General features: G+C 43.9%; 43 protein-coding genes (1 of these 43 running past the window's edge). 26 read left to right on the forward strand and 17 right to left on the reverse strand.

Annotated elements, in window-relative coordinates; all coding sequences use genetic code 11:
* Together nagK and AB4161_RS01390 are read right to left on the reverse strand one after the other, a co-directional pair.
* A protein-coding gene (nagK, locus tag AB4161_RS01385) for an N-acetylglucosamine kinase (RefSeq protein ID WP_004733781.1) crosses the window boundary here: on the reverse strand, window positions 1-88 show its start. 821 nt of this gene lie to the left of the window's left edge; 88 of the gene's 909 nt are visible here — the first part of the coding sequence; its start codon is at window positions 86-88; the stop codon falls past the left edge of the window.
* Window positions 89-251: 163 nt separating this feature from the next.
* Window positions 252-998 carry a tRNA-uridine aminocarboxypropyltransferase gene (locus AB4161_RS01390; RefSeq protein WP_372082611.1) on the reverse strand — a complete coding sequence of 249 codons (747 nt, stop codon included), beginning with the start codon at window positions 996-998 and terminating at the stop codon, window positions 252-254.
* A gap of 68 nt (window positions 999-1,066) precedes the next feature.
* Here AB4161_RS01390 and AB4161_RS01395 point away from each other — a divergent pair, with 68 nt between their 5' ends.
* The gene (locus AB4161_RS01395; protein WP_171733000.1) at window positions 1,067-1,876 is read left to right on the forward strand and encodes a sterol desaturase family protein; all 810 of its coding nucleotides are present in this window, start codon (window positions 1,067-1,069) and stop codon (window positions 1,874-1,876) included.
* Between the two features lie 115 nt (window positions 1,877-1,991).
* On the opposite strand, the gene AB4161_RS01400 is transcribed toward AB4161_RS01395, so the two are convergent.
* On the reverse strand, window positions 1,992-4,037 hold the full coding sequence (locus tag AB4161_RS01400) for a methyl-accepting chemotaxis protein (protein WP_372082613.1): 2,046 nt from the start codon (window positions 4,035-4,037) through the stop codon (window positions 1,992-1,994).
* A gap of 104 nt (window positions 4,038-4,141) precedes the next feature.
* Here AB4161_RS01400 and AB4161_RS01405 point away from each other — a divergent pair, with 104 nt between their 5' ends.
* The gene (locus AB4161_RS01405) at window positions 4,142-4,627 is read left to right on the forward strand and encodes a C40 family peptidase (protein WP_017059602.1); all 486 of its coding nucleotides are present in this window, start codon (window positions 4,142-4,144) and stop codon (window positions 4,625-4,627) included.
* 107 nt (window positions 4,628-4,734) lie between these two features.
* On the opposite strand, the gene AB4161_RS01410 is transcribed toward AB4161_RS01405, so the two are convergent.
* Window positions 4,735-5,079 (reverse strand): DUF3802 family protein, encoded by a 345-nt coding sequence (locus AB4161_RS01410; RefSeq protein WP_010440912.1) that lies wholly within the window; start codon window positions 5,077-5,079, stop codon window positions 4,735-4,737.
* A gap of 585 nt (window positions 5,080-5,664) precedes the next feature.
* On the opposite strand from AB4161_RS01410, the gene AB4161_RS01415 reads away from it, so the two are divergent.
* Both AB4161_RS01415 and AB4161_RS01420 read left to right on the forward strand, forming a co-directional pair.
* Window positions 5,665-6,531 carry a fructosamine kinase family protein gene (locus AB4161_RS01415; protein WP_017059601.1) on the forward strand — a complete coding sequence of 289 codons (867 nt, stop codon included), beginning with the start codon at window positions 5,665-5,667 and terminating at the stop codon, window positions 6,529-6,531.
* Window positions 6,532-6,594: 63 nt separating this feature from the next.
* Window positions 6,595-6,798 (forward strand): CPXCG motif-containing cysteine-rich protein, encoded by a 204-nt coding sequence (locus AB4161_RS01420; RefSeq protein WP_017059600.1) that lies wholly within the window; start codon window positions 6,595-6,597, stop codon window positions 6,796-6,798.
* A gap of 107 nt (window positions 6,799-6,905) precedes the next feature.
* Here the strand turns inward: AB4161_RS01420 and AB4161_RS01425 are convergent, their stop codons facing one another.
* Window positions 6,906-7,514 carry a riboflavin synthase gene (locus AB4161_RS01425; protein ID WP_017063887.1) on the reverse strand — a complete coding sequence of 203 codons (609 nt, stop codon included), beginning with the start codon at window positions 7,512-7,514 and terminating at the stop codon, window positions 6,906-6,908.
* Between the two features lie 161 nt (window positions 7,515-7,675).
* Between AB4161_RS01425 and AB4161_RS01430 the strand changes: the two genes are divergently transcribed.
* On the forward strand, window positions 7,676-9,046 hold the full coding sequence (locus tag AB4161_RS01430) for an MATE family efflux transporter (protein ID WP_017063888.1): 1,371 nt from the start codon (window positions 7,676-7,678) through the stop codon (window positions 9,044-9,046).
* A gap of 101 nt (window positions 9,047-9,147) precedes the next feature.
* Here AB4161_RS01430 and AB4161_RS01435 read toward each other — a convergent pair whose 3' ends face one another.
* Window positions 9,148-9,990: a DNA ligase gene (locus AB4161_RS01435; protein ID WP_372082638.1), complete on the reverse strand. Its 843-nt coding sequence runs from the start codon at window positions 9,988-9,990 to the stop codon at window positions 9,148-9,150.
* A gap of 311 nt (window positions 9,991-10,301) precedes the next feature.
* Between AB4161_RS01435 and AB4161_RS01440 the strand changes: the two genes are divergently transcribed.
* From AB4161_RS01440 to AB4161_RS01520, 17 genes are all read left to right on the forward strand, one after another.
* Window positions 10,302-10,631 carry an STAS domain-containing protein gene (locus AB4161_RS01440; RefSeq protein WP_372082615.1) on the forward strand — a complete coding sequence of 110 codons (330 nt, stop codon included), beginning with the start codon at window positions 10,302-10,304 and terminating at the stop codon, window positions 10,629-10,631.
* 62 nt (window positions 10,632-10,693) lie between these two features.
* Window positions 10,694-11,530: an OmpA family protein gene (locus tag AB4161_RS01445; RefSeq protein WP_017067078.1), complete on the forward strand. Its 837-nt coding sequence runs from the start codon at window positions 10,694-10,696 to the stop codon at window positions 11,528-11,530.
* Complete coding sequence (locus tag AB4161_RS01450) at window positions 11,527-13,626, forward strand: SLBB domain-containing protein (RefSeq protein WP_017067079.1); 2,100 nt, start codon at window positions 11,527-11,529, stop codon at window positions 13,624-13,626. The genes AB4161_RS01445 and AB4161_RS01450 overlap by 4 nt, the downstream gene beginning before the upstream one ends.
* Window positions 13,626-14,315, forward strand: coding sequence for a chromosome partitioning protein ParA (locus AB4161_RS01455; RefSeq protein ID WP_171732995.1), 690 nt, complete (start codon window positions 13,626-13,628; stop codon window positions 14,313-14,315). The genes AB4161_RS01450 and AB4161_RS01455 overlap by 1 nt, the downstream gene beginning before the upstream one ends.
* A gap of 554 nt (window positions 14,316-14,869) precedes the next feature.
* On the forward strand, window positions 14,870-15,862 hold the full coding sequence (locus AB4161_RS01460; protein ID WP_017063893.1) for an ABC transporter substrate-binding protein: 993 nt from the start codon (window positions 14,870-14,872) through the stop codon (window positions 15,860-15,862).
* A gap of 147 nt (window positions 15,863-16,009) precedes the next feature.
* Window positions 16,010-16,909 (forward strand): proline/glycine betaine ABC transporter permease, encoded by a 900-nt coding sequence (locus AB4161_RS01465; protein ID WP_017059591.1) that lies wholly within the window; start codon window positions 16,010-16,012, stop codon window positions 16,907-16,909.
* Complete coding sequence (locus tag AB4161_RS01470) at window positions 16,902-18,134, forward strand: glycine betaine/L-proline ABC transporter ATP-binding protein (RefSeq protein ID WP_372082616.1); 1,233 nt, start codon at window positions 16,902-16,904, stop codon at window positions 18,132-18,134. Before AB4161_RS01465 ends, AB4161_RS01470 begins: the two co-directional genes overlap by 8 nt.
* 379 nt (window positions 18,135-18,513) lie before the next feature.
* A complete protein-coding gene (locus AB4161_RS01475) occupies window positions 18,514-18,918 on the forward strand; it encodes an Hpt domain-containing protein (protein WP_017059589.1) in 405 nt (134 codons plus the stop codon).
* 223 nt (window positions 18,919-19,141) lie between these two features.
* Window positions 19,142-20,653 (forward strand): sigma-54-dependent transcriptional regulator, encoded by a 1,512-nt coding sequence (locus AB4161_RS01480; RefSeq protein WP_372082618.1) that lies wholly within the window; start codon window positions 19,142-19,144, stop codon window positions 20,651-20,653.
* Window positions 20,634-21,740, forward strand: coding sequence for a glycosyltransferase family 4 protein (locus AB4161_RS01485; protein WP_372082619.1), 1,107 nt, complete (start codon window positions 20,634-20,636; stop codon window positions 21,738-21,740). Before AB4161_RS01480 ends, AB4161_RS01485 begins: the two co-directional genes overlap by 20 nt.
* Before the next feature lie 251 nt (window positions 21,741-21,991).
* Window positions 21,992-23,368, forward strand: a complete 1,377-nt coding sequence (locus AB4161_RS01490; protein WP_372082621.1) for an O-antigen ligase family protein — start codon at window positions 21,992-21,994, stop codon at window positions 23,366-23,368.
* A gap of 92 nt (window positions 23,369-23,460) precedes the next feature.
* A complete protein-coding gene (locus AB4161_RS01495) occupies window positions 23,461-24,246 on the forward strand; it encodes a DapH/DapD/GlmU-related protein (RefSeq protein WP_017059585.1) in 786 nt (261 codons plus the stop codon).
* The gene (locus AB4161_RS01500) at window positions 24,239-25,357 is read left to right on the forward strand and encodes a glycosyltransferase (RefSeq protein WP_372082623.1); all 1,119 of its coding nucleotides are present in this window, start codon (window positions 24,239-24,241) and stop codon (window positions 25,355-25,357) included. Before AB4161_RS01495 ends, AB4161_RS01500 begins: the two co-directional genes overlap by 8 nt.
* A complete protein-coding gene (locus tag AB4161_RS01505) occupies window positions 25,354-26,778 on the forward strand; it encodes a Wzz/FepE/Etk N-terminal domain-containing protein (protein ID WP_017063900.1) in 1,425 nt (474 codons plus the stop codon). The genes AB4161_RS01500 and AB4161_RS01505 overlap by 4 nt, the downstream gene beginning before the upstream one ends.
* A gap of 398 nt (window positions 26,779-27,176) precedes the next feature.
* Window positions 27,177-28,277 (forward strand): glycosyltransferase, encoded by a 1,101-nt coding sequence (locus AB4161_RS01510; RefSeq protein WP_372082625.1) that lies wholly within the window; start codon window positions 27,177-27,179, stop codon window positions 28,275-28,277.
* Window positions 28,274-29,461, forward strand: coding sequence for a glycosyltransferase family 2 protein (locus tag AB4161_RS01515; protein ID WP_017059581.1), 1,188 nt, complete (start codon window positions 28,274-28,276; stop codon window positions 29,459-29,461). The genes AB4161_RS01510 and AB4161_RS01515 overlap by 4 nt, the downstream gene beginning before the upstream one ends.
* Window positions 29,462-29,470: 9 nt before the next feature.
* Window positions 29,471-30,130 (forward strand): sugar transferase, encoded by a 660-nt coding sequence (locus tag AB4161_RS01520; RefSeq protein WP_017063903.1) that lies wholly within the window; start codon window positions 29,471-29,473, stop codon window positions 30,128-30,130.
* Between the two features lie 253 nt (window positions 30,131-30,383).
* On the opposite strand, the gene AB4161_RS01525 is transcribed toward AB4161_RS01520, so the two are convergent.
* The 5 genes from AB4161_RS01525 to AB4161_RS01545 form a co-directional block, all read right to left on the reverse strand.
* Window positions 30,384-30,899 carry a GNAT family N-acetyltransferase gene (locus AB4161_RS01525; RefSeq protein ID WP_171732990.1) on the reverse strand — a complete coding sequence of 172 codons (516 nt, stop codon included), beginning with the start codon at window positions 30,897-30,899 and terminating at the stop codon, window positions 30,384-30,386.
* A 78-nt stretch (window positions 30,900-30,977) separates the two neighbouring features.
* On the reverse strand, window positions 30,978-31,259 hold the full coding sequence (locus AB4161_RS01530; protein WP_017063905.1) for a hypothetical protein: 282 nt from the start codon (window positions 31,257-31,259) through the stop codon (window positions 30,978-30,980).
* Between the two features lie 194 nt (window positions 31,260-31,453).
* Complete coding sequence (locus AB4161_RS01535) at window positions 31,454-31,858, reverse strand: DUF1801 domain-containing protein (RefSeq protein WP_102428874.1); 405 nt, start codon at window positions 31,856-31,858, stop codon at window positions 31,454-31,456.
* Between the two features lie 104 nt (window positions 31,859-31,962).
* The gene (locus tag AB4161_RS01540) at window positions 31,963-32,415 is read right to left on the reverse strand and encodes a hypothetical protein (protein WP_372082627.1); all 453 of its coding nucleotides are present in this window, start codon (window positions 32,413-32,415) and stop codon (window positions 31,963-31,965) included.
* A 26-nt stretch (window positions 32,416-32,441) separates the two neighbouring features.
* Window positions 32,442-32,864 (reverse strand): hypothetical protein, encoded by a 423-nt coding sequence (locus AB4161_RS01545; RefSeq protein WP_017063908.1) that lies wholly within the window; start codon window positions 32,862-32,864, stop codon window positions 32,442-32,444.
* Between the two features lie 608 nt (window positions 32,865-33,472).
* Between AB4161_RS01545 and AB4161_RS01550 the strand changes: the two genes are divergently transcribed.
* The gene (locus tag AB4161_RS01550; RefSeq protein ID WP_372082629.1) at window positions 33,473-34,579 is read left to right on the forward strand and encodes a transposase; all 1,107 of its coding nucleotides are present in this window, start codon (window positions 33,473-33,475) and stop codon (window positions 34,577-34,579) included.
* A 673-nt stretch (window positions 34,580-35,252) separates the two neighbouring features.
* The gene (locus AB4161_RS01555) at window positions 35,253-35,621 is read left to right on the forward strand and encodes a PEGA domain-containing protein (protein ID WP_372082630.1); all 369 of its coding nucleotides are present in this window, start codon (window positions 35,253-35,255) and stop codon (window positions 35,619-35,621) included.
* Between the two features lie 176 nt (window positions 35,622-35,797).
* Here the strand turns inward: AB4161_RS01555 and AB4161_RS01560 are convergent, their stop codons facing one another.
* The 6 genes from AB4161_RS01560 to artP all read right to left on the reverse strand — a co-directional run bounded on the left by AB4161_RS01560 (window position 35,798) and on the right by artP (window position 39,715).
* Window positions 35,798-36,025, reverse strand: a complete 228-nt coding sequence (locus tag AB4161_RS01560; RefSeq protein ID WP_372082632.1) for a hypothetical protein — start codon at window positions 36,023-36,025, stop codon at window positions 35,798-35,800.
* A gap of 45 nt (window positions 36,026-36,070) precedes the next feature.
* A complete protein-coding gene (locus AB4161_RS01565; protein ID WP_372082633.1) occupies window positions 36,071-36,463 on the reverse strand; it encodes a hypothetical protein in 393 nt (130 codons plus the stop codon).
* A gap of 316 nt (window positions 36,464-36,779) precedes the next feature.
* Complete coding sequence (artM, locus tag AB4161_RS01570) at window positions 36,780-37,448, reverse strand: arginine ABC transporter permease ArtM (protein WP_372082635.1); 669 nt, start codon at window positions 37,446-37,448, stop codon at window positions 36,780-36,782.
* Window positions 37,445-38,131 carry an arginine ABC transporter permease ArtQ gene (artQ, locus tag AB4161_RS01575; RefSeq protein ID WP_017061822.1) on the reverse strand — a complete coding sequence of 229 codons (687 nt, stop codon included), beginning with the start codon at window positions 38,129-38,131 and terminating at the stop codon, window positions 37,445-37,447. Before artQ ends, artM begins: the two co-directional genes overlap by 4 nt.
* Before the next feature lie 3 nt (window positions 38,132-38,134).
* A complete protein-coding gene (locus tag AB4161_RS01580; RefSeq protein WP_017070691.1) occupies window positions 38,135-38,866 on the reverse strand; it encodes a lysine/arginine/ornithine ABC transporter substrate-binding protein in 732 nt (243 codons plus the stop codon).
* 120 nt (window positions 38,867-38,986) lie between these two features.
* Window positions 38,987-39,715, reverse strand: coding sequence for an arginine ABC transporter ATP-binding protein ArtP (gene artP / locus AB4161_RS01585; protein WP_032545343.1), 729 nt, complete (start codon window positions 39,713-39,715; stop codon window positions 38,987-38,989).
* 570 nt (window positions 39,716-40,285) lie between these two features.
* On the opposite strand from artP, the gene AB4161_RS01590 reads away from it, so the two are divergent.
* Together AB4161_RS01590 and AB4161_RS01595 are read left to right on the forward strand one after the other, a co-directional pair.
* The gene (locus tag AB4161_RS01590; RefSeq protein ID WP_372082636.1) at window positions 40,286-42,121 is read left to right on the forward strand and encodes an ABC transporter ATP-binding protein/permease; all 1,836 of its coding nucleotides are present in this window, start codon (window positions 40,286-40,288) and stop codon (window positions 42,119-42,121) included.
* A 180-nt stretch (window positions 42,122-42,301) separates the two neighbouring features.
* Entirely contained in the window at window positions 42,302-42,766 is a 465-nt protein-coding gene (locus tag AB4161_RS01595; RefSeq protein WP_017061819.1) for a thioesterase family protein, read from the forward strand.
* The last annotated feature ends 54 nt before the right edge of the window (window positions 42,767-42,820 follow it).

Below are 42,820 nucleotides of genomic sequence, written 5' to 3' on the forward strand. Positions count from 1 at the left end.
GTACGCGTTCGGTTGCTACTCGCTCAAGTTTTTCATTGAACGCACCAAACTCAATTTTTGTGCCGCCAACATCAAAGCCGTAATACATGAAATCTCTCCAATTTTTCCCTAAATTCGGGCAAATAAAATTTTTAAATTAAACAACTAGGAAGCATTATCCATAACACTCCCCCTACAAACCGTGATAGATAACAAACTTATCTCGTGTTCGAATCTGTTTGAACAACAAGTCAGCACAAAGCGGTTAAAGGTTAGAGTGACGTCTCACTTTTAGTATGCTCTATGAAAGCATTCAGGCTTGGTTTGGTTGGATCGGACTTATAACGCGTCTTACTCAACATGTAGCTTTCACGAAATGCTTCAAACCATAGCTGTAAAGTCTTAGCGCCCTGTTCTTCACCGGCTTGTTTCAAAACTAAGCTCGCTACTTCGGCCGTTGATAGATGTTGTTCGTTGTCTGACTTACGCATCATGTATTGCGAAACCGATTCTGGTTCGATCGACAACACCGGTAAGTCTTGCAGATACTCTGAACGACGGAAAATACGTCGTGCTTCACGCCAACTACCATCAATAAAGATCAGCAGCAACGTCTTGTTCGAATCTCGCATTTCAGCAAGATCTGCAACCACACGCGATTTGTCATCGGTATAATCTTCAGGAAAGACCACGACTGGCTGATATTTATCGTCTTTCAGCACATCAAGCATCTCTTGATTCGGTTCAGTGCGGTGCCAAAGGTAGGCATAGCTGTCTTTAACGGTATCAAGGATTAAACGGCCGGTATTACTTGGTTTGAGTATTTCGTTGTCCGATAAGATCAACATGGTCGCGACGTTCGTATTTACGTCTGGTTGATGTTCACAGATACAGCTGTCTTGTTTGATTTTACAGAACTGACATCGAACCACTTTACACCCGCGCGCGTTAAACGGCTTGGTAGAAAGAGACAAACGGTGTTGATATAAACGGTGAAAAGCGTGGATTCTCATGGACAATAACGATAAATCTAGAAAAGTGGCACGATTGTACTTACAGTGTCCCTAGAATGATAGAAGGAATTCCCATGCAAGACCCATCACTGCTTCGCCTTGTTTTCTTTATTAGCGCTTTTGTTTTGTGTGCGTTGTGGGAATATCGTGCGCCAAGAAAAACGTTGACTCAAAATAAATGGTTTCGTTGGGGAAATAACTTCTCATTAATGGCGCTTAACAGTGTTTTATTGGCGACATTAATACCTGTTGCGGCATTTCAAGCGGCACTGATTGCGGAGCAAAATCAATGGGGTCTGTTCAATAACATTCGCCTACCCTTTGAAATCACCGTGTTCCTTTGTGTCGTGTTATTAGATCTTGCCATTTACACTCAACATTTAGTCTTCCACCGTATCCCTGTCCTGTGGAAACTTCATCGCGTCCATCATGCCGATTTAGATATCGATGTCACAACTGGTACCCGCTTCCACCCCATCGAGATGATTTTATCTATGTTAATTAAAGTCGCGTTGATTTTCGTATTGGGTGTGCCCGCACTAGCGGTTGTGATATTCGAGGTTGTGCTTAATGTGAGTGCTATGTTCAATCACAGCAACGGTCGTTTACCTTTATGGTTCGACAAGCAGCTTCGTAAAGTGATTGTCACGCCAGATATGCATCGAGTGCACCATTCAGTGATCGTCAAAGAGACCCACTCTAACTTTGGGTTCTTCTTATCAGTTTGGGATATCTGGTTTAAAACGTATCGTGCTCAACCCAAGCTTGGTCACGATAAGGTAAGCATCGGTGTACCAGAAATACGAGACGGAAAAGAACAAAGGCTCGACTTGATGTTACGCCAACCATTCGCTTCCTTCCCTCATTCGAAAGACAAGACCTAACGCCTCAAGAAAATAATAAAAAATGGCGCAAACTCATAAGAGATTGCACCATTTTTATATGCGTAGCTTCTCACCTTTCAGCGGCAATTCCCACTTCCGGACGACGTTGACACACTTACTTCAATACGTACTTATGAAGCATAGCTTGTTGGTGCCCTGCTATCTCTCCGACTTGCTCTGAACTCTCGATCATAGATTCAAGTTGCAGCTTAGTATTTTCGCCCTGCTCAGATACTCGAGTGATTGAATGGGTAACATCGACAGTTGCACGAGCTTGTTCTTCGGTAGCCACCATGATTTGCTCAACACGCCCTTTGATCTGGCTAACCGCAAATTCGATTTTCTCGAAGGCTTGTCTTACATCGCCACTGGTTTCCAGTGCATTGGCCATCTCACTTCTCGATTCCGTTACAGAAGCACGTGAGCGATCGGCTGCCGCTACTAGCTCGTTCATCATGCTACGAATATTGGTGGTTTGCTGGGATGTGCCGCTCGCCAATTTACGCACTTCGTCTGCAACTACCGCAAAACCTCGACCTTGTTCACCTGCTCGCGCCGCTTCTATCGCAGCGTTCAGTGCCAATAAGTTGGTGTTTTCAGCGATTCCACTGATCATATCGACCATTTCACGAATCTGTTTCACTCGACCATCCAAGTCAGCCATCGACTCTTCACTCATGCTAAGAGACTGCTCAAGCGCTTGTAATCGTTGTTGGTTAAGGCCAACCACTTGGCTGCCATTCACTGACTCATCTTCTGCTATTTGTGCATCGTCGTTCGATGCGTTAGAGATACGAGCTATCTCACCAATCGATGCTTCTAGTTCAGTAATGGTGGTGATCATATTCTGAAGTGATTCGTTCTGCTCGTTCAAGCTCGAATTAGTTTGTTCTGCAGCGTCGTGGCTTACTTCAGCGGTTTGATAAAGCGTCTCACAGTTGCGCGTTACCAAACGAACCGAATCCGCGGTTGAATCGACGACCGTATTGAGTTTTGAAGTAATAACTTGCAGCTCTAGCGGCCCAAGCAATTCACTCAGTTTAGAGAAGTCATGATCTGCAAGTGAACTCAACTGTTGAGTAATGTTTTTTAGCCCTTTATTCATCCAACGGCGTAACACGAACCATGAAATCACAATGATTACGGCAATAACCAGCCCGCTGATAAACAACACACGATCAATATTGGTGATGGTTTGATTTACAACCAGTTCGCTTTCATCAATCAGATGGGAAGCGGTAGAAGACAACTGATTCAATGTGCTTATGACTGTATTCGCGAAGGTGATAACTTGCGTTAAGTTCTGCTCTTGCTGCTGAACAAGTTCGAGTTTCAAGAGGATCTGTTTGATCACACCTTCTTCGGTAAAGCCTTCTTTCACCATCTCGTAAGGCGCCGTCAAGCTCGCGAACTCAACGATGTCTGGATGCCAATCGGCAAAATCGCTGTAAGCCAAGTTAAGGCCTGCGATTCGGTTTCTCAATTGACGGTATTCGTCTTGTGCTTTATCAATGTCAGGTTGCATCATCAACATCAAGAAGGTGTTCGCCATAGCAGACGCACTGGATGTGAATCGGTTCGCTGCATCGCTCGCTTCTGGGTTGTCTTCAACCAAGAATGAGCTGATTCGATTCATTTCTGGTCCGATAGACCCAACGCCATAACGGAACTCGCCCATTTTACTGTCGATCAGATTTTGCTTACTTTGAATCTCAATCTGCGCCAGCAGTACCGTGTTGGTCATAGCTTGCAGTTGCGCCATGTCATCGACAAGGATTTGTTGTTGCTCTAAAGAGATCGCATCAGGAAAAGATTGGGAAATAAAAAGAAGTTCCTCTAGCGTGGTATTGCTCTCTGTCGCGAGTTGGTCAATTGAGCCCCTTGTGGCATTCAGTGTATCTAAGTCGGTTGATTGGGTGCTGTAAGTGAGAAGTTTTACTTGTTCTAATACGCTTTGCGTTAATTCGGCGTTATGTAGAGCAAGGGGTAATGCTTGTTCCGAGAGTGCATCAAAATGTCCCCCGACCCGTTCAACGCCCCGAATGCTAACCATTGATAAAAAAGTAACAAGTAAAAGAATGGAAATAAATACAGCAGTGACGGTTTGAATGAGCGAGAATGTATAACGTGAGGGTTTTATTGATAAATTTGTGTCGGGCATGTGAAATCCAGTTTGACTACGAAAAGAGATATCCTTAAGTTAGGTCGTATACTAGAAGTCCTTGATGACGTTTTTATTTCAGTTTTTTGTCAGAAGAGTTACATATGAAAATCAGAAAAATGGCTGTAGTTACAATAACTTTAGCAACATTGGCTGCTTGTAGCTCGTCACCTTCGCCTTCTCAGCTTAGTCAAACCGCACAGAAACCCCTATCAAAGTCAGAACAATTGACTACAAACGCTTATATGAGCGTGTATGAACAGTGGAAAGGCGTGCCATACCATTTCGGTGGGACCTCATTTCGAGGTATAGATTGCTCTGCTTTTGTTCAAATCGCCGTGCAAAATGCGACTCAACAAGCTCTACCAAGAACCACAAAAGACCAGAGTAAAAAGGGAAAAGAAATTGCGTATGGGCAGGCAACAAGCGGTGACTTGGTGTTTTTCAAGACTTCGATGACGGTGCGACATGTAGGCGTTTATTTAGGAAACAACCAATTTCTACATGCCTCGACATCGAAAGGTGTCATTATTTCTAGGTTAGATAACCCTTACTGGGCATCCAAGTTTTGGCACTTTAGGCGTTTATAGCGGTTCGAAAGATAAACCGCTGAGCGAGGTAACTCTAGAAAGATACGACTTAAACGCCCGTTGTTATTATGCTGATTAATTACGACGATAAATGAGCAAACAAACCGTTAATCGTATTTAGCAACAGCAGTATCAAACAGGTTCTTCACTAACGCGATGTACTCATCGAGGAATACAATTTGTTCGTTAGTCGCTTTCTTAGCCCACACACCCGCTAATACTTCACCAAGATCCGCTACTACGGCATCTGCTTCTTTCAAAAGTTGAAAACGAACGCTCGAATGCAACTCTGGGTTTTGCTCGAAAATAGCCATGATGTTTGTTGAAATCATGTCGGTAACAATGTCTTCGACACTTTCGTTTCCAGTATCACCATTACTATTGGTAAACACATCAAGGTTGAATGATAGGTGCTCGATTAAAGCCAAATAGCCATCGGTTTCTACAACCACAATAATTCTCCGTTTTAAGCTCTAGAGCAGATTAATACGTACTTGCCTAATACTATGTAAATGAAGCTATTTGTCATCACTTTATTGCCCAAAACCACATTTAAATGATCCTAGTTAGTATTTCAGCTTAAAATTAAATCGATATAGCTTTATGTGGTATACCTGCCTACTTACGACATAAGTAAATTCACGCTAAAGAAGTGTAAGACAAACTTTGAAGCAAAGTATTGCGCCAGTTAACAATAGCCCTTTCAACTTACTCCAAAAGCTCATTTGATTTAGTCGCTAGACAATAACAAGTTCAAACCTCTTTTCCAGTTTGTGGCGTTCAAAACCGTTTCGATTGTGAGACCAGTTCCAAACTATTTCATCACGTCAGGTTTTCAATTTATGTTTGTATTTCAAAGAGCTTGAATCAGTTCGAGTTCACAATTCGGCCAATTGATTCTACGTAAGATGAAGAAGAGCTAAGAACATTGACGAGTGCGTCTATAAATTGTTCAGATTTATCCTAAACTATTGCTATTAAACAAACAGTATTTCTAACCTTCAATCTTTTTAACTTTCAGTCTTTGAGGATTTCCTATGTGGCAGGCCATTTCTCAACAACTTTCAGATACTCTTCTATTTAACTTTCAGATTACTGAACGTACCAAGGTTTCTGGTGGCGACATTAACGATTGCTATATGATCAGCGATGGTAATGAGCGTTACTTTGTGAAAGTGAATCAGCGAGAATTTTTACCTAAGTTTGAAATTGAAGCTGAGAACTTACGCTTGTTAAGAGAAACCTCCACTGTTTACGTTCCTGAGTTGGTGCTTATTGGCAAAACCAAAGAGTGCTCGTTCATTATTCTGAATTACTTGCCGACCAAACCGCTCGAGACGGGCAACAATAGCTTCGATTTCGGCGTTCAGCTTGCGCGGCTTCATCAATGGGGCGAGCAAAAAGAGTTTGGTTGCGACCAAGACAACTATATCGGCAGCACACTTCAACCCAACCCTTGGCATAAGAAATGGGGTCGCTTTTTCTCTGAGCAACGCATTGGTTTCCAACTGCAACTGCTCAAAGAGAAAGGCATCGAGTTTGGTGATATCGATGACATCGTTGATGTGGTGAATATGCGTCTTGCTGGCCACAACCCTCGCCCTTCTTTGCTTCATGGGGATCTTTGGAATGGCAATGTTGCTAACTCTGCGTTTGGCCCAATTTGCTACGACCCTGCTTGTTACTGGGGGGACCATGAGTGTGATTTGGCGTTAACTGAATTGTTTGAAGGTTTCCCTAAAGAGTTTTATGAAGGTTACCAGAGCGTCAATCCACTCGACGTTGGCTATACTGATCGGAAAGACATTTACAACTTGTACCATCTTCTTAACCACTGCAATCAATTTGGCGGCGAATATTTAGCACACACTGAAGCATGCATTCAGAAGATACAGGCCGTTTAATACCAATTACAGCTGTTTATAACCGAATACGATTGGTATCAGTTACAGTGAGGAGAATTTGCCATGCATAAATACACAGAGAAACATGTCTCCTGTCCGCATTGTGGGCACGGTATTAACATCACGCTTGATGCATCTAATGGTAGCCAAGACTTCTATGATGATTGTCCAGCGTGTTGCAATGCCATTCATTTGGATATGCAGGTTGACGAAGTAAGAGACAGAATCAACCTTTCGATTGATGCCGATGATGAACAAGTATTCTGACAATCAGTTTCTCGTTTAAACCATGATCAAAAAGAGCACCTCACGTGCTCTTTTTTAATTTGGTCATCGGTGTGATTTTATTGCCACCGATTCAATGCGCTTAGTGGCTATTTCTGGTTCGCTAATACACGCTCGACAGTATCAACAATTGCCTGCGTTTGTGGATCGAACTCAATGTTCACTTGGTCGCCTACTTCACGGCCGCCAAACAGAGTACGATTCAGAGTTTCTGGGATCAGGTGAACAGAGAAACGGTTCTCTTCCACTTCACCAATCGTCAATGAACAACCATCAACACCAATGTAACCCTTACTCAATACGTACTTCATCGATTCTTCTGGTAGTTCGAACCAAAGTGTACGGTTGTTTTCTGTTTTAATCACATCGACTAGGTTAGCCATCAGAGTAATGTGGCCAGACATGCTATGCCCACCAATTTCGTCACCAAACTTTGCTGCACGCTCAACATTCACTTTGTCACCAACATTCAGTTGGCCTAAGTTCGTCAATCGCAATGTCGCTTGCATTAAATCAAAAGCAATCTGGTTACCTGAAATTTCCGTTACCGTTAAGCAACAACCGTTATGAGCTACTGAAGCACCAATGGCTAATCCTTCAACCATTTCATCGCTTAGCTCAATGGTATGAGTTTGAAACGACTCTTTTTTGTTGATAGCAACCAGTGTTGCCATGCCTTGAACGATACCTGTAAACATAAGATTCCTATTTAGCATTCTAATAACAGTTTTTCATAGCAGTTATTGTGACATTTCTTTATGATTCGTCCAGTGGAAGCTTAAGATCATTGTCTCTGATTCCTTCAGAATGTCCTTTCCTACACTATTATTCTAATTTTCCCTCTTATTTGGAGTTGTTTGTGCATCGTTACAAAGAAGAATCCTCGAATCTAATCAAACTTGCGACCCCAGTATTGATCGCATCCGTTGCACAAACTGGAATGGGTTTTGTTGATACCGTAATGGCTGGTGGCGTAAGTGCTATCGATATGGCGGCGGTTTCGATTGCAGCAAGTATCTGGCTACCATCAATCCTATTTGGTGTTGGTCTATTGATGGCGTTGGTTCCTGTCGTTGCACAGCTGAATGGTTCTGGTCGACAAGTCAAAATTCCATTTGAGATTCAACAAGGAGCGTTTTTAGCGCTCGTCATTTCCCTTCCAATCATTGGCGTACTGTTCCAGACACAATTGATATTGGAGTGGATGGACATTGAACAACTCATGGCGGAAAAGACCATCGGCTATATGAATGCGGTGATGTTTGCTGTACCTGCATTTTTGTTGTTCCAAACATTGCGAAGCTTTACGGATGGTATGTCTTTAACTAAGCCTGCGATGGTGATTGGTTTTATTGGCTTGCTATTAAACATCCCACTTAACTGGATGTTCGTATACGGAAAACTTGGTGCTCCTGCTCTGGGTGGTGTTGGCTGTGGCGTTGCAACGGCTATCGTATATTGGGTGATGTTTGCACTACTGTTCGCTTACGTTTTAACATCAAAGCGTTTGGCGAAAATCAACATCTTCGGTACGTTCCATAAACCGCAACTTAAAGCTCAAATTCGTCTGTTTAGACTTGGTTTCCCTGTGGCGGCCGCTATCTTCTTCGAGGTAACTCTGTTTGCGGTGGTTTCTCTGTTAGTTGCACCATTGGGTTCATTGATTGTTGCCGCGCACCAAGTCGCGATCAACTTCTCTTCGCTGGTCTTCATGATTCCAATGAGTATCGGTGCAGCCGTGAGTATTCGTGTTGGCCATAAGTTGGGCGAAAACAACACCGAAGGTGCGAAGATCGCGACACACGTGGGTATCATTGTTGGTTTAGTGACAGCCCTTATGACAGCGGCGTTAACGATTCTGTTTAGAGAACAGGTTGCATTACTTTACACAGAGAACACGGCAGTAATTATGGTTGCAATGCAGTTGCTGTTGTTCGCGGCGGTTTATCAATGTACTGACGCCATCCAAGTTATCGCTGCGGGTGCTCTGCGTGGCTACAAAGACATGCGTTCAATCTTCAACATCACCTTTGTGGCTTACTGGTTGCTTGGTCTTCCTATCGGTTACATCTTGGGTATGAAAGATTGGATTGTTGACCCTATGGGTGCGCACGGCTTCTGGATTGGTTTCATCGTCGGTCTAACGTCAGCCGCGATTATGCTGGGTATGCGTCTACACTGGATGCACAAGCAGGACGATGACGTTCAGTTAGAATTTAGTTCTCGCTAGATTCGTACTCGCTAAGTCGGTCTATCTGATTTCGAATAAAAAAAAGAGCTCTGATTTTCAGGGCTCTTTTTCGTTTAATGGTCAGGTAGATCGTATCTGCCTTAATATTCACTCTTCTCTCGAACAAAGCGCGCAAACTTGGGTTTTCCGTTTTCAGTAAAACCATTGTAACGAAAGGTAATACGGCTGCCGATCTCTGGCGGTGCGAGTCTCATTTGGTCACTGAACCCGCTGCCTATATAAAATTCCACACCCTCTTCTGTGTGAACCAAGATTGAACCCATCATCCCTTTATACTTCCCTGTCCCACCCTTGTAGCCAATAACTGTGGCTTCGGCATCATGATGCCTTTTCAGTTTTAACAAATCATTACTTCGGCCTGCTTGATAACGACTGGTGATTTTTCTAAGCATCAAACCTTCGCCATTACGCTCATCGACATTATCAAGTTGATGAAACAAAGCCTCTTCACTGTGAATTGGTACATGTTCTATGTAGCTGACATGAGATTCTCCAATCACGCTTACCCAATGCAAAATGTTGTAATAGCGCTTTTGATAATCTCCCGCAGCGCCTGGCATATCAAACAGCATGAAATCGATTTGGCGCCATGCTGTGTCACTCGGCGTATGATCGAGAACGGTAGATTGAACAAGGTGGAACTTGCCCCTTCCTGCCCACAACTCTCCTTCGAGATGGACCTTAGGCAAGTTTTCAGTAAACCACTTGGGTGAGTAAATGCGATTACCATTGCGTGTATAAAGATGTTGTCCGTCCCAAAGAGCCCGAATCCCATCAAGCTTTTCACTCTTCCAGTATTCAGAAACATCAATGCCTTGCTGGTAAGAGTTTGCAAGCACCAAATAGTCGGGCGGTAAATAGGATGAATGAGAAGAAAGCGAACACGCCCATAGAGTGGCTAAAGCCAGTTTGGTTAATCTCATCATCTGCTCCGTATTAATAACTGTAGTGGTCAACAAATACCTTTAATCCTAAGTGCTCTAGCACCCAGTTAGACAATCTTTGCTAGAAGATGCGATCCACTCACCAACCTTATCCAACCCTTTCATCTATTCATTGAATTAATGACTTATGACTCTCATATGATCCGCCGTTTTTAGTTCTCAAATTGAGAAATGCCTTTTCTCAATTTGAGATGGGAATTCACTACAAATATAAGCTATTGAAAAATAACAACATAAAAGTTGGCACATTCAGTGCAATTGTCCATACATACTTAAAAGGAGATATCGCTATGGAACTACGTAAGATTGATTTAAACACAACGACACTGACACTTTCTATTTTCGGTGATCTGGATGCAGCAGGCAGTCGTGATGCACAAACCGACATTGATGATGTGATTTCTAACGATGGCCACCCTGAAATCGAAGTTGATTTTAGCCAAGTTGAGTTTTTAGATTCATCTGGGGTTGGCGCGATTGTTTATATGTTCAAACGTCTGACTGAACGCGAGCGTATTATGCGACTTGAAAATGTGACGGGGCAACCGCTTGAAATTATGAACTTGCTGCGTATTGGCCACGCTATCCCAGTAAATTCAAAAAATCCTGCAAATTCATGAAGAACCACTAAGCTAGAAGTAACAAAAAATAATAAGAAAAATTAGAAACATAGGACGTTGGCATGAAAATACTGAAAAACTACATAGCCCTTTCTCTGTCCGCTCTCGTTCTGGGTGGCTGTACTAGCTATCCTGAACAAGGTACAGGGGGTTTGGCTGAAAGTTACGATTCTATTAACTATCAAAACTCAGACTTCTCTCCTGTCATGCCAGACGAGCCTCTTGGTCCAGAACATGGATTACGCTTTGATTGGCAGCTTGCTAAATTGCACCTTGATGCCTTGATCCAAGAAGGCGCTCGTTGGTGCTTCCCCGCTGCTGTTGTTCAAGCAATCGAAAAGCAAAATCGTATTGCTCGTGAACTTCAAGGCGGTCTACTACTGGATGCAGCCAACGATTTAGTGATCCAAAGAAAACGCCTAAATGAACTTGAGGTCCAACTGGATTACGTAACTTCACAAGCCCGCTGTGAGCCACCAAAAAATGAAAATCAATTTAGAATGCAACTGTCGGTTATTGAACAGTTGTATGACCTGCTTAATGTTGACAACCAATTTGCGGAAAACTCGACTGAAGTAAATCCTAAATATATGGGAAGACTGGCCGAGGCGACCACTTTACTTAAAGAACACAAATCCCTAGACCTTGTTGTTACCGGCCATGCTGATGCAACGGGTGCCGAAGAATACAACGACAAGTTAGCACTTGGACGAGCGAAACAAGTCGAACGCTACCTGACTATTTTTGGACTAGGCGCTCAACGAATCAAAGCCGTCTCTGTTGGCGAAACCGTCCCTCTTTTTGAAGGTGAATCCGACGGCACGCGTTTAACGAACCGCCGAGTAAGTATTGAAATTGTCTCGCCTAAGAATGCCGAGAAAATGGGAGGTGGATTATGAAATCCTTGATCGCTTTTATCATCACCCTATCGTTATGCTTTGCGAATGTCGTCAATGCTAACGATGAGTTTTCAGACGCGGTTCAAGTCGGTGATCTAATCCAAGTTAACGTACCCGGTGAAAGTACCTTAAACACGGGGTTCCAAGTGGATAAGCGTGGCCGTATTACTCTTCCAGAAGTAGGCGCTGTGTTTGTTGCGGGTTACGACAGCGAACAGCTTAACAAAGTCGTTCTAGAGTCGCTGGCAACTGCTTACAAAGATCTTTCGAACGCTTCAGTGTATGTAAAAGAGCAGCAAATCATCATCTACGTGCAAGGTTATGTAGAACAGCCTGGCGAATACACGCTCTCATTAGGTTCTAGCATCCAAATGGCACTTTACGCTGCGGGTGGTTTACGCCCGGGCGCGCAACTGGATAAGCTGATTCTAAAGCGAGGCGCAGATAAGAAAGAGTTTAACTACAAACGATTCCTTGATTCAGGAGACGAGTCAGCATTACCTACTCTTCAATCACTGGATTCACTATTCGTTCCAGCTTCTCCATTAGTCGGTAACATCGAGCAAGAGTTTGACGCAGCAAAGCTTGCTAACTCAGGTGACAGTGCTGATTCTCGTAACTCCATCAAAGTGTTTGGTGAGGTGAACGCGCCGGGTTCGTTCACTTACAAAGAGAACACCGACCTTGTCGACGTACTTATGCGTTCGGGCGGCGTAACTCGTTATGCCAGTGTTGAGCAAATCCGAGTGATTTCGAACAACACCCCAACGCTATTCAACCTAAAACGTTACTTAGATTCTGGTGACGAAAGTCTGCTTCCAATTTTACGCCCGGGTGCGACCATTTTCGTTCCCAAGCAAGAAGAAGAGATCAAATCCGGCGCCAACATGGTTTACGTAATGGGCGAAGTCGCAGCCCCTGGTGCTTTTGAAGGCAAAAGAGACGCGACCTTTATGGATATCTTGGCGAATGCGGGCGGCCCAACTCGATTTGCAGAGTCACGACAAATCCGTGTTATCAAAGCAGATGGCAGAGTGCTTAAATTCGATTTAGCGGCTTACACTGAAGGCTTACCTAACTCTAACCCTCCTAGCATCAAAGCTGGTGACGCGATTTTCGTTCCCGAGAAAACCGACATGAACGAGAAGTCTTGGTTGAAAATCACGCCAGACAGAGCAGTTAACGTGATTGGTGAGGTGAATCGACCTGGTCGTATTGAATGGTCAGATGAAATGAATTTCATGGGATTATTGGCACACGTCGGTGGCCCTACGCTACGCGCTGACACATCGAAAATCGAAGTTGTTACTGGTAGAAAGCTAGTTGTGTTTAACCTTGATGATTTTATTCGAAATGGTGCGCCACGTGACCAAATGCCACAAATTCGAGCGGGCTCTATCGTGCGTGTTCACGACTTGCCACAAGATCCTTCAGACAATAAATCACAATGGGTTCGTCAAAGCTCTGATGCTTCGATCTACATCTTTGGACAAGTGAATGCACCCGGTCGTTACCGCTTCACCAAAGACATGCACTTCCTTGATATCTTGTCTGCGGCTGACGGTCCAACAAAGGATGCCGACATCCACAACGTTCGAGTAACGCATCGTGACAAAACCTATTCGCAAGTAAGCAAACTTAACTTATCACTGTACTTCGAAACCGGTGACGAATCGTTACTGCCAAACGTAACCACTGGCGACACGATTTACATCCCAGAGAAAGGAAAAAACTGGTTAGATACACCGAAAGAAGAAACCGTTCGTGTGCTTGGTGCGATTAACAATCCGGGGCGTTATGTGTTCAACGACAACATGACCATTCTAGATATTCTGGCAGAAGCAGCAGGACCTACCGACAATGCTTATGTAGAAAAAATTACCATCGTCAATATGTCTTGCTGCCAAGGTCAGGCTCGTACTTTTGACCTTGTTGAATTCAGCAAAACGGCGAACATTTACAACTTGCCGGTGCTACGCGCTGGTGACACGATTTACATCCCAGACCGTCGTGAAAGCTTTATTGAAAAAGCACGCGTCGGACTTGATGACATACTGCGTATCACCACCACCATCGTATTAATAGGAGCTTTATAATGACAATTTCAGCGACCCATGCCGAAGTCGAGCAACTGTATTTAGCTTCTGAACTTAACGGCCAAAAATCAATATGCGTCACCGCCTGCCATTCAGGTGACGGAGTAACATCTATTGCAACCGCACTAGCTGAGCGTTTTCTTCTTGCGGGTCATTCAACACTTTATGTTGATCTCAACTTATTCAACCCTGCTTTCAAAGATTTGAATATGCTAGAAGATAATCAGCAAGGTCAATTGATTGAACATGTTGAATCTCAGCGTACGTTTATCGGTGTACCTGCTCCACAAGTTGCTTCAACGCAATTGGCTTATAAAGATCCGACAACGTTACAAAACGTGGTCAACAAATGGTTAGAGAAATACGACAGAGTCATCATTGATACCTCACCGCTTCTCAACATAAACAAAGGCAACATTCCGGCTCAGTCTGTGGCGAGTGCTTGTGACAGCACATTGATGGTTGTCGCCTATGGTGAAACGTCGAGTCACCACCTAGAACAAGCGAAAAAGCTGCTTGATGCACAAAGTATCAACCTAATGGGCTGCGTGATGAACATGAAACAAAAGCCTAGCTTTGCACAAGAGTTGGTCAGACAAATCAATCGAATGAAATTCATCCCCGCTAAGCTTCGCGATAGCTTGGCAAACAAGCTGTATCAAAATGAGTTTTTGAACCTTCCGATGTAACTTTCTTTTGCTACTTTCTGGCTGTCATTAAACCATGACAGCTACCTATCCTATTAGACTTCAAGCTCCAAAAGCTCTGAATAACTCAAAACCAAATTGGGTATTTTTGGCGAAGTTATTATTAAAAATAAGATTTTAAAAACCATTCAACGCATTTCACACACATCAATCATGGTCTTACCCCCTTTAAATCCCTTCAAAAATCAACAGCCCCACGCCTAACTTTAGCGGTAATGTGACACAGACGGTTAAAGTGCCATGTAAATCGCATCAAAGATGGAATTCGTACGATTATTCCCTAAGATTATAAATAGAGGTGGTTTTTGACGAATTTGTAATAGTTTGACAAAGTTATCCGATGGCTGTTGAAACACAGTGGATGAATTGGCAAATCACACTTCACTGACTTTGCACGTTTATCTATTCAAACTTCACCCATCCCTCCTTCTGCTCAAATGGTTCAAATACACGGAAAGGATCACCATCGAGCAATTTAGATAATCAATTTACCTTGGTTACCTTAGTTGTATTATTAAAGAGAAAGGAAACTCAATATGAAATACAAGTTAAGCTCCGTATTTTTGTTAGTAGCAGCAGCCAGCGGTAATGCTAACGCTGGAGAATGTGGCAGCGTAACAATCGCAGATATGAACTGGAACTCTGCAACACTGATCGCCAATATCGACCAATTCATCCTTGAACATGGTTATGGGTGTGATGCTGAACTTATCCCTGGCGACACTATGCCAACAGGCACGTCTATGATCGAAAAAGGCCAGCCTGATGTTGCACCTGAACTTTGGAGCAACAGCTTAAAAGACGCATTAGATAAAGGTGTTGAAGAAAAACGTCTTCGCTACGCAGGTAAAGCACTTGTGAACGGCGGCGAAGAAGGCTTTTGGGTTCCAGCTTACCTAGTAAAACAGTACCCTGAAATGGCAACCATCGAAGGCGTACGCAAAAACGCAAGCTTATTTAAACACCCTGAAGACCCAGATACATCTGCATTCTACAGCTGCCCTGCAGGCTGGAACTGTCAGATCAGCGCCGGAAACCTGTTTAATGCTCTTGAGCTAGAAAACAGCGGTTTCACGATTGTTGATCCAGGCTCGAGTGCCGGCTTATCTGGCTCTATCGCAAAAGCTTATGAACGTGAAGAAGCTTGGTTTGGTTACTACTGGGCACCGACGGCTGTGCTAGGTAAATACGACATGGTTAAAGTCGACTTTGGCAGTGGCGTTAATGAGGAAGAGTTCCTTAACTGTACCACTAAAGAAGATTGTGAATCGCCAAAAGCGACCATGTACCCGCCTTCACCTGTTCACACGATTACCACTGAAAGTTTTGCGTCACGTGCTCCTGAAGCATACGACTACTTTACTAAACGTGGTTTCACGAACGACAAAATGAACTCGCTACTTGCATGGATGGAAGACAACCAAGCTGATGGCGAAGAAGCGAGTCTGCATTTCTTAAGTGAATTCCCAGAAGTATGGCACCCATGGGTTTCTGAAGAAGTGGCTAAGAAAGTTGAAGCAGAGCTGTAAGAGCTTGATTTAATAACAAGTAATTACGCTTCAACAATAAAACAGAAATAACGTCGCTATACTTGATGTTATTCATGATTCGGAGCCCTTTTCATTAGCGATTTTCTTATCGCATGGACAAGTGGCTCCGAACTATAAGGATATAAAATGGCTGACAGCAATTGGTTATCAAGCTTTCCAGAGATGGAACGCGGTGATTTACGAACCATAAAAAAGACGCTAGATGGCGCATACCGTGAATTTTCCCGTGAATACGGCGAAATGATTGAATCTCTCTTTGACCCTCTTCTTTCATTCCTCGTTTGGTTTGAAAAACTCCTTATCTCAACACCTTGGATTATAGTCCTGGCTGTGTGTACCAGCCTTGTCTACGCAGCAAGCCGTTCTTGGAAACTGGCTCTAGGCTGTGTTGCTTCTCTACTTCTCATTGGTTACTTTGGAATGTGGGAAGACACCATGCGGACGCTCAGTATCATCACTGTATGTACCTTGGTTTCAATATTCTTGGGCATTCCGATTGGTATTGCGATGGCTCGTTCAAATCGAGCTCAGTCAATTGTTACGCCGATGCTCGATATCATGCAAACCATGCCTGCGTTCGTTTATTTGATTCCAGTGGTAATGCTACTGGGCATCGGTAAGATTCCAGGGCTAATCGCCGTGGTTATCTACGCGATCCCACCTGTAATTCGTCTAACTAACCTAGGCATACGCTTAGTTGATAAAGAAGTCCTTGAAGCCGCTACCGCTTTCGGTGCGAGCAAAAAGCAACGCTTATGGGGTGTTCAACTTCCTCTAGCAATGCCAACGATCATGGCGGGTATTAACCAAACCATCATGATGGCACTGTCTATGGTTGTTATCGCATCCATGATTGGTGTGAAAGGCCTAGGACAACCGGTTCTCAAATCGATTACTAACCAGTACTTCACATTAGGCTTGATGAATGGTTTCGCCATCGTTGCCCTCGCAATCCTTTTTGACCGCGCTTCACAAGCGTACGCAAGAAGAACTAATGCGCATTTAGGAGGATTCAAGCATGACTAAACCATTGATTGAAATTAGTGGTCTGTACAAGGTGTTTGGACCGAAACCAATGTCTGTTATGAACCGAGTTCAAAACGGCGAACACAAAGATCAGATTCTTGCGGATACGGGTCATACCGTTGGTTTGAAAGAGATCAACCTTGAGATTAACCGTGGTGAAATCTTCGTTATCATGGGGCTTTCTGGCTCGGGTAAATCGACGCTGATTCGCCACTTCAACCGTTTGATTGACCCGACTCAAGGTAAAATCATGGTTGAAGGCATTGATGTGATGAGCCTCAACACTAAACAGCTAGAAGAGTTCCGTCGTCATAAAATGTCGATGGTATTCCAACGCTTTGGCTTAATGCCTCATCGCACTGTGGTTGAAAACGTTGCGTACGGGTTGGAAGTACAAGGCATCAAAAAAGAAGACCGTTTAGCAAAAGCCAACGAATGGTTAGAAACGGTGGGCTTAAAAGGTTACGGCAAGCAATACCCTGCGCAACTTTCAGGTGGTCAGCAACAACGTGTTGGCCTTTCTCGCGCTCTGTGTACTAACGCTGAAATCTTGTTAATGGATGAAGCCTTTTCGGCACTCGACCCTTTGATTCGAAGTGAAATGCAAGATCAGCTTATCGAACTTCAAGAGAAGCTTCATAAGACGATTGTTTTCATCACTCATGATCTGGACGAAGCACTCCGCCTAGGCGATAGAATCGCAATTTTGAAAGACGGCGAGTTAGTACAACAAGGCACACCACATGAGATTCTGCTAAATCCAGCCGATGATTACGTGGAAGCGTTCGTGAAAGACGTAAACCGTGCTCGTGCACTGACCGTTGAAACCGTTATGCAGCCTCCTCTGTATCGAATCACATCAGAAACGATTGAAGGTGCTCTGGCACAGATGAAGATGCTGAAAAACGATTACGCTTATCACGTAACGGATGACGGCTATCAAGGCCTAGTCACACAAGAGAGCCTACAAGACGCAGTTGAAGATTCATCGGTACATAATTTTAGTGATGAGATATACGAAGAAGTCCCTGCCATCTTACCAGATGCGGTGATTGAAGAAGTGCTACCGGACACTATGTCTTGTGACTACTCTCTTCCAGTTGTTGATGAAGACGGTAATCTAAAAGGTGAACTCGAGAGAAGCGCTGTTGCTGATATCTTCTCAGAAAGTAGCGAGGAAGAAGTAGAAGCCGACCCAAAGCCAAAGATTGATAAAGCTTCGTAGTCCTACTTTTCGTGATTTAAAGCTCGGCTGTTTAAATTATCGCTATTTGCGTTATCGCTATTTAGATTAGCCCAAACTGCTTACCCCGCTCTAAGACCACTGTTGTTAATTCACTGCAGTGGTCTTTTTTATTTGTATCGGGCTCGTTTTCTTCTGAGATCTACCCGCACCTTAGGCTTTATAGGCACCTAAGTTTATATTTCATAAGAGAAAACAAAATAAAATCAGTCCGTTAGGTTTGTCACAAACCCAATAGCAAGATGAGTGAGATGCCAATTAAATGCTCTATTTGTACGGCAACCAGTTGAAATTATTCTAGAAAATGACTAAAACTTAATAGTATTAACAGATATTAAGCTCAATAAAAGGACTTAGTTTGATGAATTCTACTTTAGCGTCAGACGCAGCTACAAATCTAAACTCACAACAAGTGAGCGAGCTTGTCGATGAAAGCGTTCTGGAGCAAATGATTCGCGATACAAGTGCGGACATTATCCCTATCTTGATCGACCATTATGTCGAAGAATCACAAACACGCTTGGTCGCTATAAAAGAGGCAGTCACGCAGAAAGACGCTCAAACACTTGAGTTCGAGGTCCACACTCTCGGCAGCACAGCGCTTTCGTTAGGTAATCGCCCTTTGGGTGAATTAGCTCGAGCTTTAGAAAAGCTATGTTTAGAACAGAGTCATGATGCGGCATTTCGACAAGTTGATGAATTACTAGAGCTCGCAGAGCGTTCAATAAAAGCCTTGCTTGAAAGGAAAGAGGCAGGCTTCAGCTAGCTTTGCATGTTCATTATCGGTATCAGATTAAAAACTCAAAACAGTCGTTATTAATATAGTCGCCATAAGATGGGCTCCATCATGAACAGCAATGCGAGAAGTTATACAGGCCGCTTCTTAAAAGATTGCATGTGGTAGATAACAAATACACAAGACTCGTATTGATGGTTGCATATCACTATGTTATTGATTGGTTAGGATAAAGTTTCAAAAGGAATACACAATGCGCCCTAAGGTATTGTTAGTTGAAGACTCCACCTCACTCGCTGTACTCTACAAGCAGTACGTAAAAGACGAGCCCTATGATATTTTCCACGTCGAAACCGGCGCGGAAGCTAAGACCTTCATTGAAAGGCACTCTCCACAGCTTGTGATTCTCGACCTTAAGCTTCCTGACATGCCAGGCGAAGAAGTCTTAGATTGGATTACTGCTAACGAAATACCGACCGCTGTCATCATCGCGACAGCGCATGGTTCAGTAAACATCGCGGTAGACCTTATCCAACGCGGTGCAGAAGACTTCTTAGAGAAACCCATTCAAGCCGATCGACTCAAGACCTCTGTTAGCTTGCATCTAAAAAGAGCGAAACTCGAAAACCTCGTCGATAACATGCAAAGCAAATTCGATCGTGATCGTTTTCATAATTTCATTGGCTCTTGCCTACCCATGCAGGCGGTTTACAAGATCATTGATTCGGTAGCACCAACCACTGCCAGCGTGTTTATTAACGGCGAAAGTGGTACAGGTAAAGAAGTGTGTGCGGAAGCGATTCACCAAGAGAGTCAGCGTAATGGTAAACCCTTCGTGGCCATTAACTGCGGCGCTATCCCTCGAGACCTAATGGAGAGTGAAATCTTCGGTCACGTTAAAGGTGCGTTTACCGGTGCGACAACCGACCGTAAAGGTGCAGCAATGCAAGCGCATGGCGGTACCCTATTTCTCGATGAGCTTTGTGAAATGGAACTGGAGATGCAGAAGAAGCTCCTCAGATTTTTGCAAACTGGTACGTTTACTCCACTCGGTGGCAACCGCGAGATTAAAGTGGATGTCAGAATTATCTGTGCGACCAACCGCGATCCACTGGTTGAAGTAGAAGAAGGACGTTTTAGAGAAGACCTTTACTATCGTGTTCACGTTGTGCCTATCGAGATGCCACCGCTTCGCGAGCGAGGGAGTGACATTGTCACTCTTTGCAATCATTTCTTGAAGCTGTACGCGAAGCAAGATAAGAAGAAGTTTAAATCAATAGACAAAGAAACGCAGAATCTACTTAAACGTTATACGTGGCCAGGCAATGTGCGACAGCTGCAAAACATCATCCGTAACATAGTGGTGTTGAACAATGAAACGAGCGTGACTAAAGACATGTTACCGCCTCCGATTAATAAAGTAGATGCCGCTCCATCATCTAAATCAGTGACACCAATTCGAGTAACTGCGCCTCAACCTGCAGTTGTTGAAGCACCAGAAGCTAAGTTGCCACCGATTACTCCGGAAGAGTTGGAACAATCGTCAGTTGCTCAAGCTCACAACGAGCCGATGACGCCTGCATTTACCACAAGCGAAGGTGCTATTCGTCCAATGTGGCAAATAGAACGTGAAGCCATTCAACATGCCATCAATCATTGCGATGGGAATGTGTTAAACGCTGCTGTGCTGTTAGAACTTAGCCCTTCTACTGTTTATCGTAAGAAACAGGCTTGGGAATCGGAAGATGAGTACAATCAAGCCTAACCAAGGTGTACTCGACATAAACCTTCATGAGATTTGGCTGTTGATCGACAGCCAAACTTTTGGAGGCATAGAAACGCATGTTTTAGAATTAGCACAAGGCCTGATATCGGAAAGCGCTCAGTATTCAGAGGCTGTTCGTATCGTTCTTTTGACTAAGTTTAATCCTGAAGCGATCATCGTTGAAAAGTTGAATGCGCTGAACATCCCTTTTAGTTACCTCTCCGATTTAGCCTCATGTTCTGTAGATTCAAATGGCAATAGCGCGACACAGCTGAAACGTGCAGTTCAACATTATCAACCAAGGCTTATCCATGCTCATGGTTACAAAGCCAGTTTGGTCAGCAAGTTAATCAAGCTTCCGCCTCGTTTCAACAACACAAAGCAAATCACCACTTATCACGCAGGTGAAACCCCAACAGGCAAAGTATGGCTTTATGATTGGCTCGACCGTTACAGCAGTTTTCTTTCTGATCAGTCGCTCGTGGTCAGTGAAAAGATTAAAGCGAAAGTGCCGAGTCAAACCCATCAATTGAATAACTTTGTTAAAATGCCAACCGGGTTAACAAGCTCCCCTTCATCAAGCCTATTCCATGTTGGTTTTGTGGGGCGATTGAGCCATGAAAAAGCGCCTGATCGATTTGTTGCATTAGCCAAACAGTTTCCTGATGTTCGGTTTGAGCTTTTTGGTGACGGGCCAGAAATGGACATCTTAGTTAAATCGCAGCCTGATAACGTGACCTTTCATGGGCATCAGACCAATATGGACGACGTCTGGAGCCAAATCGATCTGTTAATCATCCCTTCTCGCTTTGAAGGCTTACCTATGGCGGCATTAGAAGCCATGATTCGTGGCATTCCCGTTCTCGCCACCTCAGTTGGTAACTTGCCTCAACTCATCGAGCATCAAGTTAACGGCTACCTTGCAAATTCAGAAGCTGAGCTAGAACAGTTTTTATCTTTGTGGATGTCATTGACGAACGAGCAACGTAACTCTCTCAAGAGTCACGCGATAGAAACCGTGAAAAACCAATACTCTCCACAAGCCGTTGTCCCGCAGTTGTTGGAAATCTATCAACTCGACCGTTAATTCTAGCCTTAGTCGATAACTGGTTATTTGGGCTTGATGATTTAAGTACTTTAGTCAGTTTTATACTGATTCTCAAAATGACAAAACTCACCTCAAGGCTACGCCCTCACTTAATAATCCAACATTAAATCAGTAAGTTAAACAAAATGCATAACTGGCACTCACTTTGCAATCTTTAACATCAGGCGTAACTACGTCTCAAAAAATTGCGAGCCGAGTCATTAAGAGTTTATTTGCGCATAGAGGTCACAATGGTCAACCCTGAAGCCAATAGATTGCCAGTCATCATCACGATCAGCACCTTGTGTGTTGGGCTTGGTGTTGTTTGGTACTTTGTGCCTCACCCTGCTGTCATTGTGGCGCTCGCTCTTGTGCCATTGGCCGGGTTATTCGTGTTAAACAAAACATTCTGGTTAGTTCTATTGTTCGTTGTCTTTTCATTTTTCCGAATTCACGAAGCTATACCTCAGCTCTATTCGCTAAAAATACCGCTGATGCTTTCATTAGGCGCTCTGTCGGCTCTTCTATGGCATGCATTAATCAGTAAAGAACTTAAAATCTTCTGGCACCCTTGTTTAAATTGGCTCGCCATATTTTGGGTATTGGTTTTCATTGGTATTATCTTCGCGTCCAACAGGCCAATAGCACTAGCAGAATTCAAGGGCGTTTATTGGAAAATTATAGTGATGACGCTTGCGATTACTTGGCTAGTAAACACCACGGAAAATCTCGCAAAAACCGCGATGACGATTATCTACGCTGGCGCTTTAGTCAGCTCTATTGCCGTGTACAACTCAGTAAATGGTATTGGGCTTGTCGAGGGCTCACGCGTGACTATTGGCCGCGATTTTGGCTCTATGTTAGGTGACCCGAACGACCTAGCACTGGTACTGATGTTCCCACTCGCCTTTACAATAAGCCAAGCCACCACGACTGGCATCTCACGATCCAAACGTTTAATCAGTGCCTTAGTTTGTCTGTTACTGCTCGCCGCCATTATTGCCACTCAAAGCCGTGGCGGATTACTGGGTTGTATTGCGGTGATTGGTATTTTTGCGTGGAAGCTAGTGCGCTCTAAAGTTCTCTTAATCTCAGTGGGAACTGTCGCGGCCGTGGTGCTCTATTTAGTTGCTGGTATCTCAGACAGATCTTCTGGTGGTGCCGCTGAACAAGGTATCGATGAATCTGCAATGGGTCGAATCTATGCTTGGGAAGCAGCAATAAAGATGGCAGTTGAGAATCCACTGACCGGCGTAGGGTTGAACAACTTCTTCTCGAACTACTTCTTTTACAGTTCGCATTGGGACGGACTGAATCACGCCGTTCACAGTACCTGGTTTGGTGTGTTGGCAGAAACAGGCATTATTGGTCTGATCATTTTTGTCTGCCTTATCGTTTCTTTGATCAAAACCTCTCGCTCTACGCTAACGAGGTTAAAAAACTCGGCCACAGAAATCGCCCCCGAACTCAATGCGGTCGCCTATGCGATCTATGCAGGTCTGATTGGAACAATCGTGTCGGGTACATTTTTGACTCAAGGCTTCAACTGGCCGATTTATATCCTCGCAGCACTCACAGTTTGCGTCTCAAATGTATCTCAAACTGCCTGTCAAAATGAGAAAACCTAAAAGACACATTTTAACCTATTGAAAATATTATATTTATTAGATGGCACAAAATATGAAAGTACTTCTATATAACAAAAAAGAGGATTTTCATTATGACGTCAGTATCTATACATCAATTCAAACATTGGCTTAAGTTTCATCCTAATTCTCGAATTAGAAATGTGTTTTTCATTTTGAAAAACATCAGAAGCGCAGAGCTACCTACCCCTAAACTATTTAATCGCTGTCTATATCAAGCGCACAAGCTAGTGGTGAATCTGGTTTCTGGCTTTACGCGATTCTTCTACTGGACTCCGGCTTTCAAAGGTCGTGTGGCTCAATGTGGCAAACGCCTGTATTTGTATGGTGGACTGCCTTTCGTCAGCGGTCCGGTGCAAATTACGATTGGCGACAACTGCCGTATCTCTGGCCACACGACATTCTCTGGTTGTACTCAACAACTTGAAGGCTTGGAACACCCACTATTGTCGATTGGCAATAACGTCGACATTGGTTGGCAGTCGACTATCGCTGTTGGAGGTAAAGTGGTTATCTCTGACAACGTACGAATCGCAGGCGGCGCTTTTCTATTTGGATACTCTGGACACCCGCTTGATGCAAAACGCCGAGCGCTAGGTGAAGGTGACGACCCTCAGCAAATCGGTGACATCATTCTTGAACCCGATGTTTGGTTGGGCACGAATGTGACGGTCAAAGGTGGCGTAACCATCGGCGAAGGTGCCGTAATAGCCGCAGGCAGCGTAGTAACAAAGAATATTCCTGCCTTCGCAATCGCAGGTGGCAACCCAGCTCGAGTTGTCGGTCACATCAAACCCGTTGAAGTGACAGAATCCGATATGTTCGATTCGTTAGAGACTCATGGAGGTGACCATGCGTGATTTAATCGTATTTGGTGAAGACTTTGGTGGCCTACCTTCATCGACTCAACATTTAGTTCGTCACCTTGCTAAGCAGCACAAAGTCTTATGGGTCAACTCAATTGGCTTAAGACAACCGAAGCTGTCCGCTAAAGATGCAAACCGAGCGTTCAACAAGTTGTTTGGTAAAACCAAGGCCGTAACTCAAAACATGCTCGACTCTGAGGGACACGACAACATTACTATCGTTAACTTAAAGACAATCCCTGCGCCTGCTTCTAAATTTTCTAGAAAGTTGGCTCAGCAAATGATGTTGCACCAACTAAAACCGGTTATTGCAGAGCTTAATCTTAACGCGCCTATCCTATGGACTTCTCTTCCGACCGCTGTTGATTTGTGCGGACACTTAGGCGAGTCATCTGTGGTCTATTACTGCGGTGATGATTTTAGCGCGCTGGCTGGTGTTGATCATGACACCGTTGCACAGCACGAATCAGAGCTAATCGAAAAATCAACGCTTATATTCGCGGCTAGCAAAAAATTGATGGATAAATTTCCAAAGCATAAAGCGCACTTGCTACCACATGGTGTCGACGTAGACCTATTTTCAACACCCGCACCAAGAGCAAAAGATTTACCAAGCAACCACCGCCCTATTGCTGGTTTTTATGGCAGCCTTTCTAAGTGGCTTGATTATGAAATGATTGATCATGTTGCGAATGCGATGCCGGAATGGGACTTTGTTTTCATAGGTCCAAACGAGCTTGATACGCTCATGCTGCCTAAGTTGAGTAACGTACATTACCTTGGCCCTCGTCCACACCACACGCTACCAAGCTATTCTCAACACTGGGATGTGAGCTTGTTGCCGTTTGTTGATAACGAGCAGATCCGAGCGTGTAGCCCACTCAAACTAATGGAATACCTTGCGGCGGGCACACCCATTATCACAACACCGTTCCCTGCTTTGGTTCCATACCAAGAGCACGTGACCACGGTTGGCAGTGCCAACCAAATGATTTGGGCGCTTGATCATGCACGCGAGCTAAGCAACTCACCTATCTCTGTCGTCGAACAAGAGAGCTGGCAGAACCGTGGTAACTTCGTACATTGGATGTTGGAGCTATTATGAATAATCTGAAATTGCGGTTATTAGTCATCATCAATGCGATGTGGCGCCAACGCTACGTTATCGTTCTGCCAATGCTTATTTTGCCCTTTGTAGGCTTTGGTGTGAGCAAGTTGGCTCCAACTAAATATGACGCGCATACCAGTATGTTGATTCAAGAAACGGCCAAGATGAATCCATTCTTGGAAGACATTGCCGTTTCGACGATGCTCAAAGATCGACTTAACGCATTGAGAACACTGCTTCACAGTCGACATGTGCTTTACTCGGTCGCTGATGAACTGCAATTAACCACGCCAGATATGCCTGAAATTGAGAAACAAGAGATCATTACTGACCTGTCTCAACGTCTAACGGTGACTCAGCTTGGAAAAGATTTTCTAAAGATAAGTCTAACGTCGAACACACCAAATGGAATGGAAGCGACGCTGCGCTCGGTAAGTGAACATTTCATTGAACAGTTACTCGCACCGGAACGTTCATCGATTGAAGATTCAAGTAACTTCTTGAAAATCCATATCGACAAACGTAGCGCAGAGCTTGCAGAAGCAGAAGAAGCGCTAGCTGCATACATGAATGAGAATGTTCATTCGACGCCTGAGGTACAGAGCCAAAGTTTGAATCGCTTAGCTTCACTCAAACAAACACTGGCAGAAAAAGAGGCCGAGTTATCGGGTGTCGAAAAAAGTTTAGGGTCAATCGACCAACAACTTTCAAGAACCAACCCTGTGATCGGTAAATTAGAAGACCAGATCATCGACATTCGTAGCGACCTTACCTTGTTACAAGCTAAATACACGGACAAGCACAGTGCTGTGCAAGCTAAAGTGCGTGAGCTAGACAGACTAGAGAATGAACGTAAGAGTTTGCTCGAGGTAACCCAGCCAACGATGAACAGCGACCAGCTTTGGGACATCGCAAGTAGTACGACACTGAACAAACTTTCTGATACCCAACCTCTTCTGGTCACTCAATTACACAGCCTACAGCTGGTTCGTGCTCGCTTTGAGTCTTTAACTGAAGAGACCAAAAGCCTTCGAACTATGATTTTCGAATTAGAACACAAGGCCAATAACTTCGGCGAAAATGCAAAAGAGATGTACCGCCTTAAACGTCAAGTTGAAATCAAACGTCAACTATATGATGAACTGACAGAGCGTTATGAAATGGCTCAACTAACGGGTTCGCTTGGTGTATTCGAGCAAAACAAACGTGTGAAGATTATCGATTTGCCTTTCACACCGAGTGTCAAATCTAACATGCCGACTTTTGTTTTTATTCTGGCTGGATTCGTTGCAGGTATCGGACTGGGTATTGGTTTAGCGGTATTGTTTGAACTGTTTGATTCTTCAATCAAACGCAAAGACGAAATCGAAGATATCTTGGGTGTCCCTGTGATAACGGTGATCCCTAAAATGAGCTAGTCAGCCTCAAAGCCATTTTTGACTTGCTAGATTCACAGCTTTCTAATTTCCTAGCTTCGTGCTTTCTAGCTTTCTAGTTTCCAAGCTTCGTGCATCCTAGAGCAAAACGCCAACACTCGGTTGGCGTTTTGTTTGTTTAAAGCCCCAAGTTCTAATGCTACTCTCGATTTACCCAAGCCCTATGATTCAACCTGCCATTCAATCGTATTTTGTTTTGATTCCCATTTTGAGAAATGAAAACCGCACTGGAATTGAATGACATAAGCAACTGAAAAATAAAGATTATTTAGTTGGCACAACTTCTGCAATCTCCTTGTGTAGTTAAACGTTTTAAAGAATTTACTTCAATAGAAACGTCAGAAAGGCGAAACAACAATTATAAAGGCAGGGTCCAAACTATGAATACGCATTTAACGAAGCATGGCAAAAAGATCATACACGTTGTTCAGCACCTTGCACCGGGTGGATTAGAAACCCTAACTCTGGATTTGCTCCGCCTTGCTAAACCAACAGACCAAGTGTTGATTGTCAGTTTAGAGGGTACTAAACAAGAGTCTATAAACAGCTGGCCGAAGCTAGAGCCATACAAAAAGCAAATCGTCTTTTTGGATAAAGCACCAGGCGTACAATTCAATATCATTATTAAGCTAATTAAAGCCTTCAACGCGATTCGCCCTGATGTGGTTCATACCCATCATATTGGCCCACTGTTATACGCTGGTTATGCCGCTCGCGTAACCGGGGTTCCAACTCGAATCCATACCGAACATGACGCTTGGCATCTGAACAACAACAAACGTCGTCGATTACAAGCGCTTGCTTTAAAAGCTGCTCAACCAACGTTAGTTGCCGACGCGACACGTGTTTATAACCAACTACGCACTGCTTTTTCTTATGAGAACATCATTACCATCAAAAATGGCGTTGATTGTGAGAAGTTTAAGCCGATGTCGAAAGAACACGCGAGAGCAAAACTAAACCTGCCGACAGACAAACACATCATCGGTTGTGCAGGTCGACTAGAACATGTCAAAGGCCAAGACCAACTTATTAAAGCACTGACTCTTTTACCTGCAAACATGGTTGTCGCATTGGCTGGCGGCGGTACTAAACGCAATCAACTAGAGCAACTGACTAGCCGCTTGAATCTGAGTGACCGAGTCATCTTTCTTGGCTTAGTTGAAGACATGACCACGTTTTACGGAGCGTTGGATACGTTCTGCCTACCTTCACGCCACGAAGGGCTGCCGCTTTCTACACTAGAAGCTCAGGCGTGCAACATCCCTACCGTCGCAATGAATGTAGGAGCTGTCGATGAAACCTTATGTCCAGTCAGCGGCGCCCTTGTCAAAAGCGGCAGCATTGTGGGGTTAGCTAGTGCGCTATTAGAAAAGCAAAATGAACGCTTTTTGTCACCTCGTCGTTACGTACTCGAAAACTTCGACATCATCAAAATGGTTTCGTCTTACAACGATATATCAGAAGGAGCTTACGCATGATTGATTGGTTGCTTGCGGGACTTTGTTTGTTTTCAGGTGCGTTGATTGTCTATCATCACGCAGCCTACCCTTTGTTACTGCGTTGGTATGCGAAAAGCCACCCCGCACGCAAAGTTGAAGAGAGTCATCGTTGCTACAAAGAGGAACAGCAAGATTGCACGTTGCCGACCATCACCGTTCTTGTTCCTGCATTTAACGAAGAACAGTGGATCGCAGACAAGATTCGTAACCTTGCTTCACTCGATTACCCAAAAAAGAAGTTGGAAGTCATTATCGCTTGCGATGGTTGCACTGATAACACAGTCGCCATTGCACAAATGACCATACAAGAAGCGATGTGCAGTGATGTCTATTTTGAGATACATGACCATCAAGTAAACCGAGGTAAAGTCGCGGTTGTTAATGAAGAAGTGACACGTATAACCAGTGATATCACGGCGATGAGTGATGTTTCTGCCCTTATTTCATTGGATGCTTTGCTTATAGCTGCCGCTCATTTTGAAAGTGACAAGGTTGGAGTGGTAAACGCAACGTATCAACTTTGTCCAACAGGCAATGAAGGCGAAAACACGTATTGGCAGTACCAAACCGCGGTTAAAGAGTCTGAGGCTTCGTTAGGTTCTAGCTTGGGTTCTCATGGCGCTTTCTACTTGTTTAGAACACACCTGTTTGAACTGCTTCCACTCAACACTATTAATGATGATTTCATCTTACCGATGCAAATCGTTAAACAAGGTTACATCGCCGAATACGAAACCCAAATGGTGGCATTAGAGCTAGAAGAATCGAACCTAGAAACAGACTTCAAAAGAAGACTTCGTATTTCCGCGGGCAACATGCAACAAGCGATTCGATTATTTGCCTTGTTCAGCCCGAAGTTTAAAGGCATCGCGTTTGCGTTCTTTTCAGGAAAAGGACTTCGCCTACTCACTCCATATTTAATGATTGTGTGCTTAGTGTGCTCAATCTTACTTAGCAACTACTTAGTATTTGAAGCGCTGTTATGGGCTCAAGTTGCCGTTTATACCATTGGCGTCCTTGGCTGCATCTTGCCAAAGCGTCTAGTAAACAAACCTATTTCATTAATCTCTTATTTGATAGTTGGACACTACGCCAACTTCATTGGTGGCATTCGTTACCTAATCGGACTAGAAAACTCACCTTGGACACGAGCAAATCATTAAGGATTTATTATGATGAACATCGAACAGCTATCTACCCAAAACCTATACCAATACAAAATCTCACGTGCTAAACGTACTTTCGATTTTGTAAGCTCACTGATTGCTTTGATTTTGCTAGCGCCCGTATTTCCGTTGATTGCGATGGCGATTGCACTCACTTCTCGTGGCCCTATTTTCTACCGTCAATTGCGCGTTGGTAAATCGACACCGGAGAAAATGGAAATCTTTGAGATCATGAAATTCCGTAGCATGTACGAGGATGCAGAAACTCGCTCTGGTGCAGTTTGGGCTACCGCGAATGACCCACGAATCACGCCTGTTGGCCGCTTTTTGAGAAAGACACGTCTTGATGAACTGCCACAACTGATCAATGTACTGAAAGGTGAAATGTCTCTAATTGGCCCGCGCCCTGAACGCCCTACTTTTTACACCAAACTAGAGAACGAAATTCCTTACTTTGCCGACCGTACATACGGTGTAATGCCTGGTATTACAGGGCTTGCACAAGTAAATCAAGGTTACGACACCTGTATTGATGATGTACGTCGTAAAGTAGGTTTTGACCACAGTTATGCACTAAGCCTATGTTCGGTTAAGTCTTGGATTGCCGCTGATCTCAGCATCATCTCTAAAACAATCATCGTAATGGTAGATGGTCGAGGTCGCTAAACCAGTATGGTCTAATGTGGATACAAAGCCTGTTTTCTATAAAGCCTTAGGGGGCGATTGGAAAGTCGCTAATGAAACACAGAGTGCCGAATTAGCCCACGTTAACTAGACTCGCTGCTCTCGGTTCTCAGTTGAATGGTGTAATAAGGTTTCTTCCCTATCAATTGACGTAAACATTGGCAATGAATGTATAACGCAGATGTGGCTTGAGTTAGGGATTAGAAATTAAGAGCTGAGAGCTCAGAGTTAAGAATCAAGAGTTAAGACGAGAAAGCTTATATTCATAGAAAACCACGGCACTTTCGTCAGAGGCTTGCTCAACAAAACCTAGCTTTTTAAGTAAGTTGGCAGAGGCTATGTTTGAACGATCGACACCGCCAATCAGTGTTGACCATGACTCCATTTTAGCGACTTCTGTGATGAAACCCTTCAGTAGCTCACTCGCTAAACCCTTGCCCCAGAACTCTTCTGCAAGCAAGTAGCCAATATGAGCATCACTTTCGTCTTCTACATAAGCGAACAGAAAACCAATCAATTGATTATCGTTGGATTTCACTTGAAGTAAGCGGCTCCCCGACAACATTCGGTCGAGCCAAATTTCAGCCAGCTCACCTGACACAATACCGTGAAAGTATGGTGGAAGGTTTTCAACGACTGACGGGATTAGAATGCCAGGTACTCGCTCAAGCAGAGCCGAACGTTCAGGAACAGTAAGTTCACCTGCGACTTCTTCTACTTTTAGTCTTTGAGTTTCAAACGAGATCGCCATGTGTCCTGCCTAATTCGATAAAAATGTGGATTATACACCTTAGTTCTCGTGTTGGCTTCGTTTCCAGGCTAAAGCAAACTAAAGAACAGCCACGCCTTCAACTTCAATCACTGAGTTAACATTTGCTCGCTCGATTATCTTGAGTAACGTCGTTTGAACTAACTCATTATCTCGGATTTCGGTTTCACAAGAAAAACGCTCTTCTTGAACACCATCGCCCTCACCCAGCATAAATTGAACTGCGACTTCCGTTGCGAGATCTTTGGTCGCTCCGTAGTACGCTAACGTGATTTTTGGGTATCCGTGGTCGCCTTTTTTAACCTGCTTTGCGATACGTTTCTTGGCTTTATCTAAATTCATGCAACTTCCTTTTAAGTCCGAAATACAAGGTGACTAGAACACCTTTTTAAACGGTAAGCAATACAATCAGCGTTGGTTATAGAGATTCCCTAGCCTCTTGATACTAATCAAGATGGTACACTCTTAACGCTTTAAAGAGTGATAGCTAGAACACAGATAACCAGTTTAAGAAATATAATGACAGCGCGTAAGAATTACGCGCCAAGAAGCGGTAGATGTTTTCGTTGTTGATAAGTTAAGGCTAACTCTAAGCACTGCTTGATTGGTGCTTTGGGAAGTGGTTCAGTTAGGTTCAAGATGATTGCCCGATTACCTTGAAATACCAATGTGTCATCGTGCAATTCTCTGAATGTGTCGATTAGCTTTGTTTGACAGTTAAAGAACAAGTAATAGTTATTTGGCGATTTTAATTTCCAATCGATTCGAATTGGACTGCCCGTCTTAACGCTGTAACTCGGCTCGCCCCATTTCAGAGACTCTTCGACGTCACCTAAATCCAAATCAGAACAAAGTTCAAAAATTAATGCACGCAACTCTTCAAGCCGAGCTCGAACATCATCGGGATACTCGTCGAAATGTGTTTTGATTGCTCTGTCCATTCAACCTCCGATTCATTTGTTGTGATATTAAAGTCCAGCTCACTTAAAGCATAGAACCTTAAACATTAGTCCAACTTGAAACGAAAAGTGCCAAGCCTCGTAAATCAATTTTGAGTTATCTGTTCGTTAGCGGTTTTCAAGGCCAGCTTTAAACCGTCCGTATCCTTACAACCAATGTAAACATGCTTTCCATTACTTAAGCTTAACTTAAGCGCTGAACCTATCGATGCATTATACAACCAACCATCGCTCAGCATTCGGATACCAATACCTTGATACCACTTGCTTTGATAAAACGATGTCTCTGTAATGTCTGACACTTCTACATTCTTACGCCAAAAACCAAAGCCGAAATACCAGCTTAGTACATTGTCTTTAACCTCAATTGTCATGGAGAAAAAGAGCAAAGCAATTAAGCCGTTGATGGCGTGAGCGATTAATGTCCCGGGGTTATTATCAGAGGTAACGACAATGAAAGCGCTTATCGCAACAAGGATGAGCAGCAATCCCTTGTTGGATTCCTTACTATAAAACACAGTGACAACTCCTATAGACAACGAACAACCCACTAACTAGCCAACAGTCATCTTACTGCAGCCTTTCTAAATAATCGTAGCAAGTAATGCAGGCATACTCCCACAACCAAACCAAGTAGCATCGCCTTGATACTACCAACCCAAAGTATCAAACCAGAATAACCTTGTCCCGGACCTAAGCCTTGTTTATTAATCACATCGACAAACATAAAACCGTTCCACAGCACATGCAGTGAGGCTGTAAATCCATGCACACAAATTGCGATGGTTCCAAGTAACTTGTACTTGCTAATGACTGGTGCGCCACAAAAAATGACAACAAGCGCAAAGGTAAAAATCAGAGGGCCAGACAATACTAAAGTGAGTGTGGTTACTTCAACGTGGCTCTCTATGCCATAACTGTATGTACAAAATACCATTGTCATTGAAAACAAAAGCGAAATGAGTGCGAACCATAGCGTTCTATTCATTGGGGTTCCCTGCCTTAATAGTGGGTTTAGGACAAATTCGATAATCGACAGGAAGAACTAATTACCAAAAATACGGCATGAGAAATGCCCTTGTTACTCTACTATTCGATGGACGACTCAGACTTTCATAAACCCAATGTAACGGAAGACTTAGAACACAAGCTAGGCAATATAGCTTCGGCTATATTGAACCACGAGCATAGACTGAAGACAGGTGCTACGACGGAACAAGTAAGGTAGGCTCTACTCATCAAACGATGAGCAATCCACGTATATCAGCATGAGAACCGACGACATTACTTGCTTCATCTATGTAATAACACTATCCCTTAAATAACAAGAAAGGCTCTATAAATGCGGGAGCAGAAACTTCTACGCTCTTATTGACAGAGGGGGTCATATCGCCCAATTAAGGTGTGAAGCACACTACCACAACACTTAAATTGGACGCCGTAATCACTAAACTAAACTCAAACTGAAAATGCCAAGCGTGCTGAATCACTCTTAAATTACTTGTTGAACGAAGCCGCTACGCGGCAGAGTAAAACGAGTGCGAACCATACTCTTGTAACACCATCACCCTGATGGTCGTTCACAGGAGTAACCCCATGAAACCCGATGACTTAAAACGTTACAACACCCTTTATGAACAACACCTTACCAACCTAAAGCTGCAAGGTAAACGACCCGCGACCATTGATGCCTATTCCCGTGCGGTTCGTCGGATCACCGCTCATTTCGACCGAGCCCCTGATACATTAACGACCTCTGACCTCAAACAGTTCTTCGCGTCTCTTATTCAAACCCACTCGTGGAGCACCATAAAACTCGATCGTAATGGCTTGCAGTTTTTCTATCGCTACACGCTCGATAAACAGTGGGAGTGGCTCAATATCGTCAAACCGCAGCAAGTCAGTTCGCTCATCACTCACACGCGACAAGTGCGCTACCAAGTCTTCTTCTTAACACTTTATAGTATGGGGTTGCGCCTTGGTGAAGGGCTGAATCTTATGGTTCACGATATCGACAGCCAAACGATGCGCGTCCATATGCGGGAAGGAAAAGGCGGAATGGGGTTCACTGCCGTGCTTCATACTAATAGCCGACAACGAAACTTGCACCCACATCTACACATTATTGTGGCGGCGGGCCAATACAATGCGTCAAGGCAAGAGTGGCACAAAGGCAACAAGCATTATCTTTTTAACGCGTTTGCTTTAGCCCAAGTATGGCGGGCAAGAATGCTAGAAACCATCAAGCAACATCCGATGTTATGGCTGCCTAATGGCATACCAAAGCAATGGGTGGTCGATTGCAGACAAGTAGGATACGGCCAGTCTGCTCTGAGCTATTTGTCACGCTATCTCTATCGCGGTGTACTGCCTGATGAAGATATCATCAAAGTCACCAATGATACGGTCACCTTCCGCTATAAAGAGAGCAAGACAAACGCATGGCGAACGCGCACCTTACCCACCCTCAAGTTCTTGCTGCTCATTTTACAGCACGTGCTGCCCAAAGGGTTACAACGAGTACGAGACTACGGTTTTCTACGTGGTCAGGCACACGCCTTACGGGTTCGCATTCAGTTGCTACTGTTGAATTTACTCTACCTCATGCCGCCGTTAACTGTGCCAATAAGGACTAAAGCAATACGAGTATGCCCCTGCTGCCAGCATGAGATGGCGTGTGTCGGAGTAAGTCGACCCACGTAGCCGAAAGGCATGAATAATAAGGATAATGGCAAAAGTGAAATAAGAGGAGAATTGACGAAAGACAGCAACAAAATAGCTAACTGATTGATAAGATTGCTATCGCAACCTTATCTTGACCTCGCTCGCCTTGAGAAAAGTATCAAGGCGGCGTGCCCTTCAAATCCAATCGTACAATTTACTTAATAAAGAGGCTTCGGGCTTGTTCAACACTCGGGATTTAACGTTGGCTACTCAACGCTTAATCCTTATTTGTTATTTTTTACCACAAATAACTACTTTGTTCAACGCATTTCAAGAAGTGAATTACCAGCCTAACCCACTTGACCGCCAGAGACACGAAACACAAGGCGACTAGTTCCACTTCCGTGCCCCCAGCCCAATGAAGCAACTCAGACGAATTGCAAAGGGACAAAGAACTAGAGCCTAAGAACTTTAAATCATTGAAGTACAGTTAAATATAACGCCTTACTAACGGGAACTTACGCCATACCACCCAACTTAATTATTATTGTGCCATAAACACGGAACTAAGTTTGCGACTGAGTTCGCCAAGCGTTAGGAGTCGTCGTTAGGCAAATTGCCATGTCAACCTCTAGGTGGGAATATCGATTATTCCCTTGAATATTGTGAAACCAATGTAGAATTCACTCAAAATTTTATTAGGTGTCTAAAAATGAAAAAAGTATTACTTACGGTAATGACAGGATTTGCCCTCTCAGGATGCGCCGGAATTATGTCTGGCGGTGACGATAAACTTACAGTCGCAACGACCACATCTGATGCAAAAATTTATGTAGACGGACGATACTTGGGTGAAGGAAGAATCAGTACACAAGTTAAACGTGGCGACAACTACGAAATTCGTATCAACAAAGAAGGTTGTGCGACAATTTATGAAACTACAGGTGATAAATTAGATGGTTGGTTTTGGGCAAATATCCTTATCGATTGGGGAATTATTTCCATGCCAGTCGATTTAATCAGTGGCTCGGCTTGGAAGCTAGATAAGGAAGAGTACATTCTAATTCCCGAATGTGATTAATCACCCTGAGGCGGGGTCTAGCTCGCCTCATTAAAATTTTACTGATTTCAACGCCAAATTAAGTAGCGAGCAACGCTGTCATCTTCCTGAACCAATGTGTCGTAAACACTAAAGCTAATTAAAACCAAAAGTGCCAAGTGTTGCGAATCTGCTTAAATTTATTGTTAAGCAAGTTCTTACTTCACACGCTGGTCTTGTCTTTTAGCTGCTTTTCGTGGAGCTTCTGGTGTTTTACCATGTAACTCTTCAAGTTCTTTTGGCTCTGTAATACCTTTTTTAACAATAAAATTGATGAGATCAAAAAGCTTCGATGCTACAAAGTCAAAGTCCTCATCTGACATTTCGCCTGGATGAACAGCGTTATTACCTGTAATTCTAACTGTATCCGCAACTTTGATAACCATTGGTGGCAATACGTTTTTTTTCAGCTAAAGTACGAATGTCATTATTTATGTTTTTCCCCTTTCGCCGAGATGCTTACATAATTTTTGTAGTCCAAGCCTAAGTAAAGCCGCAGCACCGCGTGGAGATTTATTGAAGATACTAGCAGCTTGTTCATAGTCACGTTTTACATCTTCTGGCATATCTATTTCATCAGGGCTTGCACTACCTCGGTCAGGAAAAACCATAACACCTGATAGATCAGTTGCACCGAAAATTTCATGTCTCTGTCTTTCAAGTACATGCCAAAGAGAAACTTGTTTGCATCGGCTACAAGTTGCCTCTTGAAACATAGAATCTTTGCCACGGTTACTTAAAATGGACCAATCCATGTGAGTATAAGTGTCACATGTCGGACAGCTAAATCCCTCACCTAGAAATTCTGGGGAAATATACTTCATTAATTATTTACTCCATTTGCGTAACAGCTATTAGACCGAAAAATTCTGCATTTAAATACAGAATCATTCTATCTAGTTTCATATGCATATTAATTTACCACGATTAATCACAGCATTTCAGTGACTAAAAACATAGATAAACTCATTGAATGACAGAATGTAGAATATTTCCATATAGTATGAATTTCGTAAAAACCCCGAGCAACTGGATATAAACACAGTCTCCTTACACATGCCCCAAACACAAAAAAGCCTGCCATCTATGCGAACATAAATGGCAGGCTTTATACGTTAGTTAAGCTTGTGTGTGGCTAGCTTACGCGGCTTCGAATGCGAGGGCTTTCTTCTCTACTTGGCGGAAGATCAGCGTTAGTATGCCGTTTACTGCTAGGTAGAATGCGCCAGCAATACCGAACACCGTTAGTGTGTCGTAGGTTTGGCCGTTGATACGCTGAGCGTAACCCATCAAATCCATGATGGTGATGGTGCTTGCCAGTGACGTACCTTTGAAAACTAGAATCACTTCGTTCGAGTAAGCTGGAACGGCGCGGCGTAGTGCATATGGCAGTAACACTTTCAGCGTTGCGATTTTGTCCATACCAAGTGCGCGACATGCTTCCCACTGCCCTGCTGGAATGGCGTTGAATGCGCCTCTGAACAGTAGCGTGCTGTATGCCGCCGTGTTCAAAGCTAATGCTAACATGGCACAGAACCAAGGTTGGCTTAACCAAGTCCACATGAAGCTTTCACGAATCCAATCGAACTGACCCGGGCCGTAATACACCAAGAAGATCTGCACCAACAATGGTGTGCCGGTGAACAGCGTGATGATGCCACGTGTTAACCAGTGAATCGAAGGTATTCTTAGGATTAGCGTTACCGTCATCAGCAGTGACAAGATACAACCAACCAGCAATGAAGCGCCTGTGAGTTGAAGACTGGTCACTAAGCCTTCAAGCATTTGAGAGAGGTATTGTTGATTCATGCCATTGCCCCTTTGTTACCCAAACCTTGAATAGAGAACTTACCATCAATCACTTTTACCAATCTTTGTGTGATTAAAGTGATGACCAAGTAGATTGCTGCTGCTGTCGCGTACCAAGTAAATGCTTCGTGCGTTGCAGCGGATGTTAGTTGTGCTTGTTTCAACAAATCCGTTACGCCAATCAGCGATACTAATGCAGTGTCTTTCAGTAACACTAACCATTGGTTGGTTAACCCTGGTAGTGCGTGTCTTACCGCTTGAGGTAATACGATACGAAAGAATGCACGAGACTGAGAAATACCAAGCGCGCTTGCTGCTTCTCTCTGCCCTTTGCTTACTGCTTTTAATGCACCACGCAAGGTTTGCGAAGCGTAAGAAGCAAAGATAAGTGACAGTGCAACAACACCAGATAAGAACGGGCTCACTTCTATGAAGTCGCCAGTGATCATGAACAGAACTTGTGTCGAACCAAAGTAGATAAACAGTACGACCAGAATTTCTGGTAAACCACGAACAATCGTCACAAATGCAGTCGTTGGCCATTTGATTGCAATACGACGAGACATCTCACCACTTGCAAACAAAACTGCTAGAACCAATCCAACCAATAGGCTTACGAATGCAAGCTGAACAGTCATCCAGCTTGCTTCGACGAGCCCTAAAGAGTAACCCGTTAGTTCCATAAATTACTTACCGAAGTACTTGTTGAAGATCTTATCGTATTCGCCGTTCGCTTTTACTGCTGCAAGTGCAACGTTAAGCTGGTCTACAAGTTCTTGGTTGCTCTTGTTTACTGCGATGCCAAAGCCGTTACCGAAGTACTCTTGGTTTGTTACTTGGTCGCCAACGTACGTTAGGTTGTCTTCTTTCTTGAACCATTCTGCTACAACGGCTGTGTCACCGAATACAGAATCGATACGACCGTTTTTCATGTCGATGAATGCATCTTGGTAGCTTGAGTAAGGTACCGCTGTTACGCCAGTCATTTGCTCAAGTAGGAAGCTCTGGTGAGTAGAACCGTTTTGAACGCCAACACGCTTACCTTCTAGTGCTGCTTGGTCTGCTACTTTGCCTTCGAAAGAAATGAATGCTGCAGAGTTATCGTAGTATGCGTTAGAGAAGTTCACTTGTTTAAGACGCGCTTCTGTGATGTCCATTGCCGAGATAGCCGCATCGTAACGTTTGAATTTAAGTGCAGGGATCAAGCTATCGAATGCTTGGTTGTGGAAAGTACACGTTGCTTTCAGCTCTTCACAAAGTGCGTTTGCTAAGTCTACGTCAAAACCCTGAATTTGGTTGTTCTCATCCATGTATTCGAATGGTGCGTACGTTGCTTCCATCGCGAATTTGATTTCTTCTTTAGCCGCTGCGTTAAAAGAAGCAAGGCCGATAAGTGAAGCTAGTAGAATCTTTTTCATTTTGTTACTCCGAATACTGTGTAATAGCGGCCTGTGGCCATTCTTATAATTTGATTGTTTTAATTGATGTTGTGTTTAGCTAGATCTAGTGAGTCAACTTTCTTTTAATAAGTGACTTACTTAATGAGTCAGATACTCGGCAAACTCAGGTGTCTGCGGATTAACGAATGAATCGCTGGTGCCGTGTTCAACGATGTACCCTTTCTCTAGGTACAGAACGTGGCTAGCAATCTTCTTCGCGAAATCGACTTCATGCGTCACGACCACTTGGGTAATGCCCGTTCCGCTCAATTCTTTAATAATGCTCACGACTTGGTTGGTGATCTCAGGATCAAGCGCCGCTGTTGGTTCATCAAACAACAACACATCCGGTTTCATCATCAGCGCACGTGCAATCGCAACACGCTGTTGTTGACCGCCAGACAGTTGAAGTGGCCAAGCGTCTGCTTTGTCGGCAAGTTGAAGTGTCTTTAGGACTTCTTGCGCTTGCTTAATCGCTTCTTGCTTATCCAAACCCGCCACTTTGGTTGGTGCTTCAATCAAGTTTTCCATCACCGTCATGTGTGGCCATAAGTTGTATTGCTGGAACACCATGCCGACTTTACGACGAAGTTTAAGCCCCTGCTTCTCTTGGATTTGGCTTGAAAAATCGAATTGCTCATTCGCAATGTCTAATTCGCCGTTGTCCGCGATTTCAAGCAGGTTCAAAACACGCAGTAATGAACTCTTGCCCGCGCCGCTTGGGCCAAGCAATACCAAGGTTTCGCCACTCTCACAGTCGAAACTGATGTCGTGAAGAACTTGGGTATCACCGTATGATTTGTTGATGCTCTTTACTTGAATACTCATGCCACAATACTGCATTAATTGTCATTTGTTGGTTATTCTATTCAATCCGAGTTTTTATGCAAGAAAAATGTATAAAAAACTACTTTGTTGAATTTTTGTAACAAATATTCCACAAAAAACAGTCGCTATAACTGGTCTTACAACCAAAACTTACAAGTCATTGATAAAGCTAATATCGAGATAAATAGCAAACGTTTTGCTATCAATTTATAAATCATCGCACGGTTGCTTGTTTATGTGTGCACTCTCCTATCAACGCTAATTTACTTGCATAAAAATTAGGGTTAAATAGCTTGGTTTCCTATCCAACTGACTGGATCAAAATGCTTAGTTTTCCTTTAAGGTCGTTTCGAATTATTCACTTAGTGTTGATGAAATATTGGAAATTGAGTTTCCTAGGGAGCGTCACAGCGCAATAAATGCTTTAATGGGTTCGATTCTCAACAACAATTACTGCCCAGCGAACAACGCGCAGTACAGGCAATAAGTCATAAAGCAATTAGCCATAAGCAACAAGCAACAAGCAACAAGCCATCTATTTTTAAAGCGACAACACATTAAGGCAGTCATATGCAAAACGATGTCTCTTCTACGCTCGACTCGAACCAGCGACAGACTCAGCGATCGACTCAACAAGCGCCAGAACCCAAACCTGAGGAAAAAAGCCTCAGTATTTTGTTTGAGCTGAGTAAATTCATTCAGCCTTATAAAGGTCGTGTTATTGCTGCGTTGATCGCGTTGATCTTCACAGCGAGCTTAACCCTTTCAGTCGGACACGGTATTCGTCTTCTTATCGACCAAGGCTTCAGCCAACAATCGTTGTCAGACTTAGGCAGCGCGATTCAATTCATCATGGTGGTGGTCGTGCTGATCTCGATTGGCACCTTCTTCCGCTTCTATTTGGTCTCTTCTGTTGGTGAGCGAGTAAGTGCGGATATACGCCTGTCGGTTTTCAATCACGTGGTGACGCTGCACCCGAGTTACTTTGAAACCAATGGCAGTGGCGACATCATGTCGCGAATCACCACGGATACTACTCTGCTTCAAAGCATCATAGGTTCATCGTTCTCTATGGCGATGCGCAGCGCGTTGATGTGTATTGGTGCAATCATCATGCTGTTTGCGACCAATATTAAGCTGACGTCGATTGTATTGGCCTCGGTGCCATTTATCTTGATTCCGATCCTTGTTTATGGGCGCCGTGTAAGAGCCCTATCTCGCCAAAGCCAAGATTCCATGTCTGATGTGGGTTCTTACGCAGGTGAGGCAATTGAGCACATTAAAACGGTGCAAAGCTACAGCCGAGAAGAGCAAGAGAAAGCATCATTCGCGGTAGAAGTGGAAAAGGCGTATGAGATTGGTCGCCAGCGTGTAAAACAGCGCGCGATTCTTATTTCTGGCGTTATCGTGATTGTATTTAGTGCTATTGCAGGCATGCTTTGGGTTGGCGGCAGTGATGTTATCAACGGCACTATGTCGGCTGGTGACTTAGCGGCGTTTGTGTTCTACGCAATTATGGTTGCTTCATCGTTAGGTACGATTTCTGAAGTGATGGGTGAACTGCAACGCGCGGCAGGTGCGACCGAGCGATTAATCGAGATCCTACAAGTTGAAAGCCATATTGTTGCGCCAGTTGCGAATCCAACTTCGCTTGCTAACGTAACGCCAGAAGTTGCATTTGATGATGTGACCTTCTGTTATCCATCAAGACCGGACCAACCCGCAACAAGTAACCTCACGCTTACTGCCCATGAAGGCAAAGTGTTGGCACTGGTTGGCCCGTCTGGCGCAGGTAAAACTACCCTGTTCGAACTGCTGCAACGTTTCTACGACCCACAAGTGGGTAAGGTCACCTTAGGCGGTGTTGAACTGAATCAGTTTGATCCTAACGAGCTAAGAAAGCAGATGGCATTGGTACCGCAACAACCTGCTCTGTTCAGTAACGATGTGTTCCATAACATTCGCTACGGCAACCCGCAGGCAACAGGCGAGCAAGTGATCGAAGCGGCGAAGAAAGCGCACGCACACGAGTTCATTCAAAACCTACCTGATGGCTACAACAGCTTTCTTGGTGAACGTGGTGTAAGGCTTTCTGGTGGGCAGAGACAACGTATTGCCATCGCACGTGCCATCTTGAAAGATCCAAATATTCTATTGTTGGATGAAGCAACCAGCGCACTAGACAGTGAAAGTGAGCATCACGTACAACAAGCGTTAGAAGAGTTAATGCGTGGCAGAACGACGATCATTATCGCCCATCGATTATCAACAATTAAACACGCCGACCAAATTGCGGTGCTCGATAAAGGACAACTAGTAGACATCGGCGACCACCAGTCTCTCATCAATAGCTGCGAATTGTACCAACGCTTGGTTGAGCTGCAATTCAAACACCTTAGTGCCTAACTATTGAGTGGATGTGCAACTAAGTCACTGACATTGTGTGGTTTCAAGCTTCAAAAACTTAAATCACGCGTGTTGCAGTTTTGTTAATTTAGCGGTAGGGTTTTTATTCCAATAACAACTTATTCCGATGAAGGATAAGTAAATAACGTTAATTACACAGATAACAATAAGAGAGTTCGCATGGAAGCACTATTATCTGACTACCCGGTAGTAACAGAAATTCCTGTCGCTTGGGGAGAAATGGACGCACTCAATCACGTTAACAACGCTGTATATTTTCGCTATTTCGAAACCGCTCGCTTAGATTTTTTCAAGCACGTCGAGCTGATGGAAGAGATGGCGATTACCAAAGTTGGTCCTGTTCTTGGTGACACTTACTGTAAGTATTTCCGCCCAGTCACGTATCCAGATACCTTGATGGTCGGCTCACGTGTTACCGATATTCAAGATGACCGATTCACCATGGAATACGCGATTGTCAGTAAGGCTCAACAGAAACTGACGACCGTTGGCACTGCGACTATCGTGATGTTTGATTTTGCTTCGAACCAGAAAGCCCTGCTCTCGCTGCGCTTAACCAATGAAATCGAAAAGATGAACACGTTGAAAAGCCCATGCTTCAAACAAGAAGCCGTGACAGAATAACGTATTCGTTGGTTGAGAAAGATTCAGAAAGTTTCAGAATCGAGTAGGAGGAGG

It is taken from the genome of Vibrio sp. 10N.286.51.E5 (assembly GCF_041469125.1).
Taxonomy (GTDB): Bacteria; Pseudomonadota; Gammaproteobacteria; order Enterobacterales; family Vibrionaceae; genus Vibrio; species Vibrio crassostreae_C.

Coding starts and splice junctions, on each gene's coding strand:
- AB4161_RS01560 (WP_372082632.1), bottom strand. CDS start 36,025: ATGGTTATCAAAGTTGCGGATACAGTTAGAATTACAGGTAATAACGCT.
- AB4161_RS01440 (WP_372082615.1), top strand. CDS start 10,302: ATGGAACTACGTAAGATTGATTTAAACACAACGACACTGACACTTTCT.
- AB4161_RS01465 (WP_017059591.1), top strand. CDS start 16,010: ATGGCTGACAGCAATTGGTTATCAAGCTTTCCAGAGATGGAACGCGGT.
- AB4161_RS01445 (WP_017067078.1), top strand. CDS start 10,694: ATGAAAATACTGAAAAACTACATAGCCCTTTCTCTGTCCGCTCTCGTT.
- AB4161_RS01425 (WP_017063887.1), bottom strand. CDS start 7,514: ATGTTTACAGGTATCGTTCAAGGCATGGCAACACTGGTTGCTATCAAC.
- AB4161_RS01395 (WP_171733000.1), top strand. CDS start 1,067: ATGCAAGACCCATCACTGCTTCGCCTTGTTTTCTTTATTAGCGCTTTT.
- artP (WP_032545343.1), bottom strand. CDS start 39,715: ATGAGTATTCAAGTAAAGAGCATCAACAAATCATACGGTGATACCCAA.
- AB4161_RS01545 (WP_017063908.1), bottom strand. CDS start 32,864: ATGAATAGAACGCTATGGTTCGCACTCATTTCGCTTTTGTTTTCAATG.
- AB4161_RS01510 (WP_372082625.1), top strand. CDS start 27,177: ATGAATACGCATTTAACGAAGCATGGCAAAAAGATCATACACGTTGTT.
- AB4161_RS01450 (WP_017067079.1), top strand. CDS start 11,527: ATGAAATCCTTGATCGCTTTTATCATCACCCTATCGTTATGCTTTGCG.
- AB4161_RS01420 (WP_017059600.1), top strand. CDS start 6,595: ATGCATAAATACACAGAGAAACATGTCTCCTGTCCGCATTGTGGGCAC.
- AB4161_RS01455 (WP_171732995.1), top strand. CDS start 13,626: ATGACAATTTCAGCGACCCATGCCGAAGTCGAGCAACTGTATTTAGCT.
- AB4161_RS01400 (WP_372082613.1), bottom strand. CDS start 4,037: ATGCCCGACACAAATTTATCAATAAAACCCTCACGTTATACATTCTCG.
- AB4161_RS01525 (WP_171732990.1), bottom strand. CDS start 30,899: ATGGCGATCTCGTTTGAAACTCAAAGACTAAAAGTAGAAGAAGTCGCA.
- AB4161_RS01505 (WP_017063900.1), top strand. CDS start 25,354: ATGAATAATCTGAAATTGCGGTTATTAGTCATCATCAATGCGATGTGG.
- AB4161_RS01565 (WP_372082633.1), bottom strand. CDS start 36,463: ATGAAGTATATTTCCCCAGAATTTCTAGGTGAGGGATTTAGCTGTCCG.
- AB4161_RS01590 (WP_372082636.1), top strand. CDS start 40,286: ATGCAAAACGATGTCTCTTCTACGCTCGACTCGAACCAGCGACAGACT.
- AB4161_RS01470 (WP_372082616.1), top strand. CDS start 16,902: ATGACTAAACCATTGATTGAAATTAGTGGTCTGTACAAGGTGTTTGGA.
- artM (WP_372082635.1), bottom strand. CDS start 37,448: ATGAATCAACAATACCTCTCTCAAATGCTTGAAGGCTTAGTGACCAGT.
- artQ (WP_017061822.1), bottom strand. CDS start 38,131: ATGGAACTAACGGGTTACTCTTTAGGGCTCGTCGAAGCAAGCTGGATG.
- AB4161_RS01515 (WP_017059581.1), top strand. CDS start 28,274: ATGATTGATTGGTTGCTTGCGGGACTTTGTTTGTTTTCAGGTGCGTTG.
- AB4161_RS01520 (WP_017063903.1), top strand. CDS start 29,471: ATGATGAACATCGAACAGCTATCTACCCAAAACCTATACCAATACAAA.
- AB4161_RS01530 (WP_017063905.1), bottom strand. CDS start 31,259: ATGAATTTAGATAAAGCCAAGAAACGTATCGCAAAGCAGGTTAAAAAA.
- AB4161_RS01595 (WP_017061819.1), top strand. CDS start 42,302: ATGGAAGCACTATTATCTGACTACCCGGTAGTAACAGAAATTCCTGTC.
- AB4161_RS01485 (WP_372082619.1), top strand. CDS start 20,634: ATGAGTACAATCAAGCCTAACCAAGGTGTACTCGACATAAACCTTCAT.
- AB4161_RS01415 (WP_017059601.1), top strand. CDS start 5,665: ATGTGGCAGGCCATTTCTCAACAACTTTCAGATACTCTTCTATTTAAC.
- AB4161_RS01475 (WP_017059589.1), top strand. CDS start 18,514: ATGAATTCTACTTTAGCGTCAGACGCAGCTACAAATCTAAACTCACAA.
- AB4161_RS01555 (WP_372082630.1), top strand. CDS start 35,253: ATGAAAAAAGTATTACTTACGGTAATGACAGGATTTGCCCTCTCAGGA.
- AB4161_RS01460 (WP_017063893.1), top strand. CDS start 14,870: ATGAAATACAAGTTAAGCTCCGTATTTTTGTTAGTAGCAGCAGCCAGC.
- AB4161_RS01580 (WP_017070691.1), bottom strand. CDS start 38,866: ATGAAAAAGATTCTACTAGCTTCACTTATCGGCCTTGCTTCTTTTAAC.
- AB4161_RS01500 (WP_372082623.1), top strand. CDS start 24,239: ATGCGTGATTTAATCGTATTTGGTGAAGACTTTGGTGGCCTACCTTCA.
- AB4161_RS01435 (WP_372082638.1), bottom strand. CDS start 9,990: ATGAGATTAACCAAACTGGCTTTAGCCACTCTATGGGCGTGTTCGCTT.
- AB4161_RS01495 (WP_017059585.1), top strand. CDS start 23,461: ATGACGTCAGTATCTATACATCAATTCAAACATTGGCTTAAGTTTCAT.
- AB4161_RS01535 (WP_102428874.1), bottom strand. CDS start 31,858: ATGGACAGAGCAATCAAAACACATTTCGACGAGTATCCCGATGATGTT.
- AB4161_RS01480 (WP_372082618.1), top strand. CDS start 19,142: ATGCGCCCTAAGGTATTGTTAGTTGAAGACTCCACCTCACTCGCTGTA.
- AB4161_RS01490 (WP_372082621.1), top strand. CDS start 21,992: ATGGTCAACCCTGAAGCCAATAGATTGCCAGTCATCATCACGATCAGC.
- AB4161_RS01550 (WP_372082629.1), top strand. CDS start 33,473: ATGAAACCCGATGACTTAAAACGTTACAACACCCTTTATGAACAACAC.
- AB4161_RS01405 (WP_017059602.1), top strand. CDS start 4,142: ATGAAAATCAGAAAAATGGCTGTAGTTACAATAACTTTAGCAACATTG.